Source organism: Streptomyces sp. NPDC058620, from assembly GCF_042717135.1.
Lineage (GTDB): Bacteria > Actinomycetota > Actinomycetes > Streptomycetales > Streptomycetaceae > Streptomyces.
The window spans coordinates 97,284-153,444 of the sequence record NZ_JBHXQO010000004.1 but is presented as its reverse complement, the minus strand read 5'-3'; the positions used below and the strand labels follow the sequence as shown (position 1 = coordinate 153,444).

The window sequence follows — 56,161 nt, the reverse complement described above, 5'->3', positions numbered from 1 at the left end:
TCGATGAGGGCCGATTCCCCGAAGGTGACTGACTCTGCGGAACTGCGCAGCGGTCGACTTCGTTGCGGCACTAGGGTGATTAGCCCGTTTCGTGTTTGATTTGCGGTATATATCTGCCTAACGTGCGAAAAAGCTTGAACACTTTCGTTCTGGCAATGTCTCCGAAGGGGAAGACGTGAACAAGGCGCAGCTCGTAGAAGCGATTGCCGACAAGGTCGGCGGCCGCCAGCAGGCCGCAGACGCTGTCGATGTGGTACTCGACGCGATCGTCCGCGCAGTTGTCGCAGGGGACCGTGTCTCGGTCACCGGCTTCGGCTCGTTCGAGAAGGTCGACCGCCCCGCCCGGTACGCCCGCAACCCGCAGACGGGTGAGCGCGTACGGGTCAAGAAGACGTCCGTGCCCCGTTTCCGTGCGGGACAGGGCTTCAAGGACCTGGTGAGCGGCTCGAAGAAGCTCCCCAAGAACGACGTGGCCGTGAAGAAGGCGCCCAAGGGCAGCCTCTCGGGCGGTTCTTCCACCCGTACGACGGCGAAGGCCGCCGCCAAGAAGGCGACCGCCAAGAAGGCCGTGGCCACGAAGAAGGCCACCGCCAAGAAGGCCGTGCCGGCAGCGAAGAAGACCACCGCCACCGCCAAGAAGGCCACGCCGACGGCGAAGAAGGCCACCGCGACCGCCAAGAAGGCCGCCACCGCCAAGCAGGCGGCCGCTCCGGCGAAGAAGGCGACCCCGGCGAAGAAGACCGCCGTCGCCAGCAAGACCGCGCCCGCCAAGAAGACCACGGCGAAGAAGGCGCCCGCGAAGAAGACCACGGCGCGCAAGACCACGGCCAAGAAGGCCACTGCACGCAAGAAGTGAGAACGGGCAACGCTCGTTCCTCTCACACGCGCCGGGCCGGGCTCCCCCTGGGGAGCCCGGCCCGCGGGCTTTGATCAGAACGTCTGCAGCGTCACCAGGCTGATCCGCGGCGAGGCTCCCTCACCGCTCACCTCGATGCGCACGCGCTGCCCCGGACGCAGCAGCCGCAGGCCGCCCGCGTCGAAGGCCGGGGCGTCGAAGTCCATCGGGGTGCCGTCGTCGAGAAGCACACTGCCGGTGCGGGTCTCGGAGTCGTACGTATACGCGGTCGCCTGCATGAACGGCAGCCTATCGGTCCCTCGCGGGACCGGCCGAGGCGCGCAGTCCCGCGGTGTGCGGGCCGACCCCGAGGGCCAGCGCCACCCGCAGATCCTCACCGGTATCCACGTCCCGGCGGACCGAGTCGAGCCCGGACAACGTAATTTCCGCCGCTCCCGAAGCCAGATGCCGGGCCCTCGAAGGGCCGCCGAAAGCCGGACGCAATTCCACACCGGGTGATGCCGACAGAAATGTCGTACCGATTCTCGCGGCATCCGTAACAAATGCACGGGGAAATGTGGCGGAATAATCGAGCGCCCGCGCCAATTCCTCGGGGCGCAGTGCGGGAAGATCCGCATTGAGTGCGGCCACCGCCGCACCTGCCCGTCGCGTACGCACCGCACGCGCTCCGTGCGCCAGCGCCGCGTTGAGCCCGGCCGCCGGTGAGTCCGCCACGATGCGTGCCCCCAGCGCCGAAAGAGCCGCCCCGGCCACCGGATCGTCCGTGACGACCAACACATCCCGCACCGCCGGGCACGCCAGTGCCGCGGCCACCGTGTCCTGGGCGAACGCCAGGGCCAGGCGCGGTCTGAGCAGTCCCCCCGCCGTCCGCCCCAGCCTGCTCTTGGCCCGCGCGAGCGGCTTCAGCGGGACGACCAGGGACCAGGACCCGGTCAGGTCGGTGTTCGTGGCCATCTCCCCCTCCGTACGCATTGCGACTTATTCTCGCCTGCCGGTCCGACAACCCGGAGGTCCGGTCCGGAAGGCGGGGCGTACGGTGTTCTCGACACAGCAGGGGTCTGGGGCGAGACTTGACCGTCAGTAGCCAGGCAGCAGGTCAGGTCTTAGAGGAAGGTGTCCGAGTGTCCCGCCGCAGAATCGGCTTCTGGTACCGCCTGGCGGCGGTCATCGCAAAGCCGCCATTGGTGGTCCTGTTCAAGCGCGACTGGCGGGGAATGGAACACATTCCGGCCGAGGGTGGATTCATCACCGCGGTCAACCACAACTCGTACCTGGACCCCCTTTCGTACGGGCATTTCCAGTACAACACCGGCCGGGTGCCGCGGCTGCTCGCGAAGGCGGGACTGTTCAGTACCCCCTTCGTCGGAATGATGCTGCGAGGCACCGGCCAGATCCCCGTGTACCGCGAGACGAGCAATGCGCTGGACGCTTTCCGGGCCGCCGTCGACGCGATCGAGCGGGGCGAATGCGTCGCCTTCTACCCCGAGGGCACGCTCACTCGCGACCCCGATATGTGGCCGATGGCCGGCAAGACCGGCGCCGCCCGGGTCGCGCTGCTGACCAGGGCGCCCGTCATCCCCGTCGCCCAGTGGGGCGCCAACCTCGCGATGCCGCCGTACGCCAGGCAGAACAAGTTCAGCTTCTTCCCCCGCAAGACCCTCCAGGTGCGGGCCGGTCCGCCGGTCGACCTCGACCGGTTCTACGACCTGGAGCCCACGCCCGACGTGCTGCGCGAGGCGACCGAGGTCATCATGGCCGCGATCACCGCACAGCTGGAGGTCGTACGGGGCCGGAAGGCACCCGCCGAGCTCTACGATCACCGCAAGGCCCGCGCTGAGCAACGGCGCAAGGCAGAGGGAAAGGGACTCACGTGACGCACCCCGCGAAGGCCGCCGTCTTCGGAACCGGCTCATGGGGTACGGCCTTCGGCATGATCCTCGCCGACGCAGGCTGCGACGTGACCCTCTGGGGCCGCCGCGCGGAGGTCGCCGAGGCCATCAACACGACCCGTACCAACCCGGACTATCTGCCGGGTATCGAACTCCCCGCCTCGGTCCGCGCCACCACCGACGCCGCCGAGGCCCTGCGCGGCGCCGACTTCGCCGTCCTGGCCGTGCCCTCCCAGACCCTGCGCGCGAACCTCGCCGCCTGGGCCCCGCACCTGGAACCCGGCACGGTGCTCGTCTCGCTGATGAAGGGCGTCGAACTCGGCACCGCCAAGCGGATGAGCGAGGTCATCGCCGATGTCACCGGCGTCACCGCGGACCGCATCGCCGTCATCACGGGACCCAACCTCGCCAAGGAGATCGCCGAGCGCCGTCCCGCCGCCGCCGTCGTCGCCTGCCAGGACGAATCGGTGGCCCAGCGCCTCCAGGCCGCCTGCCACACCCCGTACTTCCGCCCGTACACCAACACCGACGTGGTCGGCTGCGAACTCGGCGGCGCCGTCAAGAACGTCATCGGCCTGGCCGTCGGCATCGCCGACGGCATGGGCCTCGGCGACAACGCCAAGGGCTCCCTCATCACCCGCGGCCTCGCCGAGACCACCCGCCTGGGCCTGGCCATGGGAGCCGACCCGCTCACCTTCTCCGGACTCGCCGGCCTCGGCGACCTGGTGGCGACCTGCTCCTCCCCGCTCTCGCGCAACCACACCTTCGGCACCAACCTCGGCCGCGGGATGACGCTCCAGGAGGCGATCGCCGCCACCAGGCAGACCGCCGAGGGCGTCAAGTCCTGTGAGTCGGTGCTCGATCTGGCGCGCCGGCACGGAGTCGACATGCCCCTCACCGAAACCGTCGTCGGCATCGTGCACGAAGGCAAGCCGCCGGTCGTCGCGCTCAAGGAGCTGATGGCGCGCAGCGCCAAGCCCGAGCGGCACTGATCCCTTCCCCACGCGCCGCTCGCACCGGCACCCCGGCGGCGTACGGCGCTCCGGCACGCCCCGTGCCTGCACTCCTCGGCCCGGGGCGTGCAGGGTACGCTCATCGCGATATGAGCAGCGAGAACCTCCCCCAGAGCCCTGAGAGCCCCGAGAGCCCTGCGCAGGGCCGTAAGCCGCGGGTGGCCGTCGTGTTCGGCGGCCGCAGCTCCGAACACGGCATCTCGGTCGTCACGGCCGGCGCCGTACTGAACGCCATCGACCGGACCAAGTACGACGTCCTGCCGATCGGCATCACCACGGACGGCCGCTGGGCGCTCACCGCCGACGATCCCGGACGCATGGCCATCGCGGACCGCAAGGTGCCGAACGTGGCCCAGCTCGCGGAGTCCGACGAAGGCGGTGTCGTGCTCTCCGTCGACCCCGGCAGCCGCGAAGTCGTCTACACCGAACCGGGCGCCGTCCCCAAGGCGCTCGGCGAGGTCGACGTCGTCTTCCCGATGCTGCACGGCCCCTACGGTGAGGACGGCACGCTCCAGGGGCTCCTGGAGCTCTCCGGAGTGCCCTACGTGGGCGCCGGCGTCCTGGCCTCCGCCGTCGGTCAGGACAAGGAGTACATGAAGCGGGTGTTCACCTCCTTCGGGCTGCCCGTCGGCCCGTACGAGGTGGTGCGCCCCCGCGAGTGGGACAACGACCGTCCCACCGCCCGCAAGCGCATCGTGGACTTCGCCGGCGAACACGGCTTCCCGCTCTTCGTCAAGCCCGCCCGCGGCGGTTCCTCGATGGGTATCACCAAGGTCGACGACCTCTCGGGCCTCGACGAGGCGATCGAGGAGGCCCGCCGCCACGACCCCAAGTTCCTTGTGGAGTCGCTGCTGCGGGGCCGCGAGATCGAGTGCGGTGTGCTGGAGTTCGAGGACGGTCCGCGCGCCAGCGTGCCCGCCGAGATCCCCCCGGTCACCGCGCACGACTTCTACGACTTCGAGGCCAAGTACATCGACTCGGCGGCCGGGCTCGTGCCCGCTCCGCTCACCGAGGAGCAGACGGCGGAGGTCCAGCGGCTCGCCGTCGCCGCCTTCGAGGCCGCCTCATGCGAGGGCCTCGTGCGCGCCGACTTCTTCCTCACCGACGAGGGCGACTTCGTCATCAACGAGATCAACACGATGCCGGGCTTCACGCCGATCTCCATGTACCCGCGGATGTGGCAGGAGAGCGGAGTGGACTACCAGGAACTGGTGGACCGGCTGATCCAGGCCGCACTGAACAGGCCCACGGGCCTGCGCTGACGTTCCGCCGCGCCCGTCGGGAAGACCCCGGGGCCTACAGGCTCTTCGGGACCGTCTTCCCGACGGAATCGGCGAACTCGGCGAGCGGCGTGATGTCGTGGGCGAACTCCTTCGGGAGCGTCACCTCCACATACGCCTTGCGGTACGTGGTCGTGAACCGCGGACCGGCGCCCTCCCGCTGCTCCAGCAGCCAGTTGACGCCGTCCGCGTCGACCGCGTCCGACTGGGCGTCCTCCATCTTCGAGGGTCGCGGTACGCCGCAGCGCAGTACGATCGCCCCGTCTCCCCATCCGGCCGTGAGGTCGGAAGCCGGCTCGGGATCACTCCGGTCCATTCCGGCGACGGTCTCCGGCAGCTCCTCGTGCAGCGCCTCGCAGTACGCTGCGGCCTCCGATGACGGCGTGGGAACCGTGATCGATGCCTGCGCGTCGCTGGAGGAGCAGCCCGCCGCGGCCATGACGAGCACGGCAGCGGAGGGTGCGAGGAACAGCGAACGGGGGAGCCTGCGGCCGGAATACGTCACCGGCCCAGCCTAGACGGGGGTCAGAGGTGGACGACCGGGCAGGTCAGTGTTCGCGTGATGCCGTCCACCTGCTGGACCTTGGCCACCACCAGGCGGCCGAGTGCGTCGACGGTGTCGGCCTGTGCGCGCACGATCACGTCGTAGGGGCCTGTGACGTCCTCAGCCTGAATGACTCCCGGGATCTTCGCGATGGTCTCGGCGACTGTCGACGCCTTGCCCACCTCTGTCTGAATAAGGATGTACGCCTGTACCACGGAACCTCCAGGGCGGCCACGAGGATCATGTGGGGGAAAGGGACGCCACGGTATCGCGTCGCCGCGGGCCGCGGGGAGACCTGCGGGCCGGATGACGCCCACAGCGTGGCGTACGTAAGACAGAAGTTGACGTATCTCTTGACGGTACCGACAGCAGTGACGGCACGCGACCGCAAGCCCACCGGTGCAGACGGGGGACGGACATGCCAGTACGTCCCGGGGCAGAGTGCCCCCGGCGGCCGACGGCCCACGGCCGGGACCTCGGTCCGCTGAAGCAGCCCGGACAGGTGTCCGGTGCGATAAATGAGAGGTGAGACTCGGTGAAGGGAACCGTGGGCGAGTTGGGGGAGTTCGGGCTCATCAGAGAGCTCACTTCCCGGCTCACCACCACTCCGGCGGTACGGCTGGGACCCGGCGACGACGCCGCGGTCGTAGCCGCTCCCGACCGCAGGGTCGTGGCCAGCAGCGACATCATGTTGGAGGGGCGGCACTTCCGCCGTGACTGGTCGACGGCGTACGACGTCGGCCGCAAGGCCGCCGCGCAGAACCTCGCCGACATCGCAGCCATGGGCGCCGTGCCCACCGCGCTGCTGCTCGGCCTGGTCGTGCCCGCCGAACTCCCGGTCACCTGGGCGGGCGAGCTGATGGACGGCATCCGGGACGAGTGCCAGGTCGCGGGCGCCGCCGTGGTCGGCGGGGACGTCGTCCGCGGCGACACCATCACCATCGCGATCACCGCACTCGGCGATCTGCGCAACCACGAGCCCGTCACCCGGGCCGGCGCCAGGCCAGGCGACGTCGTCGCCGTCACCGGCTGGCTCGGCTGGTCCGCGGCCGGTTTCGCGGTGCTCTCCCGGGGCTTCCGTTCACCGCGCGCCTTCGTCGAGGCGCACCGGCGCCCCGAACCGCCGTACCACGCGGGCCCCGCGGCCGCAGGTCTCGGCGCCACCGCCATGACGGACGTCAGCGACGGACTCGTGGCGGACCTCGGGCACATCGCCGAGTCCAGCAAGGTCCGCATCGACCTGCGCTCCGGGCTCATCGACATCCCCTCGCAGATGTCCGACATCGGTCAGGCCGTCGGCGTCGACCCGTTGCAGTGGGTACTGACCGGGGGAGAGGACCACGCGATCGTGGCGACCTTCCCGCCGGACGTGAAGCTCCCGGCCCGCTGGAAGGTGATCGGCGAGGTACTCAACCCCTCGGCGCTGCCCCAGGTGACGGTCGACGGCGCACCGTGGACCAGCAAGGGCGGCTGGGACCATTTCGGGGACATCGAGGACGCCCAGTAGATTGCCGCGTATGCCCATACGCACCGCTGTACCGCCTCGTGTCCTCACCGTCGCCGGGTCCGATTCCGGCGGCGGTGCGGGCATCCAGGCCGATCTGAAGACGATGCTCGCCCTCGGTGTGCACGGCATGAGCGTGCTGACGGCCGTGACCGCGCAGAACTCCCTGGGGGTCCAGGGAGCCTGGGAGCTTCCGGTGGAAGCCGTACGCGCCCAGTACCGCAGCGTCGTCGACGACATCGGGGTCCAGGCCGTCAAGACCGGCATGCTTTCCTCGACCGCCCTCGTCGAGACGGTCGCCGCACTCCTCGCGGACACGGACGCACCCGTCGTCGTCGACCCGGTCGGCGTCTCCAAGCACGGCGATCCGCTGCTGGCCGCCGAGGCACTGCATTCCGTACAGACGAAGCTGCTGCCCGTCGCCACCGTGGCCACCCCGAACCTGGACGAGGTGGCGCAGCTCACCGGCATCACCGTCACCGACGAGCCCGGCATGCGCAGGGCCGCCGCCGGGATGCTGGCCCACGGGCCGCGCTGGGTGGTGATCAAGGGCGGTCATCTGCCGGGTGAGGCCGTGGACCTGCTCACGGACGGCGACGAGGAGCACTGGTTGCGTGCACCCCGGCACGACAACCGGCACACGCACGGCACCGGCTGCACCCTCGCCTCCGCCATCGCGTCCGGTCTGGCCCGGGGCGAGGACGTACCGACGGCCGTCCGGGCCGCGAAGGACTACGTCACCGGGGCGATCGCGGCAGGCTTCCCGCTCGGCGGCGGGATCGGCCCCGTCGACCACGGCTGGCTGACCCGCACCGCGCACTGACCCGCACCGCGCACCGACCCCGTCGCGCAGGGCCCCGCAGGGTCCCTGGGCACAGCAAAAGGCCGGTCCACCGAGATGGACCGGCCTTTTGGGCAACCGGTAAGGCTGCGCTACGACGAGACGTCAGCGCGCGACCTTGCCGGCCTTGATGCACGAGGTGCAGACGTTGAGCCGCTTCGGCGTCCGCCCGACCACGGCACGCACGCGCTGGATGTTGGGATTCCAGCGACGAGACGTACGGCGGTGCGAGTGCGAAATGCTGTTGCCGAAGCTCGGCCCCTTGCCGCAAACGTCGCAGTTGGCAGCCACGGGTCACTCCAAAGACTTCAGATGCACTTACAGTGAATTCCGGCGCGCCGGAATCATTTGACTGAAGTGGCGGTACCGGAGGGATTGACCCGACTCTCATCGGGCAACCGAAGCAGCATACAACGGCTGCGTCGGAGATACGAAACTACCATGTCTCACCCGGTCGCCGGCCCCGCCCCTGTCCCCGCCCGAGCCACGGCCCGGGGGCTACTCTGCGGTGCAACCCGCCGCCTACGGCCGCTTCAAGGAGGACCATCAGGTGCCGCAGCTCCCCGACGATCTGGACGCCGTCGCGGTGCGCACCTGGTGCTCACTGGCGCTGGAGGCCCTGGGCCGGGAGCGCGAGGAGATCGACGCGATCAACGTGTATCCCGTCGCCGACGGGGACACCGGCACCAACCTCTATCTGACCGTGGAATCCGCGGCGGCGGCCGTGGAAGCGGTCTTCGCCGCCCATGAGACCGGTTCCTCCGTGGCGGACCGCGCCGATGCCGTACGGGCGATGGCGCACGGGGCGCTGATCGGCGCCCGGGGGAACTCCGGCACCATCCTGGCGCAGTTGCTGCGGGGCATGGCCGGGGTGCTCGCCGAAGGCGGTGACGCCAACCACCTGCGAGCGGCTCTCACCAGGGCCGCGGCGGCGGCTCGGCAGGCCGTCGCCCACCCCGTCGAAGGCACCGTACTGACCGTGGCCACCGCGGCGGCCGAGGCGGCGGAACGCGCGGCCGGGGGCCTCGTGGCCGTGGTGGGAGCGGCGTACGAGAGTGCGCGCACCGCCCTCGCCGCCACCCCCGGCCAGCTCGCCGTCCTCGGACGCGCGGGTGTGGTGGACGCGGGCGGGCGGGGTCTGGTGGCCGTACTCGGAGCGCTGGTGGAAGCGGTCTCGGGGCAGGCACCGGAGCGGACGTCGTGGGCCGTGCCCGATGCGCTGCCCAGGCCGGCGGACGACTGCGCCCCGGCCGGTGCGGACGGGCCGGCCTTCGAGGTGATCTACCTGCTGGAGGCAGGTGACGAGGCCGTCGACCGGCTGCGGGCCCGGCTGGACGGACTCGGCGACTCACTCGTCGTGGTGGGCGGCGACGGCCTGTGGAACGTCCACGTCCATGTCGACGACGCGGGCGCGGCCGTGGAGGCCGGGGTCGAGGCCGGCCGGCCGTACCGCATCCGCATCACCCACTTCGGCGCCGACCGGGTCCACGCCCCCGCAGAGCCCGCCCAGCGCGGGGTCGTCGTCGTGGTCCCGGGCGACGGCCTCGCGGGGCTGTGCACGGAGGCGGGGGCGACCACCGTGCTCGCGCGCCCCGGAGAGCCGCCCGCCAGCGGCGAACTGGTCGACGCGATCCGCCGGGCCCACGCCCGCGAGGTGGTCCTCCTCCCCAATGACGCGACGCTGCGCCACACCGCCGGGGCCGCCGCCGAGCAGGCCCGCGCCGAAGGCGTGCGGGTCGCCCTGATCCCCACCCGCGCCGCCGTCCAGGGCCTCGCCGCGCTCGCCGTCCACGAACCGGACCGGGGCTTCGACGAGGACGTGGTGGCCATGACCGCCGCCGCCGGGGCCACCCGGTACGCCGAACTCGCCGTCGCCGAGCGGCAGTCCTGGACCATGGCGGGCGTCTGCCAGGCCGGTGACATCCTCGGCCTGATCGACGGGGACGTCGCCGTCATCGGATCCGATGTGCCCGCGACGGCCCGCACCGTCCTGGACCGGATGCTGTCGGCGGGCGGCGAACTCGTCACGCTGGTCCTCGGTGAGGACGTACCGGACGCGCTGGCCGACGCGCTGGCGGAGCACGTACGCGAGGGATATCCGGCCGTCGACACGGTCGTCTACCGTGGCGGCCACCAGGTGGCACCCCTGCTGATCGGCGTCGAGTAGGGGCACGTGGGCCCGCCACAGGGCGCCCGGCGGACATTTGTCAGTGGCGTGGTGTGCAATGGATCGCGTGTCTTCGTTCGATGAACCCCTGAAGAAGCTGCTCGGCGGAGCCACCGCGAAGGTGATGGCCGAACACCTCGACCTGCACACGGTCGGTGATCTGCTCCACCACTACCCGCGGCGGTACGAGGAGCGCGGCCAGCTCACGGCGCTGTCCGACCTCCCGCTGGACGAGCACGTGACCGTCGTCGCGCAGGTCGCCGACGCGCGGATCATGGTGTTCAACAACGGCAGGGGCAAGCGCCTCGAAGTCACCCTCACCGACGGCAGCGGCCGGCTCCAACTGGTCTTCTTCGGCCACGGAGTCCACAAGCCGCACAAGGAACTGCTGCCCGGCCGACGGGCGATGTTCGCGGGGAAGGTCTCCGTGTTCAACCGGAAGATGCAGCTCGCGCACCCCACGTACCAACTGCTCGACGCAGCCGGCACCGACGAGGCCACCGAGGCGGTCGACGCCTTCGCCGGCAAGCTGCTGCCGATCTACCCGGCCTGCAAGCAGCTCGACTCCTGGCGGATCGCCAAGGCCGTCGACGCGGTGCTGCCCAGCGCCCAGGACGCAGTCGACCCGCTGCCGCCCGCTTTGCGCGAGGGGCGCGGCTTCGCGAAGCTGCCCGAGGCGCTGCTCAAGATCCACCGCCCGCAGACCAGGGCCGACATCGCGGACGCCAGGGACCGGCTGAAGTGGGACGAGGCATTCGTCCTCCAGGTCGCACTGGCCCGCCGGCGCTATGCCGACACCCAACTGCCCGCCGTGGCCCGCAGATCCGTACCGGACGGGCTGCTCGACGCCTTCGACGCGAAGCTGCCGTTCACCCTCACCGAGGGCCAGGAGAAGGTGTCCAGGGAGATCTTCGACGACCTGGCCACGGAGCACCCGATGCACCGCCTGCTCCAGGGCGAGGTCGGCTCGGGAAAGACCATGGTCGCCCTGCGCGCCATGCTCGGCGTCGTCGACGCGGGCGGGCAGGCCGCCATGCTCGCGCCGACCGAAGTGCTCGCCCAGCAGCATCACCGCTCCATCACCGAGATGATGGGCGAGCTCGCCGAGGGCGGCATGCTCGGCGGCTCCGACCTGGGCACCAAGGTCGTGCTCCTCACCGGGTCCATGGGCGTCCCGGCCCGTCGGCAGGCGCTGCTCGACCTGGTCACAGGCGAGGCCGGGATCGTGATCGGCACCCATGCGCTGATCGAGGACAAGGTGCAGTTCCACGACCTGGGACTCGTGGTCGTCGACGAGCAGCACCGCTTCGGGGTGGAGCAGCGCGACGCCCTGCGCTCGAAGGGCAAGCAGCCGCCCCATCTGCTGGTCATGACCGCCACCCCCATTCCGCGCACGGTCGCGATGACGGTCTTCGGCGATCTGGAGACCTCCGTACTGGACCAGCTCCCGGCGGGCCGTTCGCCGATCGCCAGCCATGTCGTCCCCGCCAAGGACAAGCCGCACTTCCTCAGCCGGGCCTGGGAACGGGTCCGCGAGGAAGTGGAGAACGGCCACCAGGCGTACGTCGTCTGCCCCCGCATCGGTGACGACGCCGACGAGGCCGCGGAGAAGAAGGGGAAGAAGGGGAAGGGCGCCAAGGGCGCCGCCCCCGAGGACGACGGCGAGAAGCGGCCCCCGCTGGCCGTGCTGGAGATCGCCGAGGAGCTGCGCAAGGGCGCGCTCGCGGGGCTCCGGATCGAGGTGCTGCACGGCAGGATGCACCCCGACGACAAGGACGACGTGATGCGCCGCTTCGCCGCGGGGCAGGTCGACGTACTGGTCGCCACGACCGTCATCGAGGTCGGTGTGAACGTCCCCAACGCCACCGCGATGGTGATCATGGACGCGGACCGTTTCGGGGTGTCCCAGCTGCACCAGTTGCGCGGCCGGGTCGGACGTGGCTCCGCGCCCGGCCTCTGCCTGCTGGTCAGCGAGGCCCATGAGGCGAGCCCCGCGCGGGCCCGGCTCTCCGCGGTCGCCGCCACCCTCGACGGCTTCGAGCTCTCCCGGATCGACCTGGAGCAGCGCCGCGAGGGCGATGTCCTCGGCCAGGCCCAGTCCGGCGTGCGTTCCTCCCTGCGGGTGCTCAGCGTCATCGACGACGAAGAGGTGATCGCCGCCGCCCGCGAGGAGGCCGTCGTCGTCGTCGCGGCCGACCCGGCGCTGGAGCATCTGCCGGAGCTGCGTACGGCGCTGGACGCGCTCCTGGACAAGGAGCGCGAGGAGTATCTCGACAAGGGGTGACCGGGGCCCGGACGGCCCGGACGCCATATCGTGGGTGCACGGCACGCGTACCGCCCTGTGTGCCACCCGCGACCCTAGGACCAGACACCCATGACCCGCGTGATCGCCGGCTCGGCCGGCGGACGCCGACTGGCCGTCCCGCCCGGCACCGGCACCCGTCCCACGTCCGACCGGGCGCGCGAGGGCCTGTTCTCCACCTGGGAAGCGCTCCTCGGCACCCTGGAGGGCATCCGCATCGCGGATCTGTACGCGGGTTCCGGTGCCGTCGGCCTCGAAGCACTCTCCCGGGGCGGCGTCCACGCCCTGCTCGTCGAGGCCGATGCCCGCGCCGTCCGCGTCGTGCGCGACAACGTCCGCACGCTCGGCCTGCCCGGCGCCGAGGTCCGCGCAGGCAAAGCCGAACAGATCGTGACAGGACCGGCGCCCGCCGAGCCCTACGACGTGGTGTTCCTGGACCCGCCGTACGCCGTCACGGACGAGGATCTTGGCGAGATGCTGGTCACACTCCGTACTCAGGGCTGGCTCACCGACGATGCGCTCGTCACCGTGGAGCGGAGCACCAGAGGCGGAGAATTCAACTGGCCCAAGGGATTCGAGCCACTGCGGGCCCGTCGCTACGGCGAGGGAACGCTTTGGTACGGTCGCGCCGCCTCTACGTGCGAAGACGCACGATGACCGGACCGGAGAGGGAGGGAATCACGTTGCGCCGCGCCGTCTGTCCGGGGTCATTCGACCCCATCACCAATGGACACCTCGACATCATTGGCCGTGCCTCGAAGCTGTACGACGTCGTACACGTCGCGGTGATGATCAACCAGTCCAAGAAGGGGCTCTTCACGGTGGAGGAGCGGATCGACCTGATCCGCGAGGTCACCGCCGACTTCGGCAACGTCGAGGTCGAGTCCTTCCACGGCCTCCTGGTCGACTTCTGCAAGCAGCGCGACATCCCGGCGATCGTGAAGGGCCTGCGGGCCGTCAGCGACTTCGACTACGAGCTCCAGATGGCCCAGATGAACAACGGCCTCTCCGGCGTCGAAACGCTCTTCGTGCCGACCAACCCCACGTACAGCTTCTTGTCGTCCTCCCTGGTCAAGGAGGTGGCGACCTGGGGCGGAGACGTCTCCCACCTGCTGCCGCCCAGGGTCCACGAGGCACTCACGGAGCGTCTCGGCCAGAAGTGAGTCGCTGACCGTCCGTCACCAGGTGTCGGACGGGAGCCGACTGGCCTTACAGTCGTCCCGTCCGTCTCCAACAGCAGCAGAGAGTGGCGAGCACACGGTGGACGTGCAGAAGAAGCTCGACGAGATCGTCGCGGCGGTAGGGAACGCCCGGTCCATGCCCATGTCGGCGTCGTGCGTGGTCAACCGCGCCGAGCTGCTCGCCATGCTCGAAGAGGTACGCGAGGCCCTGCCCGGCTCCCTCGCCCACGCCCAGGAGCTCATCGGCGGCCGTGAGCAGCTGGTCGAGCAGGCCCGCCAGGAGGCCGAGCGGATCATCGAGTCCGCCCACGCCCAGCGCGGCTCGCTGATCTCCGACACGGAGATCGCCCGCCGGTCCCAGGACGAGGCCGACCGTATCCTCTCGGAGGCCCGCAGGGACGCCGAAGAGGTCAGGGCCGAGGCCGACGAGTACGTCGACAGCAAGCTCGCCAACTTCGAGGTCGTCCTCACCAAGACCATCGGCTCCGTCGACCGGGGCCGCGAGAAGCTCCTCGGCCGTGGTCAGGGCTACGACGGCCAGGGCTACGAGGACCCCGACTTCGCCGAGGCGCCGGAACGCAGCGCCGATCCGGAGACGCTCCAGCGGCGGGCGGACGAGTACGTCGACACGAAGCTCGGCGCCTTCGAGGCCGTACTCGCCAAGACCCTGGAAGCGGTCGGCCGCGGGCGCCAGAAGCTGCACGGCCGGGTCGCCACCGACGACCTCGGGGCTCACATGGCCGCCCAGGACGCGGCGGGCAACCAGGTGCGCACCAGCGACGAGGACCACTGGGCCGGCCTGGCCGAGCTCTCCACGCCGGAGCCCGTGTCCCAGCAGTCGCACTTCCAGGCCCCGGCGCAGCCGGACTTCCCGGTCCAGACACAGCCGGACTTCCCGGTCCAGGCGCAGCCCGAGCCGCAGTACGCGCAGACGTACGCGTACCAGGACCAGCCCGTCCAGCAGGACGCCTACGGATACCAACAGCAGCCCGACCCGTACGCCGGCTACGCGCAGCAGGGCTACGACCCGAACCAGGGGCAGCCCCAGCAGCAGGAGTACAGCTGGCCGCAGCAGCCCTCCCAGCCCCCGGCGCAGCAGGGTGAGAGCGCACTGGACGAGACCAGCCTCTTCGACACGAGCATGATCGACCTGGAGCAGCTGCGCCGCTACGAACAGGGGCGCTGACCGGGCGGTCCGGACCGCCCGGGACCCGATTGGGTGCTGGGCGGTGCGTCCAGTATCCTGGCTATTCGGTCGCGCCTATGTCCGCGATCCCGGCTGCCCGCTTCTCATCCGAAGCCGGGACAGCCTTCCCCGGAGCAGCGCGATGCACATGACTCGAAAGCAGGAAAAGCCCTGAACGGCCACCTCGACCACCGCAACCCTCTCGTGTTCGATACGCGCGAGCTGGGTCGGCGTCCTGGTGCCCTCAAGCGGCTGACCCGCTCGGTGGAGGCACCCAAGGACCTGGGTATCGACGGAGTCATCGGTGTGCCGGAAGGCGCACCCCTGGCGCTCGACCTCCGCCTTGAGTCGGTCATGGAAGGGGTGCTTGTCACAGGCACCGCCCGTGCGACGGCCGAAGCGGAGTGCGTAAGGTGTCTGGAGCCGCTGAGCCGAGAGGTTTCGGCGGACTTCCAGGAGATGTTCTCGTACCCTGACGCCGATGACCGGGGCCGCAGCAGGACTGCGGAGCCGGTCGACGACGCCGAGGACGACGAGGACAGGTTCTTCCTCGAGGACGGCTTGTTCGACCTCGAGTCAGTGCTGCGTGACGCGGTGGTGCTCGCACTGCCGCTGCAGCCGGTGTGCAAGGAGACCTGTGCCGGTCTGTGTTCCGAATGCGGAATCAGGCTGGACGAGAATCCCGGCCACCACCACGATGCCGTCGATATTCGTTGGGCGGCACTGCAAGGACTCGCCGAGACCGTTCAGGACGGCGAGAAGGACAACATGGGCGGCGCCGAAGCAGGCGTCGACGAGAAGCAGGAGAAGTAGCCGTGGCTGTTCCGAAGCGGAAGATGTCGCGCAGCAACACGCGCCACCGCCGGTCGCAGTGGAAGGCTGCGGTCCCCACCCTGGTTTCGTGCGAGCGTTGCCAGGAGCCGAAGCTCCAGCACATTGCGTGCCCGAGCTGCGGCACCTACAACAAGCGCCAGGTCCTCGAGGTCTGAGCGGCTGGTGAGAGGCCCGATGTCTGAGTTGTCCAGCGCCAAGAAGCAGGCAGACAACGTCAACACAGCCTCGTCCCACACGCTTCTGGAAGGGCGGCTCGGGTATCACCTCGAGTCCGCCCTTCTGGTGCGTGCACTGACCCACCGTTCGTACGCATACGAGAACGGCGGTCTGCCCACCAACGAGCGTCTCGAATTCCTCGGGGATTCGGTGCTCGGCCTGGTGGTCACGGACACGCTGTACCGGACCCACCCCGACCTGCCCGAAGGCCAGCTGGCCAAGTTGCGGGCCGCGGTGGTCAACTCACGTGCACTTGCGGAAGTGGGCCGCGGCCTCGAACTCGGCTCCTTCATCCGGCTCGGCCGCGGTGAAGAGGGCACGGGTGGCCGGGACAAGGCTTCCATCCTCGCCGACACACTGGAAGCAGTGATCGGTGCCGTCTATCTCGACCAGGGCCTCGGCGTGGCCTCGGAGCTGGTTCACCGGCTCTTCGACCCGCTGATCGACAGGTCCTCCAACCTCGGCGCCGGCCTGGACTGGAAAACCAGCCTCCAGGAGCTCACCGCGAGCGAGAGCCTCGGAGTTCCCGAGTACCTCGTCACGGAGACCGGCCCGGATCACGAGAAGACCTTTACTGCTGCTGCTCGCGTCGGTGGTGTCTCGTACGGCACCGGCACCGGCCGTAGCAAGAAGGAAGCGGAGCAACAGGCGGCGGAGTCCGCCTGGCGCGAGATCAGCGCCGACGCTGAAGCGCGACGGGCAGCGGCCAAGGCCGCCGCCGACGCAGGGGTCGCCGTCACCCCTGACGAACCGTCGTCGCCGAACACGGACGTCGCTCCGGCCTGAACCATGAGGAAGCCCCTCGGTGCCTGGTGCACCGGGGGGTTTTCCCTGTCCCGCACCGCCCAGATCTCCCCAGGAGCGTCACCGTGCCCGAGCTGCCCGAGGTCGAAGTCGTACGGCGGGGTCTGGAGCGCTGGGTCGCCGGGCGCACCGTCGGCGCGGTGGAGGTCCTGCATCCGCGTGCGGTCCGCAGGCACCTCGCGGGCGGGCCCGACTTCGCGGCGCGGCTGCACGGAATCCGCTTCGGCACGGCCATGCGCCGCGGCAAGTACCTCTGGGTGCCGCTCGACGACATGACGTTCTCCCTCCTGGGACACCTGGGGATGAGCGGCCAGTTGCTCGTACAGCCGCAGGACGCACCCGACGAGAAGCACCTGCGGATCAGGATCGTGTTCGACGACGCCCTCGGCACCGAGCTGCGCTTCGTCGACCAGCGGACCTTCGGCGGTCTCTCGCTGCACGAGAACAGTCCGGACGGACTGCCCGACGTCATCGCGCACATCGCCCGCGACCCCCTCGACCCGGCCTTCGACGACGCGGCGTTCCACACGGCCCTGCGGCTGCGCCGCACCACGGTCAAGCGCGCACTGCTCGACCAGACGCTGATCAGCGGCGTCGGCAACATCTACGCGGACGAGTCCCTGTGGCGGTCCCGGCTGCACTACGAGCGGCCCACCGCGACGCTCACGCGCCCCGCGACGACCGCACTGCTCGGCCACGTCCGGGACGTCATGAACGAGGCACTCGCACAGGGCGGCACCAGCTTCGACAGTCTCTACGTGAACGTGAACGGCGAGTCCGGCTACTTCGACCGGTCACTGGACGCGTACGGACGAGAGGGCGAGCCGTGCCACCGCTGCGGTACGCCGATCCGCCGCCGGGCCTGGATGAACCGCTCCAGCTACTACTGCCCGCGCTGTCAGCGGCCGCCGCGCGTCCAGCTCGTGTCGTAGTGCCCACGGGCTTGGCACCACCGGGCAGGGAACGGCCCTCATCCTCACAGGACCCAGGGCGCCCAGGGTGAGAACAGCGCACTCCGTGCGGGTGGCGCGGGTCGCGGCGCGGGCCCCGGGCCCGGCGCCGACTTCTCAGAAGCCGAAGTCCTGCGTCCACCAGGGGCCGCCGGAGCCGAAGTGGACGCCGACTCCGAGCGTCTTGTAATCGCAGTTGAGAATGTTCGCCCGGTGGCCGTCGCTGTTCATCCAGCCGTCCATCACGGCCTGTGCGCCGGCCTGGCCGCGGGCGATGTTCTCGCCGCCGAGCCCCAGCACGCCCGCCTTCGCCGCACGGTCCCACGGGGTCGTCCCGTCGGGGTCGGTGTGGGCGAAGAAGCCGCGTGCGGCCATGTCCTCGCTGAAGTCCTGTGCGAGGGAGGTCAGCCCGCGGGACGCGGCGACCGGGCTGCAGCCGACCTTCGCGCGTTCCTGGTTGACGAGGGAGAGCACGGCGGCGCGGGCGGACTCGGTCGCGTCGGTGTCCGGGGCCGAGGGCTTGGGAGCCGGTGCGGCGGACGAGGTCTTCGGTGCGGCCGGGGTCTTGGCGGCCGGTGCGGTGCTCGTCTTCGTCCCGGTCTTCTTCGCGGGCGCCTTCGTCGGCTGCCTCGTCGGCTGCTTCGACTCCTTGGCGCTCTTCGAAGGGGTCGCGGCCGGCTTGCTGGGCTCGGCGGACTTCGAGGAAGCCGAGGTGGAGGGGGCCGCGGGGCGCTCACTGGAGCGGCTCGTCCCGGTGGAGGCCGAGGCGCGGTCCGTCGGCGAGGCCGTCGTACCGCCCTGCGTCAGGAGGTCGGGCGCACCGCCGGAGCGGATCTGGTCCGCCGCGGAGCCGCTGCCGCGTATGTCGAAGGAGTCACCGCCGGGCAGCAGACCGGAGGTGACGGCGACCGCACCGACGGCCATGGCCGCCGAGACGCCGAGGAGACCCGTGCGTACGGGTATCGAGGCCCGCTTCTTGCCGTGGCGTCCCATGCGCTGTGCCTTCCATGTGCTCCGGACGCCCTCGCGGCGTCACCGTGACTCTCACAAGCCTCACCCGTTCGGGTGAGACTATTGCGACCGGACTGTACGCCATGACGAAAAGGGGCGACGTGCTCCGTGAGCAATTGGCCAGTTAGCGTTCGGGTATGAACGAAGATGCACGACTCGTTGTTTGGGTACGCGGCCGAGTACAGCAAGTAGGGTTCCGCTGGTTCACCAGGGCAAACGCTTTGGAGATCGGTGGTCTCCGCGGCTTCGCACTCAATCTCGATGACGGCAGGGTGCAGGTGGTGGCCGAGGGACCACGTGAGAATTGCCACCGGCTGCTGGACTGGTTGCGGTCCGACGACACACCCGGCCACGTGGATGGCGTGACTGAGATCTGGGACACCCCGCGCGGTGGATACGACGGATTCGCAATCCGCTGAACGGGAGTCGGGGATCAGGCCCCGTTCCGCTCCGTATTCGAGGTGCGGCGAGGCGTGACCGGAGTCCCTCTCAGGGCGGCGCACCCGAAATGACCTGCGAATTGACGCGTCGGCCGGTGATGGTTGCCAAGAGCGGGCCGACATGCCAGGCTGCGGCGGTAACGAAGATCCTCCCGTCCGCCTGGGCCCCGCAGGAGAGTCGCGCCGCATGATCCACAGGCCGCGCACCCCCGGGACGCCCGCCTCTGCAGGGTGTGATCGTGTTGACCGTCAAACTTTTTGGTGAGACGCTGAAAACCCCGCGCACCTTAGCTGTTGGCAGAGCTGTTTGGCAGCAGAACCGCAGTGGTGACAGAGCACTGCCAGCACCGCGGGTGCGATTCCCTCACGACCCACACCGCTTCGGTCGGTCACTCAGTGTGGAGGACCATCCATCATGGCAAAGGCGCTTCTCGGTTACGTCGGCGGTTCCGACCCGCGACTCCTCGCCGAGATGCGACGGCTCCAGCAGCGCGTCCAGGACCTGGAATCCGAGCTTGTCCGGATTCAGGACGAAAACGACGCGCTCAACGCCGCCGCTCAGCACCAGGAGTCGTTGCTCGACAGCATCGACATCGACGTACCCCAGGCGGAGCCCGCGCTGACCTGACCGGTACCCCGTCGGGGCCGGCCGGGCTGCATAGGGCAGCCGCCTGAGTTCAACACAAGAATGCCTTCGTCACGGATCGTCGTCCCTGGTCATCGAGGTTGCTCGTGAAACCGGTCGGCCTCGGTCCGTAGGGCAGGGCTGATCAAGTCCAGGGGACGCTTCGGCGTCCCTTTTTCTTGCCCCCAGTGATTCCCCCCGGTCCGCCCCGGGCGTACAGCCCTTCGCTTACCGTCTGATGTGCCCTGCACCTCCATCAGCGAAACCGAGAGTGAAAGGTAGAGTCCGGCGGCGTGCACCTCAAGGCCCTGACCCTGCGTGGTTTCAAATCATTCGCCTCCGCCACGACCCTGCGGTTCGAGCCCGGGATCACCTGTGTCGTCGGACCCAATGGGTCCGGCAAATCCAATGTGGTGGATGCGCTCTCCTGGGTCATGGGTGAGCAGGGAGCCAAATCCCTGCGCGGCGGCAAGATGGAAGACGTGATCTTCGCCGGCACCACCGGCCGGCCTCCGCTCGGGCGTGCCGAAGTCTCGCTGACCATTGACAATTCCGATGGCGCGCTGCCGATCGAGTACGCGGAAGTCACCATCACGCGGATCATGTTCCGCAACGGCGGCAGCGAATACCAGATCAATGGCGACACCTGCCGGCTCCTCGACATTCAGGAACTCCTCTCCGACTCCGGAATCGGCCGTGAGATGCATGTCATCGTCGGTCAGGGGCGGCTGGACTCCGTGCTCCACGCCGATCCGATGGGGCGGCGCGCATTCATCGAAGAAGCCGCGGGTGTGCTCAAGCACCGCAAGCGCAAAGAGAAGGCGCTGCGGAAACTGGAGGCGATGGGAGCCAACCTGGCCCGGGTCCAGGACCTCACAGGCGAGCTGAGGCGGCAGCTGAAGCCGCTCGGCCGGCAGGCCGCCGTTGCCCGGCGAGCCGCGGTCATCCAGGCCGACCTCCGTGATTCCCGGCTGCGCCTCCTCGCCGACGACCTGGTGCGGCTGAACGAGGCGCTGCGCACCGAGATCGCCGACGAGGCGGCTCTCAGGCAGCGCCGGGAGGCGGCCGAGGCGGACCTGAAGGCCGCCCTGGGGCGCGAGGCGGAGCTGGAGGACGAGGTACGGCGGCTGGCGCCGCGGCTCCAGCGGGCCCAGCAGACCTGGTACGAGCTGTCGCAGCTGGCCGAGCGGGTCCGGGGCACGATCTCGCTCGCCGACGCCCGGGTGAAGAGCGCCACCGAGGCGCCCGACGACGAGCGGCGCGGGCAGGGCTTCAGGGACCCGGAGAGCATGGAGCGCGAGGCCGCCCGGATTCGCGAGCAGGAGGCCGAGCTGACCGCCGCGCTGGAGGCGGCGGAGCACGCCCTGGAGGACACCACCGCGCACCGGGCGGACCTGGAGCGGGAGCTGGCGGCCGAGGAGCGCAGGCTCAAGGACGCGGCCCGGGCCATCGCCGACCGGCGGGAGGGCCTGGCCCGGCTGCGCGGTCAGGTCAACGCAGCCCGCAGCCGGGCCGGTTCGGCCCAGTCCGAGATCGACCGGCTGGCCGCCTCCCGGGACGAGGCCGGCGACCGTGCCGTCGCCGCCCAGGAGGAGTACGAACAGCTCAAGGCCGAGGTGGACGGCCTGGACGCCGACGACGCGGAGCTGGGGGAGCGGCACGACGCGGCCAAGCGGGAACTGGCCGGGGCGGAGGCCGCGCACGGTGCGGCCCGGGAGGCCGCCACCGCGGCGGAACGGAAACGGGCGGCGCTGGCCGCCCGCCATGAGGCGCTGTCGCTGGGGCTGCGCCGCAAGGACGGCACGGGCGCGTTGCTGGACGCGCAGAACCGGCCGGCCGGGCTGGTCGGCCCGGCCGCCGAGCTGCTCACCGTGGTGCCGGGGTACGAGGTCGCCGTGGCGGCGGCCCTGGGCGCTGCGGCCGACGCGATCGCGGCCACGGACCCGGCCACGGCCGCGGACGCGATCAGGCTGCTGCGCAAGCAGGACGCGGGACGCGCGGCGCTGCTGCTCGGCGCGGAGCCCCGGTCGCGGGACGCCGAGGTGGAGGACGGTTCCGGCACCGATGTGGGCCGGGCGCCCGCTGTCGCGGATCTGGTGCGCGGGCCGGCCGGGCTGATGGACGCCGTACGGCGGCTGGTGCGGGACATGGTGGTCGTCGGCACGCTGGAGGACGCCGAGGATCTGGTCGCCGCTCACCCCGGACTGATTGCCGTGACCGGTGAGGGCGATGTGCTGGGTGCCCATTTCGCGCACGGCGGTTCGGCCGGGGCGCCCAGCCTCCTCGAAGTGCAGGCATCGGTCGACGAGGCCGCCGCCGAGCTGACGGAGCTGGCCGTACGGTGCGAGGAGCTCGCCGCCGCCCAGCAGCTCGCGGGGGAGCGGCGGCGTGGCTGCGCCACCCTCGTCGAGGAGCTGGGGGAGCGCCGCCGGGCGGCCGAGCGGGAGAAGTCCGGGGTCGCCCAGCAGCTCGGCCGGCTCGCCGGGCAGGCCCGTGGCGCCGCGGGGGAGGCGGAGCGCACGACCGCTGCCGCGGCCCGTGCCCAGGAGGCGTTGGAGCGGGCGGCCGAGGAGGCCGAGGAACTGGCCGAACGGCTGCTGGTCGCCGAGGAGACCCCGGTCGAGGAGGAGCCCGACACCTCCGTGCGTGACCGGCTCGCCGCCGACGGGGCCAACGCCCGCCAGACCGAGATGGAGGCCCGCCTCCAGGCCCGCACCCACGAGGAACGGGTCAAGGCACTCGCCGGTCGTGCCGATTCCCTCGACCGGGGCGCTCGCGCCGAGCGAGAGGCCCGCGCCCGTGCCGAACAGCGCCGCGCCCGGCTGCGCCACGAGGCCGAGGTCGCCTCGGCGGTGGCCTCCGGCGCGCGCCAACTGCTCGCACACGTGGAGGTGTCCGTCGTCCGCGCGGAGGAGGAGCGGGCGTCGGCCGAGGCCGCGAAGGCCGAGCGCGAACGGGGTCTGGCCGCCGAGCGCGGCCGGGGCCGCGCGCTCAAGGACGAGCTGGACAAGCTGACCGACTCCGTCCACCGCGGGGAGGTGCTGGGCGCCGAGAAGCGGCTGCGGATCGAGCAGCTGGAGGCGAAGGCCCTGGAGGAGCTGGGGGTGGAGCCGGCCGGACTGGCCGCCGAGTACGGCCCCGACCAGCTGGTGCCGCCGTCCCCGGCTGCCGAGGGCGAGGAGCTGCCGGACGATCCGGAGCACCCGCGTAACCGGCCGCAGCCCTTCGTGAGGGCCGAGCAGGAGAAGCGGCTCAAGGCCGCCGAACGGGCGTATCAGCAACTCGGGAAGGTGAATCCGCTCGCTCTCGAGGAGTTCTCCGCCCTGGAGGAGCGGCACAACTTCCTCTCCGAGCAGCTTGAAGACCTGAAGAAGACCCGGGCCGATCTGATGCAGGTGATCAAGGAGGTCGACGAGCGGGTCGAGCAGGTGTTCACCGAGGCGTTCCGGGACACCGCCCGCGAGTTCGAGGGCGTCTTCTCGCGGCTCTTCCCGGGCGGTGAGGGGCGGCTGATCCTGACCGACCCGGACAACATGCTGACGACGGGTCTGGATGTCGAGGCGCGTCCGCCGGGCAAGAAGGTCAAGCGGCTTTCCCTGCTCTCGGGCGGCGAGCGGTCGCTGACGGCCGTGGCCCTGCTGGTATCGATCTTCAAGGCCAGGCCCAGTCCCTTCTATGTGATGGACGAGGTCGAGGCCGCGCTAGACGACACCAACCTGCAGCGGCTGATCCGGATCATGGAAGAGCTCCAGGAGAGCTCGCAGCTCATCGTGATCACGCATCAGAAGCGGACGATGGAGGTCGCCGACGCGCTGTACGGCGTCTCCATGCAGGGTGACGGCGTCTCCAAGGTGATCAGCCAGCGTCTTCGCTGACCTTTACGCAATCGTCACGACTCCAACGTGCCTTTTTGGCGTTCCTGGGTAGTGGAACTTCACCCGGCGTTTGACTTCGAGACTTGAACGCATAGTCTCTGCAACGTCGTTTTTACCTTCAAGTGGTGGCGCCGGGAAAGTTGTGTGCCACTAGGAGAGCTCGCCCCCCACGCCTGACGTAGCGGCCAGGCATCAGGAGTTCATGTGACCAGCACAGCGAACGGACCGGCGTCCGGGGCCCGAGAGGCTCATCCGGACCACCTCGGCCATGTCATCTTCATTACGGCAGCCGCAGCGATGGGCGGCTTCCTCTTCGGATACGACAGCTCAGTGATCAACGGCGCGGTGGAAGCGATCCGTGACCGGTACGACATCGGCTCCGGGACGCTCGCCCAGGTCATCGCCATCGCCCTGATCGGCTGTGCGATCGGTGCCGCGACGGCGGGACGCATCGCGGACCGGATCGGGCGCATCCGGTGCATGCAGATCTCCGCGGTGCTGTTCACCGCCAGTGCCATCGGCTCGGCACTGCCGTTCTCGCTCCTCGACCTGGCGCTGTGGCGCGTGGTCGGCGGCTTCGCCATCGGTATGGCCTCGGTGATCGGACCCGCGTACATCGCCGAGGTCTCGCCCCCCGCCTACCGCGGCCGGCTCGGTTCCTTCCAGCAGGCGGCCATCGTCATCGGCATCGCCATCTCGCAGCTGGTCAACTACGGCATCCTCCAGATCGCCGACGGCGACCAGCGCGGCGAGATCGGCGGCCTCGAAGCCTGGCAGTGGATGCTCGGCGTGATGGTCGTGCCCGCCGTCCTGTACGGACTGCTCTCGTTCGCGATCCCCGAGTCGCCGCGGTTCCTGATCTCCGTCGGCAAGAAGGGCCGGGCCAGGGAGATCCTGGCCGAGGTCGAGGGCGCGCACGTGGACCTCGACGCACGGGTGGCCGAGATCGAGACCGCCATGCGCCGTGAGCACAAGTCGAGCTTCAAGGACCTGCTCGGCAGCCGCTTCGGTTTCCTGCCGATCGTCTGGGTCGGCATCGGGCTCTCGGTCTTCCAGCAGCTCGTCGGCATCAACGTGGCGTTCTACTACTCGGCGACGCTGTGGCAGTCCGTCGGCATCGACCCGACCGACTCGTTCTTCTACTCGTTCACCACGTCGATCATCAACATCATCGGCACGGTGATCGCGATGGTCCTGGTTGACCGCGTGGGACGCAGGCCGCTCGCCCTGGTCGGCTCCTGCGGTATGGCGATCGCGCTGGCCTTCGAGGCGTGGGCGTTCTCCGCGGATCTGGTCGACGGCAAGCTGCCCAACACCCAGGGTGTCGTCGCGCTGATCGCGGCCCACGTCTTCGTGCTCTTCTTCGCCCTGTCGTGGGGTGTCGTCGTCTGGGTCTTCCTCGGCGAGATGTTCCCGAACCGGATCAGGGCCGCGGCCCTCGGCGTCGCCGCATCCGCGCAGTGGATCGCCAACTGGGCGATCACCGCGAGCTTCCCGAGCCTCGCCGACTGGAACCTCTCCGGTACCTACATCATCTACACCTTCTTCGCCGTGCTCTCGATCCCCTTCGTGCTCAAGTTCGTGAAGGAGACCAAGGGCAAGGCGCTGGAGGAGATGGGCTGATCCCCGCTGCCCCTCTCCTCGAACAGAGGACTGCCCCGGTTCAGCCCTGCTGAGCCGGGGCAGTCCCGCTTCCCGCCACCTCGCAGAACAGCCGCAGGCTGCGCCACCCCTCCTCGACGGGCATCCCGCCGCACAGCGGATGCAGCACCAGGCTGTCGGCGTCCAGCTCCGTGCACTGCTGCGGCGTGAGGACCCGGTACACGCCCTCGGCGCGCAGCTCCTCCACCGTCGTCGCCGCCGAGCGCACGGCCGAGCGGATGTCCTTGGACTGCCAGGAGGCGTACGTACGCGCCTCGTGCAGGAAGTGCTCGCCGTAGTGCGCCCAGGTCCGGTCCGGGTCCTCGGAGAGGTGCAGCAGCGCTGTCTTCGCGCCCGGCATCATGCAGAAGCCCTCGGTCCCGTACTCCGTGCGCTGCTCCTGGTAGTACGCCTCCAGTTCCGGCAGATGCGCACTGGGGAAGAAGGGCAGCCCCAGCCGCGCCGCCCGCCGCGCCGCGGCCCGCGAACTGCCGCCCACGAGGAGCATCGGACGGGGCTGGGTGTACGGGCGGGGGGTGACCCGGACCGTACGCCCCCGGTACGGGAACGGCTCCCCGGTCCACGCCCTCAGCAGCGTCTCCAGCAGCTCGTCCTGGAGTCTGCCGCGCCGCCCCCACTCGACCCCCGCCCGCTCGTACTCCCCGGGCCGGTAGCCGATGCCCGCCACCGTCACGAGCCGGCCGGCGCTCAGCAGGTCGAGGACCGCGATGTCCTCGGCCAGCCGGAGCGGGTCGTGCAGCGGGCCGATGATCGCCGAGACCGTGACCGCGATCCGCCGGGTCGCTCCGAAGACCGCACCCGCGAAGACGAAGGGGGAGGGCAGCCAGGAGTTGTCCGCCCCGTGGTGCTCCTCGGTCTGCACCGTGTCGATGCCGTGCTCGTCCGCGTACCGGGCCATCTCCAGCGCGGCGCGGTAGCGGGCCGAGAGCGTGCCGGGAGTGGCCGCGGGGTCGACGAGATTGAACCGGAGCACTGTGAACGGCATGGCATGTCCCTTCGCCGGATCGGCCTGGCGAGGCGGCACGGTAGCTGACGCAGCGTCAGAAAGGTAGCCCATCGGCTGTCATGCCGCCCGGTGGCGGTGGGGCCCCGCCGCACTGCCCCTTACCGCCAAAAGGTGCATTACGCCCCCTCGTGCGTCCGGGTGGCAGCCGGAGCAGCGCCCCCGTCGCGGCCGTGGCCGATACTGGACGGGTTATGGAAATCGTCATCCTTGCTGTAGTCATCGCCCTGGTCGCGGTCGGCCTGATCAGCGGGCTCGTGGTCAGCAGCCGCAAGAAGAAGCAGCTGCCGCCCTCGCCGCCGTCGAGCACGCCGACCATCACTCCTCCCGCCGAACCCCGTGTCGGCGAGGAAGCCGAGGCGCCGCGCGACGAAGCGCGGCGCACCATCGAGGAGGCCGGTCTCCCGGAAGCGGAGGAAGCCCCGGCCACCGCCGAACCGGAGGCGCCCGCCGCCCCCGCGATCGAAATCCCCGAGCCCACCGCCGGCCGTCTCGTACGGCTGCGCGCCCGGCTCGCCCGCTCCCAGAACTCCCTGGGCAAGGGCCTGCTCACGCTGTTGTCCCGCGACAACCTCGACGAGGACACCTGGGAGGAGATCGAGGACACGCTCCTCACCGCCGACGTCGGTGTCGCTCCCACCCAGGAACTCGTTGAGCGGCTCCGCGAACGGGTCCGCGTCCTTGGCACCCGTACCCCCGAAGAGCTGCGCAAGCTGCTGCGCGAGGAGCTCGTCGCCCTCCTCGGCACCGACTTCGACCGCGCGGTCAGGACGGAGGGCGGCGCCGGGACCCCCGGCGTCGTGATGGTCGTCGGTGTCAACGGCACCGGCAAGACCACCACCACCGGCAAGCTGGCCCGGGTGCTCGTCGCCGACGGCCGCAGCGTCGTGCTCGGCGCGGCCGACACCTTCCGTGCCGCCGCCGCCGATCAGCTCCAGACCTGGGGCGAGCGCGTCGGTGCCCGCACCGTCCGCGGACCCGAGGGTGGCGACCCGGCGTCGATCGCCTACGACGCGGTGAAGGAAGGTATCGCCGAGGGCGCCGATGTCGTGCTCATCGACACCGCGGGCCGTCTGCACACCAAGACCGGTCTGATGGACGAGCTCGGCAAGGTCAAGCGGGTCGTCGAGAAGCACGGGCCGCTCGACGAGATCCTGCTCGTCCTGGACGCGACCACCGGACAGAACGGCCTGGTGCAGGCCCGCGTCTTCGCCGAGGTCGTCGACATCACCGGCATCGTGCTCACCAAGCTGGACGGCACCGCCAAGGGCGGCATCGTCATCGCGGTGCAGCGCGAGCTCGGTGTGCCGGTGAAGCTGATCGGTCTCGGTGAGGGTCCCGACGACCTCGCCCCGTTCGAGCCCGAGGCGTTCGTGGACGCGCTGATCGGCGACTGACGTCCCACCGGACCGTCACTCACGGATGAGGGCCGGGCAAGCCGCGTGACGGCTTGCCCGGCCCTCACGCGTACCCGGGTTCTACAGGCGGTGGCAGATGTACGCGAGCGTGCCCAGCACCAGCCGCGCCTGCGGGGGAGTGCCCGCGGTGTCCGGCACCGGCGGGCGTAGCCAGCGGACCGGCCCCAGGCCCCCGAGGTCGGAGGGCGGGGCCGTGATGTGGGAGCCGGGGCCCAGTGCCCGCAGGTCGAGGTCCGCGTCGTCCCAGCCCAGCCGGTAGAGCAGCTCGGGCAGTTCGGCCGCGGCGCCCGGGGCCACGAAGAACTGTGCGCGCCCGGTCGGTGTGGCGGCCACCGGTCCGAGTGGCAGCCCCATGCGCTCCAGCCGCACCAGCGCGCGGCGCCCGGCCGCTTCGGCGACGTCGAGGATGTCGAAGGTGCGGCCGACGGGGAGCAGCATCGCGGCGCCCGGCACCTCGGCCCAGGCTCCCGCGGCGATGTCGAGCGGGGCGCCCGCGGGGACCTCTTCGGCGAAGTCCAGCGGATGCGCGCCCGGGGCGGCACAGGCCGCGTCGCCGCAGGAGCAGACTCCGGCGGAGGCACGCGCGCCCGGGGTCACCGCCCAGCCCCAGAGTCCTGTGTACTCGGCCACCGCTGTGCCCTCGGCCGAACGGCCGCGGCGCCGCGAGCCGGATCGCATCTCACGGATGCCGCCGATCGTGAAGCCCATGCCCCCTCCAACGGGTCCGACTCACCGGTGGTTACGACCCGGAGGCACCGATCCGCCCGCCGTGTCGTCGTCGATCCAATCGTGGTGCGGGTGCCGAGGGGGGTGGTGCGTTCACATTCCGCGCGCCCCCGAGTGCTTCATTCCGCCCGCTGTTGATCGCCGCCTGTCAAGTGAATCGCGACAGCCGCCGGGCGCGTTCATCCGAAGGGGTGGCGAATGGTGGCGTTTCTGTAAGGGCCCTCGCGAGAGGGGTGATCGTAGGATTACCGTCGGTACACGAACCCTGGAAGTATGGGCGCCACGGGTATGCCGGAGGCAACCCGACTTCTTGTGCGAGGGCGTGCAACCTCCGTACGGGCAGCATCGATGCACGGCATTCTGATAGTGGTTCGCGCGACAGGTTTCGGCGGGATGGGGGCGTTCCAGTGAGTGGCAGCGGCGCAGGCGAGACGAATGCCGGAAAGCGCCCCAACGGGCAACTGGGATCATGGTTCGTGCGCAGCGGCTGGTCAAAGGGCGAACTCGCGCGGCAGGTGAACCGGAGGGCGCGTCAGATGGGCGCCCACCACATCAGCACCGACACCTCCCGGGTGCGGCGCTGGCTCGACGGTGAACAACCCCGCGAGCCGATCCCGCGCATTCTCTCCGAACTCTTCTCGGAGCGTTTCGGCGCCGTCGTCGCCGTCGAGGACCTCGGACTGCGTACGGCACACCAGTCGCCCTCCGTGTCCGGCGTCGACCTGCCGTGGGCGGGGCCGCAGACCGTCGCCCTGCTGTCCGAGTTCTCCCGCAGCGACCTGATGCTCGCCCGGCGCGGCTTCCTCGGCTCCTCGCTCGCCCTCGCAGCGGGCCCCGCCCTGATCGAACCCATGCAGCGCTGGCTGGTGCCCGCACCCGCCGCGGGCCCCGCCGAGCCGGAGTCCCCGGCCGCGGCCCGCCGCCCCTCCCGGCTCTCCGGCCCCGAACTCGACCTGCTGGAGTCCACCACGGCGATGTTCCGCCAGTGGGACGCCCAGTGCGGCGGCGGGCTGCGGCGCAAGGCCGTCGTCGGACAGCTCCACGAGGTCACCGACCTGCTGCAGGAGCCGCAGCCCGGGGCCACCGCCACCCGGCTCTTCCGGTGCGCGGCCGAACTGGCCGAGCTGGCGGGCTGGATGAGCTACGACGTCGGTCTCCAGCCCACCGCGCAGAAGTACTTCGTCCTCGCCCTGCACGCCTCCAAGGAGGCCGGCGACAAACCTCTGGGTTCGTACGTGCTCTCCAGCATGAGCCGGCAGATGATCCACCTCGGACGGCCCGACGACGCCCTCGAACTCATCCATCTCGCGCAGTACGGCAGCCGGGACTGCGCCACCGCGCGCACCCAGGCCATGCTGTATGCGATGGAGGCCCGCGCCTACGCCAACATGGGCCAGCCCAGCAAGTGCAAGCGAGCGGTCCGGATGGCCGAGGACACCTTCCTCGACGCCGGACTCGACGGCGAGCCCGAGCCCGACTGGATCAGGTTCTTCTCCGAGGCCGAGCTCAACGGGGAGAACGCCCACTCCTACCGTGACCTGGCCTATGTGGCCGGCCGCAGCCCCACGTACGCCTCCCTGGCCGAGCCCGTCATGGAGCGGGCGGTCGAGCTCTTCGGCGAGGACGACGAGCACCAGCGGTCGTACGCACTGAATCTGATCGGCATGGCCACCGTCCATCTGCTCAAGCGGGAGCCCGAGCAGTCCACCGTGCTCGCCACGCACGCCCTGAGGGTCGCCAGGAAGGTCCGCTCCGAGCGGGTCAACACCCGGCTCCGCAAGACCGTCGACACCGCTGCCAGGGACTTCGGCGATGTCGCCGATGTCGCCAGGCTCACCGAGCTGCTCCACGAGCAGCTGCCGGAGACCGCCGAAGCGGTCTGACCCGGCTCTCTCGCCACCGGCCACGACGACCGTCCCGTACAGCCCGACTCGGCTCCCCCATTGCCAGGTCATCGGGTCGTTGTCGTGGCCGGTTCACGTCCCCGGCCGTTTCAACCGCACCGTATGCGGCACGGGACGCATGGTGGGCAGCGCAGTGCCTACGCCACTCCCGGTTCATTCGGACGTAACACACCGCGCCTCTTCGTCACTGCGGCGAAACACCGTGCAGCATCTGCGGAAACGGCGCTGGGCCAATCTCATGGCGCATAACCGGCCCGCACCTTTTCCCAGTGGCCCCGCACTCTCGCCCGCACGCGGCCGCACCGACGACGAGGAGACGCCGATGCCCCCAGGCATCATGACGCTTGCCGCAGACGCCCCAGAGCTGTCTGCCGCCAATACCGGGTTCATGCTCATCTGCTCGGCCCTGGTGATGCTCATGACTCCGGCCCTGGCCTTCTTCTACGGAGGCATGGTCCGCGTCAAGAGCACCCTCAACATGCTGATGATGAGTTTCATCAGCCTCGGGATCGTCACGATCCTGTGGGTGCTCTACGGATTCAGCATGGCCTTCGGCGCCGACATCGGCTCGGTCGTCGGCTGGTCCTCGGACTACGTCGGTCTCAGCGGGATCGGCGTCAACGAGCTCTGGGACGGCTACACCATCCCGGTCTACGTCTTCGCCGTCTTCCAGCTGATGTTCGCCATCCTCACCCCGGCCCTGATCAGCGGTGCTCTCGCCGACCGGGTCAAGTTCACCTCGTGGGCCCTGTTCATCACGCTCTGGGTCACCATCGTCTACTTCCCGGTCGCGCACTGGGTCTGGGGCGCCGGCGGCTGGCTCTTCGAGATGGGCGTCATCGACTTCGCCGGTGGTACGGCCGTCCACATCAACGCCGGTGCCGCCGCTCTCGGCGTGATCCTCGTCATCGGCAAGCGCGTCGGCTTCAAGAAGGACCCGATGCGGCCGCACAGCCTGCCGCTCGTCATGCTCGGTGCCGGTCTGCTCTGGTTCGGCTGGTTCGGCTTCAACGCCGGCTCGTGGCTGGGCAACGACGACGGCGTCGGCGCGGTCATGTTCGTCAACACGCAGGTCGCCACGGCCGCCGCGATGCTCGCCTGGCTCGGCTACGAGAAGATCCGCCACGGCTCCTTCACCACCCTGGGTGCCGCGTCCGGCGCCGTCGCGGGCCTCGTCGCCATCACCCCGTCCGGCGGTGCGGTCAGCCCGCTCGGCGCGATCGCCGTCGGCGTCATCGCCGGTGTGCTCTGCGCCATGGCGGTCGGCCTGAAGTACAAGTTCGGTTACGACGACTCCCTGGACGTCGTCGGTGTCCACCTCGTCGGCGGCATCGCCGGCTCCCTCCTCGTCGGCTTCTTCGCCACCGGCGGCGTCCAGTCCGACGCCAAGGGCCTCTTCTACGGCGGCGGCCTCGACCAGCTCGGCAAGCAGGCCGTCGGAGTCCTCGCGGTCCTCGCGTACTCTCTGGTCGTCTCCGCGGTCCTGGCCTTCCTCCTGGACAAGACGATCGGGATGCGGGTCCCCGAGGACGACGAGGTCTCCGGCATCGACCAGGTCGAGCACGCCGAGACGGCGTACGACTTCAGTGGCGCCGGCGGCGGCGCCGCCCCGCGCACCACGGCCTCCCAGGACACGACGGCAGCAGCGAAGACGAAGAAGGTGGACGCATGAAGCTCATCACCGCGGTCGTGAAGCCGCACCGGCTCGACGAGATCAAGGAGGCCCTCCAGGCCTTCGGCGTCCAGGGACTCACGGTCACCGAGGCCAGCGGCTACGGGCGCCAGCGCGGACACACCGAGGTCTACCGCGGTGCCGAGTACACCGTCGACCTCGTGCCGAAGATCCGTATCGAGGTACTCGTCGAGGACGAGGACTCCGAACAGCTCATCGACGTCGTCGTCAAGGCCGCCCGCACCGGCAAGATCGGTGACGGAAAGGTCTGGAGCGTGCCGGTCGAGACAGCGATCCGCGTACGGACCGGGGAACGCGGCCCCGACGCGCTCTGAGCGTCCCGCACAACAGAAAGGCAGCTGGGTGACGAGCACCGAAGTGACCACCGACTCCGAAGAATCGGGACCCAGCGGCTACGCGGCGGCCCGGCTGCGCCTCCTCCAGGAGAAGGCGCAGTCCGGGCCGCCGCGCCGTGCCGCACTCGCCGCACTGACCGACGACTGGCTGAGCGCGCTCTTCACCACCGCTGCCGCGGAGACGGGCGTCCGGGGCGCCGCCCTCGTCGCCGTCGGCGGGTACGGCCGCGGCGAGCTCTCCCCGCGCAGTGACCTCGACCTGTTGCTCCTGCACGACGGCAGCGCCGACGCGGGAGCCCTCGCCTCGCTCGCCGACCGGGTCTGGTACCCCGTCTGGGACCTCGGCCTCGCCCTCGACCACTCCGTACGCACCCCTGCCGAAGCCCGGAAGACGGCGGGGGAGGACCTCAAGGTCCAGCTGGGACTGCTCGACGCCCGCCCCGTCGCCGGGGACCTCGGCCTCGCCGCCGGACTGCGCACCGCCATCCTCGCCGACTGGCGCAACCAGGCCCCCAAGCGCCTGCCCGCCCTGGACGAGCTCTGCCGTGAACGGGCCGAGCGCATGGGCGAGCTCCAGTTCCTCCTGGAACCCGACCTGAAGGAAGCCCGCGGCGGCCTGCGCGACGCCACCGCCCTGCGTGCCGTCGCCGCTTCCTGGGTCGCCGACGCCCCCCGCGAAGGGCTCTCCGAGGCCCGCCGCATCCTCCTCGACGCCCGCGACGCCCTCCACCTCACCACCGGCCGCGCGACCGACCGCCTCGCCCTCCAGGAGCAGGACCAGGTCGCCGCCGAACTGGGCCTCCTGGACGCCGACGCGTTGCTCCGCCAGGTCTACGAGGCCGCCCGCACCGTCTCGTACGCCACCGACGTCACCTGGCGCGAGGTCAACCGGGTGCTGCGCGCCCGCTCCGTCCGGCCCCGGCTGCGCGCGATGCTCGGCGGCGGCAAGCCCGCCCCCGACCGCACGCCGCTCGCCGACGGGGTCGTGGAGGCGGACGGCGAGGTCGTCCTCGCCCGCACCGCACGCCCCGAGAAGGACGCCGTCCTCACCCTCCGGGCCGCCGCGGCCGCCGCCGAATCCGGGCTGCCGCTCTCCCGTCACCTCGTACGTCACCTGGCGAGCGCCGCCCGCCCGCTGCCCGTGCCGTGGCCGGCCGAGGCCCGCGAGGAACTGGTCACCCTCCTCGGGGCGGGCGAGGCCACCGTGGGGGTCTGGGAAGCGCTCGAATCGGAAGGGATCATCACCCGGCTGCTGCCGGACTGGGAACGGGTCCACTGCCGCCCGCAGCGCAACCCCGTGCACACCTGGACCGTCGACCGTCACCTCGTCGAGACGGCCGTCCGCGCCTCCACCCTCACCCGCCGCGTCGGACGGCCCGACCTGCTCCTCGTCGCCGCGCTCCTCCACGACATCGGCAAGGGCTGGCCCGGCGACCACTCCGTCGCCGGCGAGGTCATCGCCCGCGACATGGCGGGCCGCATCGGCTTCGACAAACACGACGTGGGCGTCATCGCCACCCTCGTACGCCACCATCTGCTCCTCATCGAGACCGCCACCCGGCGCGACCTCGACGACCCCGCGACGGTCCGTTCGGTCGCCACCGCGGTCGGCTCCACCTCGACCCTGGAGCTCCTGCACGCCCTGACCGAGGCGGACGCCCTCGCGACCGGCCCCGCGGCGTGGAGCACCTGGCGTGCCTCCCTCGTCACCGACCTCGTCAGGCGCGCCGCCGCCGTGCTCGCCGGTGAGGCCCCGCCGGAACCGGAACCGGCCGCGCCCAGCGCCGAACAGGAACGCCTCGCCATCGAGGCCCTGCGCACAGGTGAGCCCGTACTCGCCCTGCACGCCCAGACCGAGATCCCGTCCGAGGACGGCGGACCGGAACCGGTCGGCGTCGAACTCCTCATCGCCCTGCCCGACCGCCCCGGCGTCCTGCCCGCGGCGGCCGGAGTCCTCGCCCTGCACCGCCTCACGGTCCGCGCCGCCGACCTGCGTGCCGTCGAGCTGCCCACCGAGCTCGGCGACAGCGCCGACCTGCTGCTGCTCAGCTGGCGGGTCGCCGCCGAGTACGGATCGCTACCGCAGGCCACCCGGCTCCGCGCCGACCTGGTGCGGGCCCTGGACGGCTCACTGGACATCAGGGCCCGCCTGGCGGAGCGTGAGGCGGCCTATCCACGCCGGCGCGGGGTGAAGGCGCCGCCGCCCCGGGTGACCGTCGCCGCGGCCGGCTCCCAGGTCGCCACGGTGATCGAGGTCCGCGCCCAGGACGCACCGGGGCTGCTGCACCGGATCGGCAGGGCCCTGGAGCAGAGTGCCGTGCGGGTCCGCAGCGCCCATGTCTCGACGCTCGGGGCGAACGCCGTGGACGCGTTCTACGTCACGGACACCAACGGGAATCCGCTTCCCGACGCCCGGGCGGCACAGGTGGCCGGAGAGGTCGAGAAGGCCCTCGGCTGAGGGCCGCCACCCCTCCGCCGGCCGCCCGCCGCTCCGCCCTCCGGAGCGGCGGAGGGGCCCTTGTCCGTCACGAGAAACGGGCGAGGGCTTCGTGTTCTCCGGGGGCCGGATACCCTGGAGGGCGATTGACCTGCCCCGCCCCCGACCCTGAGGACCGACGAGCGCCGTGTTCGATACTCTCTCCGACCGCCTTGCCGCGACTTTCAAGAACCTCAGGGGCAAGGGCCGCTTGTCCGAGGCGGACATCGACGCCACGGCTCGCGAGATCCGTATCGCCCTGCTGGAAGCCGATGTCGCGCTCCCCGTGGTCCGTGCCTTCATCGCCAAGGTCAAGGAGCGGGCGCGCGGCTCCGAGGTCTCCCAGGCCCTGAATCCGGCCCAGCAGGTCGTCAAGATCGTCAACGAGGAGCTCGTCGGCATCCTCGGCGGCGAGACCCGGCGCCTGCGGTTCGCCAAGAACCCGCCCACCGTGATCATGCTGGCGGGCCTCCAGGGTGCCGGTAAGACGACCCTCGCCGGAAAGCTCGGTCTCTGGCTCAAGGGCCAGGGCCACTCCCCGCTGCTCGTCGCCTGTGACCTCCAGCGTCCCAACGCCGTCAACCAGCTCAGCGTCGTCGCCGACCGGGCCGGAGTCGCGGTGTACGCGCCGGAGCCGGGCAACGGCGTCGGTGACCCGGTCAAGGTCGCCAAGGACTCCATCGAGTTCGCCAAGGCCAAGGTCCACGACATCGTCATCGTCGACACCGCGGGCCGTCTCGGTATCGACCAGGAGCTGATGCAGCAGGCCGCGGACATCCGCGACGCCGTCAGCCCCGACGAGATCCTCTTCGTCGTCGACGCGATGATCGGCCAGGACGCGGTCAACACCGCCGAGGCGTTCCGCGACGGCGTCGGCTTCGACGGCGTGGTCCTCTCCAAGCTCGACGGTGACGCCCGCGGCGGCGCCGCCCTGTCGATCGCCCATGTCACGGGCAAGCAGGTCATGTTCGCGTCTAACGGCGAGAAGCTCGAGGACTTCGACGCCTTCCACCCGGACCGCATGGCCTCCCGCATTCTCGACATGGGTGACCTGCTCACCCTGATCGAGCAGGCGGAGAAGACGTTCAGTCAGGAAGAGGCCGCTCAAATGGCCTCCAAGCTGGCGTCGAGCAAGGGCAAGGACTTCACGCTCGACGACTTCCTGGCGCAGATGGAGCAGGTCAGGAAGATGGGCTCCATCTCCAAGCTGCTCGGGATGCTGCCCGGCATGGGGCAGATCAAGGACCAGATCAACAACATCGACGAGCGCGATGTGGACCGCACGGCCGCGATCATCAAGTCGATGACCCCGAAGGAGCGCGCCGAGCCGACGATCATCAACGGCTCCCGCCGGGCCCGTATCGCCAAGGGCTCGGGCGTCGAGGTCTCCGCCGTGAAGAATCTGGTGGAGCGGTTCTTCGAGGCCCGCAAGATGATGTCGAAGATGGCCCAGGGCGGCGGCATGCCGGGGATGCCGGGGATGCCGGGCATGGGCGGCGGCCCCGGCCGTCAGAAGAAGCAGATCAAGCAGGCCAAGGGCAAGCGCAAGAGCGGTAACCCGATGAAGCGCAAGGCCGAGGAGCAGGCAGCGGCGGCCCGCCGCGAGCAGGCGGCCCAGGGCGGCGCGCTGGGCCTGCCGGCCCAGGAGGACAAGAACTTCGAGCTGCCCGACGAGTTCAAGAAGTTCATGGGCTGATCGCCGAGAGACCAGCCGTAAGGGGCGCCCTCCCAAAGAGGGCGCCCCTTACGCATGTCCCGGGTGTACGGAATCAGGAGACGCACACCAGGTAACGGAACACGTTGGGCATCCACACCGTGCCGTCCGGACGGCGGTGCGGATGCAGCGCCTCCGCGACCTCCTTCTCGACCTGGGACCGGTCGGTCGCCCGAACGGCGGAGTCGAAGAGCCCGGTCGACAGCAGGCCGCGCACCGCACTGTCCATATCGGCGTACCCGAACGGGCAGGACACCCGGCCCGAACCGTCCGGCTTCAGCCCGGCACGCGCGGCCACATCCTCCAGATCGTCGCGACGGGCCGCCCGCAGGCCGGCGGACCGCGGCGCGCGGGCCGACTCGGCGAGCCGGGCCGCCACCTGAAGGACCGGCGCGGTCGCGCACCGCTCGGGCGGCCCCCAGCCGGTCAGGATCACGGTGGTGCCCCGGGCGGACAGCCGCACCGCCGCTTCAAGCGCGGGCGAGAGCCCTTCGGAATCACCGGTCACACAGCCGATCGGGTTGAACGCGGTCAGGAGGTTGTACGGGGCCTCGCCCGCCGCCGGAGCGGCGGCCGACGGGGCACCGACGAAGAGCCTCGGCTGCTCCGCGGGCTGATCCAGGCCGCCGTCCCACCCGGCGTCGGGCAGGAGGCGTTCGCGGGCCAGCGCGAGCCGTTCACGGTCGGTGTCGACGCCCGTGACGTGCGCGCCGCGGGCAGCCGCGATCAGCAGCGCCAGCCCGGAGCCGCAGCCGATGGAGAGCATGCGTGTGGCGGCCCCGACTTCGAGCCGCTGGTACACCGCTTCGTACAGCGGTGCCAGCATCCGCTCCTGGATCTCGGCCCAGTCGCGGGCGCGGGTACCGGCGTCCACCGTGGCGGAGGAATCCGCGTACCTGTGGTGCCGGACGAGCGTTGGTGTCATGAAAGCGCCCCAATCCGCCAAGAGGTCGGTCGTGCCCGAGTGGACGGCCCCCCGTGTGCGAAGGCCCGCAGCCCCCGTATGTCAGAGAACTCCGCTTCCGCGGTCTCGTCCAGGGGTTGAATGGCAATGCTTGTGCGCCCCTGTCGTGCACCCCCGCCGACCAGCAGCTCCGGCGGAATGATCCACACGACATCGGGCCCTGCGGGCTCGTGCTCTTCCTCACCCAGTCTTACCCGACACGTGACGCGCAGCACGTCGAGCACTCGACGCCCCGTACGCGGCGGGCTCCGTGCACGGGCCAGGCCGGTGCCCGGGACGTGTGGAACGCCGGGTAGTGTCGCCCTTGTCCCGGCCGACGCCGGCGCATCCCGGAGCCCGTTGGAGCTCCCGCGCCGCCCCCGCGACCACGCGCCGGACGTACGAGGCGCTACGTACCACCTTGGTGCGAGCTGTGAACCTTCTCCGCAGATCTGCGCACCCGCCCTCGTCCGGACGCATCAACGGCAACTGACTGGTACGTGCAAATTATTTGGGATGCCCCAGAATAGGAACACAGGGGCACTCAGGCTCGTTGTCACGACGTGAGCACGACACCACCTGTACTTGCCGCAGAGCTGGCACAGGCGTGGGCCGATATTCAGCGGTACCACCCCGAGCTGCCCGATCTTGCCGCGCCCGAGTCCCTGATCGGAGAGTCGTCGTCCGCCTGTGGCGCCGAGCTCTCTTTCGAGCGACTGCTGCATGAGGCAGTCCATGGCATCGCCGCCGCGAGAGGTGTCCGCGACACCTCGCGCGCCGGCCGTTACCACAACCGACGATTCCTCGCGATCGCCGAGGAGATGGGCCTCGATCATGCCGAGGAACCCCATCCCAGCAGCGGATTCTCGCTGGTCACCCTGAACCCGGAGGCCAAGCGGAGGTACCGGCCGACCATCGAACGGCTGCAGCGCGCGCTCAAGGCGCACACCGTCGCCACAGCCGCCGACACCAAGCGTTCCTTCCGAGGGCCGGCCGCCCGGCACGGCTCCTCCGGAGGCGGCGTGCGGGTCAAGGCCGTCTGCGACTGCGGACGCAATGTGCGCGTGGTTCCCTCGGTCCTCGCGCAGGCCCCCATCGTCTGCGGCGGCTGCGGAAAGCCGTTCCGGATTCCGGAAGCGGCGGTCGCGGTGGGGTGACCCGATGCGGTGTGGCACAATGGACAGCTGTACTCGACAGTCGCATAGGACCCCTCTCTCCTCCGACTGACGCGTCCGTCGGGCACGCGAGTACCGCAACCCCACGTGGCATCTACGTTGTGCCCAACCACGTCAAGACCAGGAGACACCACTTCCGTGGCAGTCAAGATCAAGCTGAAGCGTCTGGGCAAGATCCGTTCGCCTCACTACCGCATCGTCGTCGCCGACTCCCGTACCCGCCGTGATGGTCGGGCCATCGAGGAGATCGGCCTGTACCACCCGGTACAGAACCCCTCGCGCATCGAGGTCAACGCAGAGCGCGCGCAGTACTGGCTGTCCGTCGGCGCCCAGCCGACCGAGCCGGTTCTCGCGATCCTCAAGCTCACCGGCGACTGGCAGGCCCACAAGGGTCTTCCGGCCCCGCCGCCGCTCCTGCAGCCGGAGCCCAAGGCTGACAAGCGCGCGCTGTTCGAGGCTCTGACCGCGGACGGCGACGAGGCCAAGGGTGAGGCCATCACCCAGAAGGCCAAGAAGGCCGACAAGAAGGCGGACGAGGCGGCTGACGCTGCGTCCACCGAGTCGACCGAGGCCTGAGCATGCTCGAGGAGGCTCTCGAGCACCTCGTGAAGGGCATCGTCGAAAATCCCGACGATGTGCAGGTCGCCTCGCGCGACCTGCGTCGTGGACGCGTGCTGGAAGTCCGGGTTCACCCGGACGACCTCGGCAAGGTGATCGGTCGTAACGGCCGCACCGCTCGCGCTCTGCGTACCGTCGTGGGTGCCATCGGCGGCCGTGGTATCCGCGTCGACCTCGTCGACGTGGATCAGGCTCGCTGAAGAGTTGAACACCGGCCAGGGCCGGGGAGGGCTTTCGAGCCGTCCCCGGCCTTTGTCGTCCGTAAACGATCACCTGGAGAAGTAGCGTGCAGTTGGTAGTCGCACGGATCGGCCGTGCCCATGGCATCAAGGGCGAGGTCACCGTCGAGGTGCGCACGGACGAGCCCGAGGTGCGGCTCGGCCCCGGTGCCGTCCTGGCCACCGAACCCGCCGAGACGGGACCGCTGACGATCGAGTCCGGCAGGGTTCACAGCGGCAGGCTGCTGCTCCGCTTCGAGGGCGTACGCGACCGTACGGGCGCGGAGGCCCTCCGTAACACCCTGCTGATCGCCGAGGTGGACCCGGACGAGCTTCCGGAGGACCCCGAGGAGTTCTACGACCATCAGCTCATGGACCTCGACGTGGTCCTCGCCGACGGCACCGAGGTCGGCCGGATCACCGAGATCACGCACCTGCCGTCCCAGGACCTGTTCATCGTGGAGCGCCCGGACGGCAGCGAGGTGATGATCCCCTTCGTCGAGGAGATCGTCGGCGAGATCGACCTGGAGGAGCAGCGCGTGGTCATCACCCCGCCGCCCGGGCTGATCGACGAGAGCGAGGCCGTGGTCGCCACCTCGCGCGAGGAGGAGGGCGACGAGTCCACCCCGTCCGGGGACGGGAACCGATGAGGCTCGACGTCGTCACGATCTTCCCGGAGTACCTGGAGCCGCTGAACGTCTCGCTCGTCGGCAAGGCCCGGGCCCGCGGCCGGCTCGATGTGCACGTCCACGACCTCCGGGAGTGGACCTACGACCGGCACAACACGGTCGACGACACCCCTTACGGCGGTGGTCCCGGCATGGTCATGAAGACCGGCCCCTGGGGCGACTGCCTGGACGAGACGCTCGCCGACGGCTACGAGGCCGGTGCGCACTCCCCGGTGATCGTGGTGCCAACGCCCAGCGGGCGCCCCTTCACCCAAGAACTGGCCGTGGAGCTCTCCGAGCGGCCGTGGCTGATCTTCACGCCCGCCAGGTACGAGGGCATCGACCGCCGGGTGATGGACGAGTACGCCACGCGTATGCGGGTCGTCGAGGTGTCCATCGGGGACTACGTCCTGGCCGGCGGGGAAGCCGCCGTACTGGTCATCACGGAGGCCGTGGCGCGGCTGCTGCCGGGTGTCCTCGGCAACGCCGAATCGCACCGCGACGACTCCTTCGCGCCGGGTGCCATGGCGAATCTGCTGGAGGGCCCCGTCTACACCAAGCCGCCCGAGTGGCGCGGTCGCGGTATTCCGGAGGTCCTGCTCAGCGGTCACCACGGCAGGATCGCGCGCTGGCGCCGGGACGAGGCATTTCGTCGAACCGCGCTCAACAGGCCGGATCTGATTGAGCGTTGCGAGGCATCGGGCTTCGACAAGAAGGACCGGGAGATGCTTTCCATCCTCGGCTGGTCCCCGGGGCCCGGCGGCCGATTTTGGCGCAGGCCCGAGGGCATGGAAGAATAACGCTGCTGTACGTCCGGTGTGCGCCCCTGCCACAGGGGGAAAGACGCCCGCCCGACGCGATCAGCACCCGAATCTTTCCTCTCTCCCGTCGATGACCTGTGGCATCGGCGAAGAAAGCAGACAACATGTCTCATCTGCTCGATGGCGTCAACGCCGCTTCGCTGCGTACCGACGTCCCGGCCTTCCGCGCCGGTGACACCATCAACGTCCACGTGCGCGTGATCGAGGGCAACCGCTCCCGTATCCAGCAGTTCAAGGGCATCGTCATCCGCCGCCAGGGCGCGGGCGTCAGCGAGACCTTCACGGTCCGCAAGGTGTCCTTCAGCGTCGGCGTCGAGCGCACCTTCCCGGTGCACAGCCCGATCTTCGAGAAGATCGAGCTCGTCACCCGCGGTGACGTCCGTCGCGCCAAGCTGTACTTCCTCCGTGAGCTGCGCGGCAAGGCCGCGAAGATCAAGGAGAAGCGCGACCGCTGAGCTGACTCCAAGGTCCTCGGTACGGCCGGATAAGCTTCGGCTCCGATGGACACGGACACACAGCACACAGAGCGCGATCGCTCCTCCGGACCCGCAGAAGGGCCGGAGGAGGGGTCGCGCTCTTCGCGTATCCCGGGCCGGATATCCACGGCGATGTCCTGGAGGCGTGCCGCCTCCCTGGGCGCCGCCCTCACGGTGATCCTGCTGCTGTTCAGCAACTTCGTGGTGCAGCCCTTCCTCATTCCCAGCGGCTCGATGGAGTCGACGCTGCGGGTCGGGGACCGGGTCCTCGTCAACAAACTGGCGTACCGTTTCGGCTCCGCACCACAGCGTGGCGACGTAGTGGTCTTCGACGGCACGGGCTCCTTCGTCCAGGAGACGTCCGGGGGCGACCCCGTCACCGCCCTGCTGCACGGCGCGGCCGCGTCTCTCGGTCTGGCCGAACCCGCCGAGACCGACTTCGTGAAGCGGGTGGTGGGCGTGGGCGGCGATCGCGTGGTCTGCTGCGACCGGCAGGGGAGGCTCCAGGTGAACGGGCGGTCCGTGGACGAGGAGTACCTGCACCGGGGCGACGAACCGTCCTCGGTGGCGTTCGACATCGTCGTACCCGAAGGCACCCTGTGGATGATGGGCGACCACCGCAGCAACTCGCGTGACTCCCGGGAGCTCCTGGGGCAGCCCGGTGGCGGCATGGTCCCCGTGGACATGGTGATCGGGCGGGTCGACTGGCTCGGCTGGCCGCTGGGCCGGCTGGGCTCCCTGCCCGGCACCGGCGCCTTCGACGGCGTAGGCGTACCGGGCGGAGCCCATGGGTAACCGCGGGCGCCCGCGCGGAGTGTCGGACGAGGAGGTCCCGCTGCCGACCGGGACCAGACCCACCACTCGCCGTTCGCTGCCGACCCGGGCGGAGCGCCGCAAACTGGCCCGCAAGGTCAAGCGGCGCCGGCGCAGGTCCGCGGCGAAGGAGATCCCCCTCCTCATCCTCGTGGCGCTGCTGATCGCGCTGGTCCTCAAGACCTTCCTGGTGCAGGCGTTCGTGATTCCGTCCGGTTCGATGGAACAGACCATCCGGATCGGCGACCGGGTACTGGTGGACAAACTCACGCCGTGGTTCGGTTCCAGGCCGGAGCGCGGCGACGTCGTCGTGTTCAAGGACCCGGGAGGCTGGCTCCAGCAGGAGCAGGCCACCCAGGAGAAGGACCCGCCCATCGGCCTCAAGCAGGCCGAGGAACTGCTCACCTTCATCGGGCTGCTGCCGTCCGACGACGAGCAGGACCTGATCAAGCGGGTGGTGGCCGTCGGCGGCGACACCGTCAGATGCTGCGGCGAGGACGGCCGGCTCACGGTCAACGGTGTACCGCTCAATGAGCGATACGTGCATCCCGAGGACAAACCGTCCACCCTCAAGTTCGAGGTAGAGGTCCCGGCGGGCCGCATCTTCGTGATGGGTGACCACCGGTCCAATTCCGCCGACTCGCGTTTCCATCTCGACGAACCGGAAAAGGGCACGGTTTCCGAGGACGAGGTCGTGGGCCGGGCCGTCGTGATCGCATGGCCGTTTGATCACTGGCGCAAGCTGGAGGAACGGGAGACGTACGCCTCGGTCCCGGCCGCGGGCCCGGGGACGGCGGCCGGGACCGCCGGGTCGAATAGTGTGTCCTCCCGGGATCGATACGGAATGGTCCCGCTCCCGACCCCTGCGGAACTCCCGCTCGTTATGGGAGTGGTGGGCCTGCACCGACTAGGGCGCGGGCGGTGGCACGGATTGAGGAGTGGATGTGGGGGATTTGGCGGTCGGCGCACGATCCGGACACGACGAACCCGAGGACCGGCCGGAGCATTCCGGGTCTCAGGGGGAGGCGTCGGTGGGCCGGACGGAGAGTGACGGCGACTCCCCGGACAGTGGTGGCAAGGCTCCGAAGAAGCAGCGCTCCTTCTGGAAGGAGCTGCCGCTGCTCATCGGTATCGCGCTGATTCTTGCGCTGCTGATCAAGACATTCCTGGTTCAGGCGTTCTCGATCCCGTCCGACTCCATGCAGAACACGCTGCAGCGGGGCGACCGGGTGCTGGTCGACAAGCTGACCCCGTGGTTCGGCTCGGAGCCGGAGCGCGGCGAGGTCGTGGTCTTCCACGACCCGGGCGGCTGGCTTGAGGACACCGTGACGCCCGAGCCCAATGTGGCGCAGAAGTTCCTCAGCTTCATCGGTCTGATGCCGTCGGCCGAGGAGAAGGACCTGATCAAGCGGGTCATCGCGGTCGGCGGCGACACGGTGGAGTGCAAGAAGAACGGGCCGGTGACCGTCAACGGCAAGGCGCTGGACGAGAAGTCGTTCATCTTCGCCGGGGACACTCCCTGCAACGACGAGCCGTTCGGGCCGATCAAGGTGCCCGACGGCCGTATCTGGGTGATGGGTGACCACCGCAGCAACTCGCTGGACTCCCGGTACCACCAGGAGCTGCCCGGCCAGGGCACGGTCTCCACGGACGAGGTCGTCGGCCGGGCTGTCGTCGTCGCCTGGCCGATCAACCGCTGGGCGACGCTGCCGGTCCCCGGCACCTTCGACCAGCCCGGGCTGAACGCGGCCGCGGCGATGGCGCCGGGTGCACTGGGTGTAGCCGGAGCGCTGCCCCTCGTGTTGTGGCGCCGCCGGAGGCTGACCCGCGGGCATACCGCCGGGTAGGGTGCCGACTCGGATCAGCGATTGTCGATCTCCGATGGGGGAGCGCTGGGATGAGCGGTACGCAACGCAACGATGACGGCCGCGGCCGGGCCGGCACCATGGTGTCGGCTCTGGCCGTGGCCGTCGGCTGTGTGCTCTTCCTCGGCGGATTCGCCTGGGGAGCGGTGGTGTACAAGCCGTACACGGTGCCGACCGCATCCATGAGCCCGACGGTCAACGCCGGGGACCGGGTGCTCGCGGAGCGGATCGACGGCGCCGATGTGAGGCGCGGGGACGTCGTGGTCTTCACCGATTCGGTATGGGGCAACCAGCCGATGGTGAAGAGAGTGGTCGGTGTCGGTGGCGACAAGGTCGCCTGCTGCGACGCCGAGGGGCGGCTCACCATTAACGGCGAGCCGGTCGAGGAACCGTATCTGCAGGCGCAGTTGCCCGCAGGGGGCCAGGCGGCGGCCCCGGCCGCGCAGCAGGACTTCACGGCCGTGGTTCCCAAGGGCCAGGTGTTCCTCCTGGGCGACGAGCGCAGCACCTCGCTGGACTCCAGGGTCCACCTGGAGGACCCCGGACAGGGGTCGGTTCCGCTCAGCGCCGTGCAGGCGCGGCTGGACGCCGTCGCATGGCCGTCGCAGAGCCTGATCGAGAGGCCGGAGAGCTTCGCGGGGCTGCCCGGCGGGATCTCGGCCGGCGGACCGCTGCCGCTCCAGCTCGGCGCGGTGCTGGTGGGCGTCGTACTCATCCTGGGCGGGGCCGCCGCCGGCCCGATCGCGGCACGCGCCTCGCGCCGCGGCCGCACAGCGGGGCCCGCGAGTGCCCGCTGAGTCGCGCAGGGTGGCCCGGGTGGTGCTCCTCGACCCGGACGACCGCATCCTGCTCCTGCACGGATTCGAACCGGACGACCCGGCGAAGTCCTGGTGGTTCACTCCGGGTGGCGGCCTGGAGGGCGAGGAGACCCGGGAAGAGGCCGCACTGCGCGAACTCGCTGAGGAAACCGGGATCACGGACGTGGAACTCGGCCCGGTGCTCTGGAAGCGGACCTGCTCGTTTCCGTTCGACGGGCGGCGCTGGGACCAGGACGAGTGGTACTTCCTGGCCCGAACGGCGCAGACCGTTACCGCCCCCACGGCCTTCACCGATCTGGAGCTGCGGAGTATCGCGGGCTCCAGGTGGTGGACTTCCGCCGAACTGCTCGCGGCGCGTGAGACGGTGTACCCGACCAGACTCGCCGAGCTGCTGCGCACGCTGCTCGATGAGGGTCCTCCACGTCATCCGCTGGTCCTGGCCCCCGAAATCGTCTAATCGACCGGGAGCGGGAGAGGCTGACGCACAATAGGGGGACGCACGGCTGAAGGGGAACATGCCATGAGCGCCGAGGACCTCGAGAAGTACGAGACCGAGATGGAGCTGAAGCTCTACCGGGAGTACCGCGATGTCGTCGGTCTGTTCAAATATGTGATCGAGACCGAACGGCGCTTCTACCTCACCAACGACTACGAGATGCAAGTGCACTCGGTCCAGGGTGAGGTCTTTTTCGAGGTGTCCATGGCGGACGCCTGGGTCTGGGACATGTACCGGCCCGCCCGATTCGTCAAACAGGTCCGTGTTCTGACCTTCAAGGACGTCAACATCGAGGAGCTCAACAAGAGCGATCTCGAACTTCCGGGTGGCTGAGTTATCCACAATCGCTGAGTTATCCACCAAGATCCACCAGGTCCGGCCCGACGCGGCAGAGTCGGTGCCGGAGGTGGTGCCGAATGAACGCACGGGGGGCACTCGGGCGGTACGGCGAGGATCTGGCGGCGCGGCTGCTGACCGAAGCGGGTATGGCGGTCCTGGCGCGCAACTGGCGGTGCCGTGCCGGAGAGATCGACATCGTCGCAGGTGACGGCGATGCCCTGGTCATCTGCGAGGTCAAGACCCGCAGAGCGGGTGCCTTCGAGCATCCGATGGCGGCCGTCACACCGGCCAAGGCCGACCGGCTGCGAAGGCTCGCCGGGATCTGGCTCGACCGGCACGGCGGACCGCCGTCCGGTGGGGTCCGGATCGATCTGGTCGGAGTGGTCCTGCCCCGGCGTGGAGCACCCGTCGCCGAGCATGTGCGGGGGGTGGCCTGATGGGGTTCGCTCGTGCGTGTTCGGTGGCGCTGGTCGGTGTCGAGGGCGTGGTGGTGGAGGTCCAGGCGGACCTGGAGCCGGGAGTGGCTGCGTTCACCCTGGTGGGACTGCCCGACAAGAGCCTGGTGGAGAGCCGGGACAGGGTCAGGGCCGCGGTGGTCAATTCGGGTGCCGAATGGCCGCAGAAGAAGCTCACGGTGGGTCTCTCCCCGGCATCGGTGCCCAAGAGCGGCAGCGGGTTCGATCTCGCCGTCGCGTGCGCGGTACTCGGTGCGGCGGAACGCATCGATCCGGCGGCCATCGCCGATGTGGTGATGATCGGAGAGCTGGGCCTGGACGGCAGGGTCCGTCCGGTGCGCGGGGTGCTGCCCGCGGTGCTCGCCGCGGCGGAGGCGGGGTACCGCCACGTGGTCGTCCCGGAACAGACCGCAGGGGAGGCGGCCCTCGTACCGGGTGTCTCGGTCCTCGGCGTACGGAGCCTGCGACAGCTTATCGCCGTGCTCGCGGACGAGCCGGTCCCCGAGGAACCGATGGCGGCCCAGGGGCGCCCCGACAGCATGCTGGCCGGGCTGATGATGCCCGGAGCGGGGGTCGGGACGGGTCTTGCCCCGTTCGCGGCGCAGGGCAGCGACGGCCACCGGCCCGACCTCTCGGACGTCGCCGGGCAGCACAGACCGCGCAAGGCCCTTGAGGTGGCAGCGGCGGGGGGCCACCACCTGCTGCTCTCGGGCCCGCCGGGCGCGGGGAAGACCATGCTGGCGGAACGGCTCTCGGCGATCCTGCCGCCGCTGACCCGTCAGGAATCCCTCGAAGTGACGGCGGTGCATTCGGTGGCGGGCATTCTCCCGCCCGGTGAACCCCTGGTCACCAGGGCGCCGTACTGCGCACCGCACCACTCGGCGACGATGCAGTCCCTCGTGGGCGGGGGCAACGGCCTTCCGCGGCCAGGGGCGGTCTCGTTGGCTCACAGAGGTGTGCTCTTTCTGGACGAGGCACCTGAGTTCTCCGGACGGGCGCTCGACGCGCTGCGGCAGCCGCTGGAGTCCGGGCACGTGGTCGTCGCCCGCGCGGCCGGAGTGGTCCGGCTGCCCGCGCGCTTCCTCATGGTGCTGGCCGCCAACCCGTGCCCCTGCGGGCGGCACACCCTCAGTGGGGCGGGGTGCGATTGCCCGCCCTCCATGATCCGGCGCTACCAGTCGAGGCTCTCCGGGCCGCTGCTCGACCGGGTCGATCTGAGGGTCGAGGTGGAGCCCGTCAACCGGGCGGACCTCATGGGGCGCGGCGGGCGGGGAGAGACGACGGCCGAGGTTGCCGCCCGGGTGCGGGAGGCCAGGGAGCGGGCGGCGGACCGGCTCGCCGGCACCCCCTGGGCCACCAACAGTGAGGTGCCGGGGCATGAGCTGCGGACCAGGCTCCTCGTGGCCCCCGGTGCGCTGCTCGCGGCCGAGCGCGACATGGAACGGGGAGGTCTGACGGCACGGGGACTGGACCGGGTGCTGCGAGTGGCGTGGACCGTCGCGGATCTCCGGGCCGCCGACCGCCCCGACGCCTCGGATGTCGCGGTCGCCCTGGAAATGCGGACGGGCATCCAGCGAGGGGTGCCGATGGAGACCGGGGCGTCATGAACCGGCTGGTGGAGGGGGCTGGAGTAGCGGGACGGGACCGGCGCGGGAGGCCGGCGGGCGGTGGCTCCGGCGGATACGGGGAGCGGGGCGACCGGGCGGGCTGCGATGACCGGGAGCGGCTGGCGCGGGTTGCTCTGACGCGGATTCTCGAACCGGGTGACGAACGTGCCGGCCGCTGGTTGCGGGAGACCGGTCCGGTCGAGCTCGTCCGGCGCCTCACCGCCGGCGACGGCCCGGCGGAGCAGCTGCCGGGGATGACGGCCGTGCGGCTGGGCGGATACCGCTTACGGGCGTCGGCAGCCGAACCGGAGCGGGATCTGGCGGCGGTGGCCGCGGCCGGCGGGCGATTCCTCTGCCCCGGAGACCGGGAGTGGCCGACGCAGCTCGACGATCTGGGCGATGCCAGGCCCGTGGGCCTGTGGGTGCGGGGGCGTTGTGACCTGCGCCTGTGGGCACTGCGCTCGGTCGCGGTGGTCGGCGCCCGGGCCTGCACACCGTACGGCGCGCACATGGCCGCGAATCTCGGTTCCGGACTCGCGGAGCGCGGCTGGGTGGTGGTCTCGGGGGCCGCGTACGGAGTGGACGGGGCGGCGCATCGCGGAGCCCTCGCCGCGGGCGGCGCGACGACGGCGGTGCTCGCTTGCGGAGTGGACGTGTCCTACCCGCGGGGTCACGCCGAGTTGATCGGACGCATGGCCGAACAGGGGCTGGTCATCAGTGAGTTGCCGCCGGGTTCCCATCCGACGCGCAGCAGGTTCATCCTCCGTAACCGGGTGATCGCGGCCCTGACCAGAGGGACGGTCGTGGTCGAGGCCGAGTACCGCAGCGGTTCACTCGTCACCGCCCGCAGCGCCCAGCGGCTCGGCCGCTTCACGATGGGAGTGCCCGGCCCCGCGACCAGTGGACTGTCGGCCGGCGTCCATGAACTACTGCGCGGTGAGGGCGTGTTGGTGACCGACGCTGCCGAAGTGGTCGAACTCGTCGGCGACATCGGTGATCTCGCTCCCGAGCGGCGCGGCCCCGTGCTCCCCAGGGACCTGCTCGACGCCGTGACCGCACGGGTCCTGGAGGCTCTGCCGTACCGGGGTGCCGTCGAGGGCCGGGAGGTGGCGCGCACCGCCGGACTCACCGCCGACGAGGCGCTCGGCCGGCTGTACGAACTGCACTCACTGGGGTTCGTCGAACGGGAAGGCGACGGATGGCGGTTGACGCGGAGGCCGACATGCAACGAGGACGAGCGGCGAGGCGGTACTTGACCTGGAGCATTCGGGTGAAAAGGTGAGGCCGATGACCTCGGCGGCTCTCTTGGCGATGCCTCCGGGGCCGGCGCACGCGGCGACGGCCCCGGATGTCAGTCATGACCGGCGGTGCGCGCGATGGGGCAGAATCGCCCGGTGCAGGCCCCCGGTCCTGCGCGCACCGCGACACTTCGGTCACGCTACGCTCACAAGGGTTCCGCACCAGACAGAAGTTCCCCAGCGCTTCACAGCAGAACGGCTCAAGGCACCACATGCCCCAGCACACCTCCGGGTCTGACCGCGCGGCAGTACCACCGGCCGCGCGTGGCACTGTGCGCCCAGCTGCCCCCTCCTCGCTCGACGAGTTGTGGCGTTCCTACAAGTCCACGGGCGACGGGCGGCTGCGGGAGCAGCTGATCCTGCACTACTCGCCCCTGGTGAAGTACGTCGCCGGCCGGGTGAGCGTCGGGCTGCCGCCCAACGTGGAGCAGGCGGACTTCGTCTCCTCCGGAGTCTTCGGGCTCATCGACGCCATCGAGAAGTTCGACGTCGAGCGGGCCATCAAGTTCGAGACGTACGCGATCACCCGGATCCGAGGCGCGATGATCGACGAACTCAGGGCGCTGGACTGGATCCCCCGCTCCGTCAGGCAGAAGGCGCGGAATGTGGAGCGTGCCTACGCCACGCTGGAGGCGCAGCTGCGGCGCACGCCGTCGGAGGCGGAGGTGGCCGCGGAGATGGGCATCGCTCTGGAGGAACTGCACGCCGTTTTCAGCCAGTTGTCACTGGCCAACGTGGTGGCCCTGGAAGATCTGCTGCACGTCGGCGGCGAGGGCGGCGACCGGCTGAGCCTGATGGACACGCTGGAGGACACGGCCGCCGACAATCCGGTGGAGGTCGCCGAGGGCCGTGAGCTCAGACGGTTGCTCGCCCGGGCCATCAATACGCTCCCCGAGCGGGAGAAGACGGTCGTCACCCTCTACTACTACGAAGGGCTGACCCTCGCCGAGATCGGCAACGTCCTCGGGGTCACCGAGAGCCGGGTCAGCCAGATCCACACGAAGTCCGTGCTGCAACTCCGGGCGAAACTGGCCGACGCGGGACGTTGAGCCAGTCCTCGGACAACGGCTCTCCGGCAGCCGGCCGGGGTGGCTTCGGCCACCCGAACAGAGGCGCGCACCCCCTCCCGAACACCTGCCGCCGTAGAGTGGACGCGTGCCCAGGATTCGAGCGGCCTCCGTGGCCGAGCACCGGACCATGCAGCGTGGCGCCCTCCTCGACGCCGCACGCTCCTTGCTGTCCGAGGGCGGTACGGAGGCGCTGACCTTCCCCGCTCTCGCCGAGCGCACAGGGCTCGCCAGGTCCTCCGTCTATGAGTACTTCCGCTCCCGTGCGGCCGTCGTGGAAGAGCTCTGCGCCGTCGACTTCCCCGTCTGGGCGGCCGAGGTCGAGAACGCGATGGCGCGTGCCGGGACGCCGGAGGGGAAGATCGAGGCGTACGTCCGCAGGCAGCTCGACCTCGTCGGGGACCGGCGCCACCGCGCGGTCGTGGCGATCTCCGCGAGCGAGCTGGACGCGGGCGCACGCGAGAAGATCCGGGCCGCGCACGGGGGGCTGATCGCCATGATCGTCGAGGCGCTGAGCGATCTCGGACATGCGCAGCCGAGGCTCGCGGCGATGCTGCTGCAGGGCTCGGTGGACGCCGCCGTGCGCCGTATCGAGCTGGGCGCGGCCGAGGAACCGGGCGTGGTCGCCGAGACGGCCGTCGCGATGATCCTGCGCGGAGTCCGGGGCTGACGGTCGCCACGGCCGCGGCCGACGCGAGCATTCCCGCGTGCGGCGCGTGCCCGGCCGGCCCGCGCACTCCGTAGCCCGCCTCCCGGCTCCCGGCCACCGGCCCGGACCCCGCACCGGCCGGGGGCCGCGGCTCCGGTACGCCGAACACCGGCAGCAAGCGGGAAGGGCCGCGCCTCAGCAGGGAGGGCGGCAGCAGCGTCAGAGGGTCCAGATAGCTCCCGCCGCGTCGCAGCCCCCAGTGCAGGCAGGCTCCAGGGCAGTGGAAAGGTCCCGTCTCCAGAACCGCCACCGCCTGACCGGCCACGACCTCCTCGCCCTCGGCGACCAGGGCCCGCACCGGCTCGTACGTGGTGCGCAGAGATGGTTCCCCGCTCCCGGCCACCTCGATGGCGAGCACCCCCCGTCCGGCCACCGGCCCGGCGAACGACACACGGCCGGAGGCGGCCGCCAGCACCGCGGCGCCCGGTTGTGCGGTGAGGTCGGCGCCGCGGTGACCCGGCCCGTACGGCCCGGCGGGCGGCTCCCACCCGCGTACCACCGCGGGGCGGCCCGCCAAGGGCCACGAGCGGTCTCCGTCCGGCGCGGGCCGCCCGGACGCATGGGCGCCGGCACAGGCGGCCGCCACCGCGAGGAGGGCCGCGGACACGGCGAACAGAACGGCGGCAGGGCGGCGGGACAGGTGCTTTCCAGGTGTGCGGAGCATGACCGCAACGCTGCCCGGAGCCGCCGGTCCGCGGGGATCATGAACGCGATCTGTGGACAACGGACGGGTTGTGGACAGCGCCGTCACCCGGCACCCGACGGGTCCCGTACACTTTCCTTGGCGATCCGGGTGACCGGGTCGACTTCGCACGCCCCGCCACCACCCTCTCTGCGGACGGTGGCCGCGCTCCTCGGTCCCTTGTGGCACGGCGCGTCGGGGCGTCAGGCGCGACAGCAATCCTGCGGTCGCGATAACCGAGTACCTCAAGGAGTACGGCCATGGCCGTCGTCACGATGCGGGAGCTGCTGGAAAGCGGCGTCCACTTCGGTCACCAGACCCGTCGTTGGAACCCGAAGATGAAGCGCTTCATCTTCACGGAGCGCAACGGCATCTACATCATCGACCTGCTCCAGTCGCTGTCGTACATCGACCGCGCCTACGAGTTCGTCAAGGAGACCGTCGCCCACGGCGGTTCCATCATGTTCGTCGGCACCAAGAAGCAGGCGCAGGAAGCGATCGCCGAGCAGGCGACGCGCGTGGGCATGCCCTACGTCAACCAGCGCTGGCTCGGCGGCATGCTGACCAACTTCTCCACCGTCTACAAGCGCCTCCAGCGCCTGAAGGAGCTGGAGCTCATCGACTTCGAGGACGTGGCCGCGTCGGGCCTCACCAAGAAGGAGCTCCTGGTTCTCTCGCGCGAGAAGGCCAAGCTGGAGAAGACCCTTGGTGGTATCCGCGAGATGCAGAAGGTGCCCAGCGCCGTCTGGATCGTCGACACCAAGAAGGAGCACATCGCCGTCGGTGAGGCGCGCAAGCTCCACATCCCGGTCGTCGCGATCCTCGACACCAACTGCGACCCCGACGAGGTCGACTACAAGATTCCGGGCAACGACGACGCGATCCGCTCCGTCACCCTGCTCACCCGCGTGATCGCCGACGCCGTCGCCGAGGGCCTCATCGCCCGTTCCGGTGCCGCCACCGGTGACTCGAAGCCGGGCGAGAAGGCCGCCGGCGAGCCCCTCGCCGAGTGGGAGCGCGACCTGCTCGAGGGCGACAAGAAGGCCGACGCCGAGGTTCAGACCTCCGCCGAGACCGAGAAGGTCGCCGACGCCGAGGCTCCTGTCGCCGAGGCCGCTGCCGAGGCGCCCGCCGCCGAGGTCCCCGCTGCCGAGGCCGAGGCTCCGGCCGCGGACGCCGAGCAGGCCTGACACCCGTCACGGCTGAAGACGGCGGGGGCCGGTGCCACAGGCACCGCCCCCGCCGTTCACCCGTAGATCTTTCAGACTTCGAGAGAGAAATACAGACTCATGGCGAACTACACCGCCGCGGACGTCAAGAAGCTCCGTGAGCTCACCGGCGCCGGCATGATGGACTGCAAGAAGGCCCTCGACGAGGCCGACGGCAGCGTCGAAGGGGCCGTCGAGGCCCTCCGTATCAAGGGTCAGAAGGGCGTCGCCAAGCGCGAAGGCCGTTCTGCCGAGAACGGCGCCGTCGTCTCCCTCATCTCCGAGGACAAGACCTCCGGCGTCCTGCTCGAGCTGAAGTGCGAGACGGACTTCGTCGCCAAGGGCGAGAAGTTCCAGGCCGTCGCCAACGCGCTGGCCGCGCACGTCGCCGCCACCTCCCCGGCCGACATCGAGACGCTTCTCGCGTCCGAGATCGAGGCCGGCAAGACCGTCCAGGCGTACGTGGACGAGGCCAACGCCAACCTTGGCGAGAAGATCGTCCTGGACCGCTTCGCGCAGTTCACCGGCGGTTACGTGGCTGCGTACATGCACCGCACCATGCCCGACCTCCCGCCGCAGGTCGGCGTGCTCGTCGAGCTGGACAAGGAGAACGCCGAGGTCGCCAAGGACGTCGCGCAGCACATCACTGCCTTCGCCCCGAAGTACCTCAACCGCGACGAGGTCCCGGCCGAGACGGTCGAGAACGAGCGTCGCGTCGCCGAGGCCACCTCTCGCGAGGAGGGCAAGCCCGAGGCCGCCCTTCCGAAGATCGTCGAGGGTCGCGTCAACGGCTTCTTCAAGGACGTCGTCGTCCTGGAGCAGGCGTTCGCCAAGGACCCGAAGAAGTCCGTCCAGAAGATCCTGGACGAGGCCGGTGTCAGCCTGAAGCGCTTCGCGCGCATCAAGGTCGGCATCTGAGTCCGTCCGCGAACAACGGTGGACCCCGATAGGGTCTAGTGCAGTCGACGGCCGCACTCATGCCGGACGACCGCAGATCTGACGAGGAGGCCATTGCCGCTGAGGGACACCAGACCCACCGGCAATGGCCTTCTTCGTATGTGCACGAGGAGAATTTCCATGGACAAGGGCGCGGACGCCACACAGGCCGACCACAAGCGCGACGAGGGCACGATTTCCGGACGCTTCATGCTGAAGCTTTCGGGGGAGGCGTTCGCCGGCGGCGGGGGCCTCGGTGTCGACCCCGATGTCGTGCACACCATCGCCCGCGAAATCGCCGCGGTCGTACGGGACGGCGCGGAGATCGCGGTAGTGATCGGCGGCGGGAACTTCTTCCGTGGTGCCGAGCTCCAGCAGCGTGGCATGGACCGGGCCCGGTCCGACTACATGGGCATGCTCGGCACCGTGATGAACTGCCTCGCACTCCAGGACTTCCTGGAGAAGGAAGGCATCGACTCGCGCGTCCAGACCGCCATCACCATGGGCCAGGTCGCGGAGCCGTACATCCCGCTGCGCGCCGTGCGGCACCTGGAGAAGGGGCGCGTCGTCATCTTCGGCGCGGGCATGGGCATGCCGTACTTCTCCACCGACACCACCGCCGCCCAGCGCGCGCTGGAGATCGACGCCAAGGCCCTGCTGATGGGCAAGAACGGGGTGGACGGGGTCTATGACTCCGACCCGAAGACCAACCCCGGCGCGGTGAAGTTCGACGCCCTGGAGTACAGCGAGGTGCTCGCCCGCGACCTCAAGGTCGCCGACGCCACCGCCATCACGCTCTGCCGTGACAACCAGCTGCCGATCCTCGTCTTCGAGCTGACCGCCGAGGGCAACATCGCCCGCGCGGTCAAGGGTGAGAAGATCGGCACGCTCGTGAGTGACGAGGGCACCAGGGCCTGACGGCCCCCAAGGATGGACAACGCCTGCCGGTCGGACACCGTGCAGGTGAGGACGCGACGCAGGATGATCCGCAGGGCCCGACGATGCCGGGTCCACTCTAGACACGCAGGAGCACGTGGTGATCGAAGAAATCCTCCTCGAGGCCGAGGAGAAGATGGAGAAGGCCGTTGTCGTCGCGAAAGAGGACTTCGCCGCGATCCGCACCGGCCGTGCGCACCCGGCGATGTTCAACAAGATCGTCGCGGACTACTACGGCGCGCTGACCCCGATCAACCAGCTGGCCTCGTTCTCGGTTCCCGAACCGCGGATGGCCGTGGTGACTCCGTTCGACAAGACCGCACTGCGCAACATCGAGCAGGCGATCCGCGACTCGGACCTCGGCGTCAACCCGAGCAACGACGGCAACATCATCCGTGTGACGTTCCCGGAGCTCACGCAGGACCGCCGCAAGGAGTACATCAAGGTCGCCAAGACCAAGGCCGAGGACTCCAAGATCTCGATCCGCTCCATCCGCCGCAAGGCCAAGGAGACGCTCGACAAGCTCGTCAAGGACAAGGAGTCCGGCGAGGACGAGGTGCGCCGCGCGGAGAAGGAGCTCGACGACACCACCGCGAAGTACGTCGCCCAGGTGGACGAGCTGCTCAAGCACAAGGAAGCCGAGCTGCTCGAAGTCTGATGAACGACTCTTCCTGGGGTGCCCGGCAGGGAGCCGGTTACTGGGGCGCGCCCCACATGGGAGCCGCTCCGGCGGGTCCTGCATACGATGTGCATGACGCCCAGCAGACTCGGCCCATGCCCATCGTGCCGGACGTTCCCGACGCAGGTAGAGACGCTGACAACCGCGACGACCGGGACAGGGAAGCCGCGCGCGTCAGCGGCCCCCTGTTCCGTGACGAGATGCCGCAGGAGCCCATGTCCACCCCGCCGCAGCCCCCGCCGAAGAAGCGTGCCGGGCGTGATCTCCGCGCCGCCATAGGGGTGGGCGTGGCGCTCGGTGCCGTCATCGTCGCCTCGCTCTTCGTCGTGAAGGCCGCCTTCATCGGCGTGATCGTGGCCGCGGTCGTGGTCGGTCTGTGGGAGCTCACCTCCCGCCTGGAGGAGCGCAAGGGCATCAAGGCGCCCCTCGTGCCGCTCGCGGTCGGTGGCGCGGCGATGGTCGTCGCCGGGTACGTGCGCGGGGCGGAGGGCGCCTGGGTCGCCATGGCGCTCACGGCGCTCGCCGTCCTGGTCTGGCGGATGACCGAACCGCCCGAGGGGTATCTCAAGGACGTCACGGCCGGCGTGTTCGCCGCCTTCTACGTGCCGTTCCTGGCCACGTTCGTGGCGATGCTGCTCGCCGCCGACGACGGCCCCCAGCGCGTCCTGACGTTCCTGCTGCTGACCGTGGTCAGCGACACGGGGGCGTACGCGGTCGGCTGGCGCTTCGGCAAGCACAAGCTCGCACCGCGCATCAGCCCCGGCAAGACCCGCGAGGGTCTGCTCGGGGCCGTGAGTTTCGCCATGGCCGCAGGCGCGCTGTGCATGGAGTTCCTGATCGCCGGCGGCGCCTGGTGGCAGGGCCTGCTGCTGGGTCTCGCGGTCG

The 56,161-nt window shown here is 70.2% G+C and carries 57 protein-coding genes and 1 pseudogene (2 of these 58 only partly in view); 48 read left to right on the top strand and 10 right to left on the bottom strand.

Going from position 1 to position 56,161, the window contains the following annotated elements:
• Window positions 1-32, top strand: the final stretch of a protein-coding gene (locus ACFWSK_RS07035; protein ID WP_383782837.1) for a hypothetical protein. The gene continues 196 nt to the left of window position 1, outside the view; only the last 32 of its 228 coding nucleotides appear in the window; the start codon falls outside the window, past its left edge; it ends in the stop codon at window positions 30-32.
• Between the two features lie 143 nt (window positions 33-175).
• Window positions 176-856 (top strand): HU family DNA-binding protein, encoded by a 681-nt coding sequence (locus ACFWSK_RS07030; RefSeq protein ID WP_383782835.1) that lies wholly within the window; start codon window positions 176-178, stop codon window positions 854-856.
• A 74-nt stretch (window positions 857-930) separates the two neighbouring features.
• Here ACFWSK_RS07030 and ACFWSK_RS07025 read toward each other — a convergent pair whose 3' ends face one another.
• Complete coding sequence (locus ACFWSK_RS07025; protein WP_383782833.1) at window positions 931-1,134, bottom strand: hypothetical protein; 204 nt, start codon at window positions 1,132-1,134, stop codon at window positions 931-933.
• A gap of 10 nt (window positions 1,135-1,144) precedes the next feature.
• Complete coding sequence (gene cofC, locus ACFWSK_RS07020; RefSeq protein ID WP_383782831.1) at window positions 1,145-1,828, bottom strand: 2-phospho-L-lactate guanylyltransferase; 684 nt, start codon at window positions 1,826-1,828, stop codon at window positions 1,145-1,147.
• Window positions 1,829-1,977: 149 nt separating this feature from the next.
• Between cofC and ACFWSK_RS07015 the strand changes: the two genes are divergently transcribed.
• The 3 genes from ACFWSK_RS07015 to ACFWSK_RS07005 all read left to right on the top strand — a co-directional run bounded on the left by ACFWSK_RS07015 (window position 1,978) and on the right by ACFWSK_RS07005 (window position 5,020).
• Window positions 1,978-2,730 carry a lysophospholipid acyltransferase family protein gene (locus ACFWSK_RS07015; RefSeq protein WP_383782829.1) on the top strand — a complete coding sequence of 251 codons (753 nt, stop codon included), beginning with the start codon at window positions 1,978-1,980 and terminating at the stop codon, window positions 2,728-2,730.
• On the top strand, window positions 2,727-3,737 hold the full coding sequence (locus ACFWSK_RS07010; RefSeq protein WP_383782827.1) for an NAD(P)H-dependent glycerol-3-phosphate dehydrogenase: 1,011 nt from the start codon (window positions 2,727-2,729) through the stop codon (window positions 3,735-3,737). Before ACFWSK_RS07015 ends, ACFWSK_RS07010 begins: the two co-directional genes overlap by 4 nt.
• A 110-nt stretch (window positions 3,738-3,847) precedes the next feature.
• Window positions 3,848-5,020, top strand: a complete 1,173-nt coding sequence (locus ACFWSK_RS07005; RefSeq protein ID WP_383782825.1) for a D-alanine--D-alanine ligase family protein — start codon at window positions 3,848-3,850, stop codon at window positions 5,018-5,020.
• Window positions 5,021-5,054: 34 nt separating this feature from the next.
• Here ACFWSK_RS07005 and ACFWSK_RS07000 read toward each other — a convergent pair whose 3' ends face one another.
• Together ACFWSK_RS07000 and ACFWSK_RS06995 are read right to left on the bottom strand one after the other, a co-directional pair.
• Window positions 5,055-5,543 (bottom strand): DUF3515 domain-containing protein, encoded by a 489-nt coding sequence (locus ACFWSK_RS07000; protein ID WP_383782824.1) that lies wholly within the window; start codon window positions 5,541-5,543, stop codon window positions 5,055-5,057.
• 20 nt (window positions 5,544-5,563) lie between these two features.
• A complete protein-coding gene (locus ACFWSK_RS06995; protein ID WP_383782822.1) occupies window positions 5,564-5,797 on the bottom strand; it encodes an Lrp/AsnC family transcriptional regulator in 234 nt (77 codons plus the stop codon).
• Window positions 5,798-6,117: 320 nt separating this feature from the next.
• Between ACFWSK_RS06995 and ACFWSK_RS06990 the strand changes: the two genes are divergently transcribed.
• Both ACFWSK_RS06990 and thiD read left to right on the top strand, forming a co-directional pair.
• Window positions 6,118-7,089: a thiamine-phosphate kinase gene (locus tag ACFWSK_RS06990; protein ID WP_185298270.1), complete on the top strand. Its 972-nt coding sequence runs from the start codon at window positions 6,118-6,120 to the stop codon at window positions 7,087-7,089.
• A gap of 10 nt (window positions 7,090-7,099) precedes the next feature.
• Window positions 7,100-7,909: a bifunctional hydroxymethylpyrimidine kinase/phosphomethylpyrimidine kinase gene (gene thiD / locus ACFWSK_RS06985; RefSeq protein WP_383782820.1), complete on the top strand. Its 810-nt coding sequence runs from the start codon at window positions 7,100-7,102 to the stop codon at window positions 7,907-7,909.
• Window positions 7,910-8,032: 123 nt separating this feature from the next.
• On the opposite strand, the gene rpmB is transcribed toward thiD, so the two are convergent.
• Window positions 8,033-8,218, bottom strand: coding sequence for a 50S ribosomal protein L28 (gene rpmB, locus ACFWSK_RS06980; protein ID WP_003965989.1), 186 nt, complete (start codon window positions 8,216-8,218; stop codon window positions 8,033-8,035).
• 259 nt (window positions 8,219-8,477) lie between these two features.
• Here rpmB and ACFWSK_RS06975 point away from each other — a divergent pair, with 259 nt between their 5' ends.
• From ACFWSK_RS06975 to mutM, 9 genes are all read left to right on the top strand, one after another.
• Window positions 8,478-10,094 carry a DAK2 domain-containing protein gene (locus ACFWSK_RS06975; RefSeq protein ID WP_383782933.1) on the top strand — a complete coding sequence of 539 codons (1,617 nt, stop codon included), beginning with the start codon at window positions 8,478-8,480 and terminating at the stop codon, window positions 10,092-10,094.
• A gap of 58 nt (window positions 10,095-10,152) precedes the next feature.
• Window positions 10,153-12,378, top strand: a complete 2,226-nt coding sequence (gene recG, locus ACFWSK_RS06970; protein ID WP_383782818.1) for an ATP-dependent DNA helicase RecG — start codon at window positions 10,153-10,155, stop codon at window positions 12,376-12,378.
• A gap of 90 nt (window positions 12,379-12,468) precedes the next feature.
• Complete coding sequence (gene rsmD / locus ACFWSK_RS06965; protein ID WP_383782816.1) at window positions 12,469-13,053, top strand: 16S rRNA (guanine(966)-N(2))-methyltransferase RsmD; 585 nt, start codon at window positions 12,469-12,471, stop codon at window positions 13,051-13,053.
• Window positions 13,054-13,079: 26 nt separating this feature from the next.
• Window positions 13,080-13,559: a pantetheine-phosphate adenylyltransferase gene (gene coaD / locus ACFWSK_RS06960; RefSeq protein ID WP_383782932.1), complete on the top strand. Its 480-nt coding sequence runs from the start codon at window positions 13,080-13,082 to the stop codon at window positions 13,557-13,559.
• Between the two features lie 97 nt (window positions 13,560-13,656).
• Window positions 13,657-14,763, top strand: coding sequence for an ATP synthase F0 subunit B (locus ACFWSK_RS06955; protein ID WP_383782814.1), 1,107 nt, complete (start codon window positions 13,657-13,659; stop codon window positions 14,761-14,763).
• Window positions 14,764-14,967: 204 nt separating this feature from the next.
• Window positions 14,968-15,576, top strand: a complete 609-nt coding sequence (locus ACFWSK_RS06950; RefSeq protein WP_383782931.1) for a YceD family protein — start codon at window positions 14,968-14,970, stop codon at window positions 15,574-15,576.
• 2 nt (window positions 15,577-15,578) lie between these two features.
• Window positions 15,579-15,752, top strand: coding sequence for a 50S ribosomal protein L32 (rpmF, locus tag ACFWSK_RS06945; protein ID WP_003965982.1), 174 nt, complete (start codon window positions 15,579-15,581; stop codon window positions 15,750-15,752).
• Between the two features lie 19 nt (window positions 15,753-15,771).
• On the top strand, window positions 15,772-16,599 hold the full coding sequence (rnc, locus tag ACFWSK_RS06940; protein WP_383782812.1) for a ribonuclease III: 828 nt from the start codon (window positions 15,772-15,774) through the stop codon (window positions 16,597-16,599).
• An 83-nt stretch (window positions 16,600-16,682) separates the two neighbouring features.
• A complete protein-coding gene (gene mutM, locus ACFWSK_RS06935) occupies window positions 16,683-17,549 on the top strand; it encodes a bifunctional DNA-formamidopyrimidine glycosylase/DNA-(apurinic or apyrimidinic site) lyase (RefSeq protein WP_383782810.1) in 867 nt (288 codons plus the stop codon).
• A 135-nt stretch (window positions 17,550-17,684) separates the two neighbouring features.
• Here the strand turns inward: mutM and ACFWSK_RS06930 are convergent, their stop codons facing one another.
• Window positions 17,685-18,560, bottom strand: a complete 876-nt coding sequence (locus ACFWSK_RS06930; protein ID WP_383782808.1) for a CAP domain-containing protein — start codon at window positions 18,558-18,560, stop codon at window positions 17,685-17,687.
• 155 nt (window positions 18,561-18,715) lie between these two features.
• Between ACFWSK_RS06930 and ACFWSK_RS06925 the strand changes: the two genes are divergently transcribed.
• The 4 genes from ACFWSK_RS06925 (at window position 18,716) to ACFWSK_RS06910 (ending at window position 25,141) form a co-directional block, all read left to right on the top strand.
• Window positions 18,716-18,997, top strand: a complete 282-nt coding sequence (locus ACFWSK_RS06925) for an acylphosphatase (protein WP_383782806.1) — start codon at window positions 18,716-18,718, stop codon at window positions 18,995-18,997.
• Between the two features lie 436 nt (window positions 18,998-19,433).
• Window positions 19,434-19,646 (top strand): hypothetical protein, encoded by a 213-nt coding sequence (locus ACFWSK_RS06920; protein ID WP_018551753.1) that lies wholly within the window; start codon window positions 19,434-19,436, stop codon window positions 19,644-19,646.
• A 290-nt stretch (window positions 19,647-19,936) separates the two neighbouring features.
• Window positions 19,937-23,518 (top strand): chromosome segregation protein SMC, encoded by a 3,582-nt coding sequence (smc, locus tag ACFWSK_RS06915; protein WP_383782804.1) that lies wholly within the window; start codon window positions 19,937-19,939, stop codon window positions 23,516-23,518.
• A gap of 204 nt (window positions 23,519-23,722) precedes the next feature.
• Window positions 23,723-25,141 carry a sugar porter family MFS transporter gene (locus ACFWSK_RS06910; protein WP_383782802.1) on the top strand — a complete coding sequence of 473 codons (1,419 nt, stop codon included), beginning with the start codon at window positions 23,723-23,725 and terminating at the stop codon, window positions 25,139-25,141.
• Window positions 25,142-25,181: 40 nt separating this feature from the next.
• Here ACFWSK_RS06910 and ACFWSK_RS06905 read toward each other — a convergent pair whose 3' ends face one another.
• Window positions 25,182-26,165, bottom strand: a complete 984-nt coding sequence (locus ACFWSK_RS06905; RefSeq protein WP_383782799.1) for an LLM class flavin-dependent oxidoreductase — start codon at window positions 26,163-26,165, stop codon at window positions 25,182-25,184.
• A 212-nt stretch (window positions 26,166-26,377) separates the two neighbouring features.
• On the opposite strand from ACFWSK_RS06905, the gene ftsY reads away from it, so the two are divergent.
• Window positions 26,378-27,580: a signal recognition particle-docking protein FtsY gene (gene ftsY / locus ACFWSK_RS06900; protein WP_383782797.1), complete on the top strand. Its 1,203-nt coding sequence runs from the start codon at window positions 26,378-26,380 to the stop codon at window positions 27,578-27,580.
• Window positions 27,581-27,661: 81 nt separating this feature from the next.
• On the opposite strand, the gene ACFWSK_RS06895 is transcribed toward ftsY, so the two are convergent.
• Complete coding sequence (locus tag ACFWSK_RS06895; RefSeq protein WP_383782795.1) at window positions 27,662-28,309, bottom strand: bifunctional DNA primase/polymerase; 648 nt, start codon at window positions 28,307-28,309, stop codon at window positions 27,662-27,664.
• Between the two features lie 425 nt (window positions 28,310-28,734).
• Between ACFWSK_RS06895 and ACFWSK_RS06890 the strand changes: the two genes are divergently transcribed.
• The 5 genes from ACFWSK_RS06890 to ffh all read left to right on the top strand — a co-directional run bounded on the left by ACFWSK_RS06890 (window position 28,735) and on the right by ffh (window position 36,431).
• Entirely contained in the window at window positions 28,735-30,210 is a 1,476-nt protein-coding gene (locus ACFWSK_RS06890; protein WP_383782793.1) for a hypothetical protein, read from the top strand.
• A gap of 343 nt (window positions 30,211-30,553) precedes the next feature.
• A complete protein-coding gene (locus ACFWSK_RS06885; RefSeq protein ID WP_383782791.1) occupies window positions 30,554-31,903 on the top strand; it encodes an ammonium transporter in 1,350 nt (449 codons plus the stop codon).
• Window positions 31,900-32,238, top strand: coding sequence for a P-II family nitrogen regulator (locus ACFWSK_RS06880; protein ID WP_136330688.1), 339 nt, complete (start codon window positions 31,900-31,902; stop codon window positions 32,236-32,238). Before ACFWSK_RS06885 ends, ACFWSK_RS06880 begins: the two co-directional genes overlap by 4 nt.
• 28 nt (window positions 32,239-32,266) lie before the next feature.
• Complete coding sequence (locus tag ACFWSK_RS06875) at window positions 32,267-34,717, top strand: [protein-PII] uridylyltransferase (protein WP_383782789.1); 2,451 nt, start codon at window positions 32,267-32,269, stop codon at window positions 34,715-34,717.
• A 166-nt stretch (window positions 34,718-34,883) separates the two neighbouring features.
• Window positions 34,884-36,431 (top strand): signal recognition particle protein, encoded by a 1,548-nt coding sequence (gene ffh / locus ACFWSK_RS06870; protein WP_383782787.1) that lies wholly within the window; start codon window positions 34,884-34,886, stop codon window positions 36,429-36,431.
• A gap of 73 nt (window positions 36,432-36,504) precedes the next feature.
• Here ffh and ACFWSK_RS06865 read toward each other — a convergent pair whose 3' ends face one another.
• Window positions 36,505-37,374 (bottom strand): methyltransferase domain-containing protein, encoded by an 870-nt coding sequence (locus ACFWSK_RS06865; RefSeq protein WP_383782785.1) that lies wholly within the window; start codon window positions 37,372-37,374, stop codon window positions 36,505-36,507.
• A 581-nt stretch (window positions 37,375-37,955) separates the two neighbouring features.
• On the opposite strand from ACFWSK_RS06865, the gene ACFWSK_RS06860 reads away from it, so the two are divergent.
• The 17 genes from ACFWSK_RS06860 to ACFWSK_RS06780 all read left to right on the top strand — a co-directional run bounded on the left by ACFWSK_RS06860 (window position 37,956) and on the right by ACFWSK_RS06780 (window position 50,796).
• Window positions 37,956-38,549: a hypothetical protein gene (locus ACFWSK_RS06860; RefSeq protein WP_185298247.1), complete on the top strand. Its 594-nt coding sequence runs from the start codon at window positions 37,956-37,958 to the stop codon at window positions 38,547-38,549.
• Between the two features lie 156 nt (window positions 38,550-38,705).
• Window positions 38,706-39,143: a 30S ribosomal protein S16 gene (gene rpsP, locus ACFWSK_RS06855; RefSeq protein ID WP_383782783.1), complete on the top strand. Its 438-nt coding sequence runs from the start codon at window positions 38,706-38,708 to the stop codon at window positions 39,141-39,143.
• 2 nt (window positions 39,144-39,145) lie between these two features.
• Window positions 39,146-39,385, top strand: coding sequence for an RNA-binding protein (locus tag ACFWSK_RS06850; RefSeq protein ID WP_383782781.1), 240 nt, complete (start codon window positions 39,146-39,148; stop codon window positions 39,383-39,385).
• Window positions 39,386-39,471: 86 nt separating this feature from the next.
• The gene (rimM, locus tag ACFWSK_RS06845; protein WP_383782779.1) at window positions 39,472-40,053 is read left to right on the top strand and encodes a ribosome maturation factor RimM; all 582 of its coding nucleotides are present in this window, start codon (window positions 39,472-39,474) and stop codon (window positions 40,051-40,053) included.
• Window positions 40,050-40,871 carry a tRNA (guanosine(37)-N1)-methyltransferase TrmD gene (gene trmD / locus ACFWSK_RS06840; protein ID WP_383782777.1) on the top strand — a complete coding sequence of 274 codons (822 nt, stop codon included), beginning with the start codon at window positions 40,050-40,052 and terminating at the stop codon, window positions 40,869-40,871. Before rimM ends, trmD begins: the two co-directional genes overlap by 4 nt.
• A gap of 125 nt (window positions 40,872-40,996) precedes the next feature.
• Window positions 40,997-41,347, top strand: a complete 351-nt coding sequence (gene rplS / locus ACFWSK_RS06835; protein WP_382735290.1) for a 50S ribosomal protein L19 — start codon at window positions 40,997-40,999, stop codon at window positions 41,345-41,347.
• Between the two features lie 45 nt (window positions 41,348-41,392).
• Complete coding sequence (gene lepB, locus ACFWSK_RS06830; RefSeq protein WP_383782775.1) at window positions 41,393-42,163, top strand: signal peptidase I; 771 nt, start codon at window positions 41,393-41,395, stop codon at window positions 42,161-42,163.
• The gene (gene lepB, locus ACFWSK_RS06825) at window positions 42,156-43,232 is read left to right on the top strand and encodes a signal peptidase I (protein ID WP_383782773.1); all 1,077 of its coding nucleotides are present in this window, start codon (window positions 42,156-42,158) and stop codon (window positions 43,230-43,232) included. The genes lepB (ACFWSK_RS06830) and lepB (ACFWSK_RS06825) overlap by 8 nt, the downstream gene beginning before the upstream one ends.
• Entirely contained in the window at window positions 43,135-44,028 is an 894-nt protein-coding gene (gene lepB / locus ACFWSK_RS06820) for a signal peptidase I (RefSeq protein ID WP_383782930.1), read from the top strand. The genes lepB (ACFWSK_RS06825) and lepB (ACFWSK_RS06820) overlap by 98 nt, the downstream gene beginning before the upstream one ends.
• A gap of 50 nt (window positions 44,029-44,078) precedes the next feature.
• On the top strand, window positions 44,079-44,843 hold the full coding sequence (gene lepB / locus ACFWSK_RS06815; RefSeq protein WP_383782771.1) for a signal peptidase I: 765 nt from the start codon (window positions 44,079-44,081) through the stop codon (window positions 44,841-44,843).
• On the top strand, window positions 44,833-45,321 hold the full coding sequence (locus tag ACFWSK_RS06810; RefSeq protein WP_383782769.1) for an NUDIX hydrolase: 489 nt from the start codon (window positions 44,833-44,835) through the stop codon (window positions 45,319-45,321). Before lepB (ACFWSK_RS06815) ends, ACFWSK_RS06810 begins: the two co-directional genes overlap by 11 nt.
• Before the next feature lie 63 nt (window positions 45,322-45,384).
• Window positions 45,385-45,693 carry a DUF2469 domain-containing protein gene (locus tag ACFWSK_RS06805; protein WP_003965949.1) on the top strand — a complete coding sequence of 103 codons (309 nt, stop codon included), beginning with the start codon at window positions 45,385-45,387 and terminating at the stop codon, window positions 45,691-45,693.
• Between the two features lie 83 nt (window positions 45,694-45,776).
• Window positions 45,777-46,136: a YraN family protein gene (locus tag ACFWSK_RS06800; protein WP_383782767.1), complete on the top strand. Its 360-nt coding sequence runs from the start codon at window positions 45,777-45,779 to the stop codon at window positions 46,134-46,136.
• Window positions 46,136-47,761 (top strand): YifB family Mg chelatase-like AAA ATPase, encoded by a 1,626-nt coding sequence (locus ACFWSK_RS06795; protein WP_383782765.1) that lies wholly within the window; start codon window positions 46,136-46,138, stop codon window positions 47,759-47,761. The genes ACFWSK_RS06800 and ACFWSK_RS06795 overlap by 1 nt, the downstream gene beginning before the upstream one ends.
• The gene (gene dprA, locus ACFWSK_RS06790) at window positions 47,758-49,017 is read left to right on the top strand and encodes a DNA-processing protein DprA (RefSeq protein WP_383782763.1); all 1,260 of its coding nucleotides are present in this window, start codon (window positions 47,758-47,760) and stop codon (window positions 49,015-49,017) included. Before ACFWSK_RS06795 ends, dprA begins: the two co-directional genes overlap by 4 nt.
• Before the next feature lie 254 nt (window positions 49,018-49,271).
• Window positions 49,272-50,108 (top strand): RNA polymerase sigma factor WhiG, encoded by an 837-nt coding sequence (whiG, locus tag ACFWSK_RS06785; protein ID WP_383782761.1) that lies wholly within the window; start codon window positions 49,272-49,274, stop codon window positions 50,106-50,108.
• Between the two features lie 130 nt (window positions 50,109-50,238).
• Entirely contained in the window at window positions 50,239-50,796 is a 558-nt protein-coding gene (locus ACFWSK_RS06780; RefSeq protein ID WP_383782929.1) for a TetR/AcrR family transcriptional regulator, read from the top strand.
• A gap of 127 nt (window positions 50,797-50,923) precedes the next feature.
• Here ACFWSK_RS06780 and ACFWSK_RS06775 read toward each other — a convergent pair.
• Window positions 50,924-51,499 (bottom strand): annotated as a pseudogene (locus ACFWSK_RS06775) (peptidoglycan DD-metalloendopeptidase family protein); the annotation flags it as partial.
• 278 nt (window positions 51,500-51,777) lie between these two features.
• Between ACFWSK_RS06775 and rpsB the strand changes: the two are divergent.
• From rpsB to ACFWSK_RS06750, 5 genes are all read left to right on the top strand, one after another.
• Window positions 51,778-52,707, top strand: coding sequence for a 30S ribosomal protein S2 (gene rpsB / locus ACFWSK_RS06770; RefSeq protein WP_383782759.1), 930 nt, complete (start codon window positions 51,778-51,780; stop codon window positions 52,705-52,707).
• A gap of 99 nt (window positions 52,708-52,806) precedes the next feature.
• On the top strand, window positions 52,807-53,643 hold the full coding sequence (tsf, locus tag ACFWSK_RS06765; RefSeq protein WP_383782757.1) for a translation elongation factor Ts: 837 nt from the start codon (window positions 52,807-52,809) through the stop codon (window positions 53,641-53,643).
• A 159-nt stretch (window positions 53,644-53,802) separates the two neighbouring features.
• The gene (gene pyrH, locus ACFWSK_RS06760; protein WP_328906111.1) at window positions 53,803-54,579 is read left to right on the top strand and encodes a UMP kinase; all 777 of its coding nucleotides are present in this window, start codon (window positions 53,803-53,805) and stop codon (window positions 54,577-54,579) included.
• Between the two features lie 118 nt (window positions 54,580-54,697).
• The gene (gene frr / locus ACFWSK_RS06755; RefSeq protein ID WP_073726823.1) at window positions 54,698-55,255 is read left to right on the top strand and encodes a ribosome recycling factor; all 558 of its coding nucleotides are present in this window, start codon (window positions 54,698-54,700) and stop codon (window positions 55,253-55,255) included.
• Window positions 55,255-56,161, top strand: partial view of a phosphatidate cytidylyltransferase gene (locus tag ACFWSK_RS06750; protein WP_383782755.1) — the 5' portion only. 176 nt of this gene lie beyond the right edge of the window; the window shows 907 of its 1,083 coding nt (coding positions 1-907); the start codon lies at window positions 55,255-55,257; its stop codon lies beyond the right edge, outside the window. The genes frr and ACFWSK_RS06750 overlap by 1 nt, the downstream gene beginning before the upstream one ends.

Coding starts and splice junctions, on each gene's coding strand:
- ACFWSK_RS07025 (WP_383782833.1), bottom strand. CDS start 1,134: ATGCAGGCGACCGCGTATACGTACGACTCCGAGACCCGCACCGGCAGT.
- ACFWSK_RS07005 (WP_383782825.1), top strand. CDS start 3,848: ATGAGCAGCGAGAACCTCCCCCAGAGCCCTGAGAGCCCCGAGAGCCCT.
- ACFWSK_RS06880 (WP_136330688.1), top strand. CDS start 31,900: ATGAAGCTCATCACCGCGGTCGTGAAGCCGCACCGGCTCGACGAGATC.
- thiD (WP_383782820.1), top strand. CDS start 7,100: ATGCCCATACGCACCGCTGTACCGCCTCGTGTCCTCACCGTCGCCGGG.
- ACFWSK_RS06850 (WP_383782781.1), top strand. CDS start 39,146: ATGCTCGAGGAGGCTCTCGAGCACCTCGTGAAGGGCATCGTCGAAAAT.
- dprA (WP_383782763.1), top strand. CDS start 47,758: ATGAACCGGCTGGTGGAGGGGGCTGGAGTAGCGGGACGGGACCGGCGC.
- lepB (WP_383782773.1), top strand. CDS start 42,156: ATGGGTAACCGCGGGCGCCCGCGCGGAGTGTCGGACGAGGAGGTCCCG.
- ACFWSK_RS06905 (WP_383782799.1), bottom strand. CDS start 26,165: ATGCCGTTCACAGTGCTCCGGTTCAATCTCGTCGACCCCGCGGCCACT.
- lepB (WP_383782775.1), top strand. CDS start 41,393: ATGGACACGGACACACAGCACACAGAGCGCGATCGCTCCTCCGGACCC.
- rpsB (WP_383782759.1), top strand. CDS start 51,778: ATGGCCGTCGTCACGATGCGGGAGCTGCTGGAAAGCGGCGTCCACTTC.
- ACFWSK_RS06895 (WP_383782795.1), bottom strand. CDS start 28,309: ATGGGCTTCACGATCGGCGGCATCCGTGAGATGCGATCCGGCTCGCGG.
- ACFWSK_RS06920 (WP_018551753.1), top strand. CDS start 19,434: ATGGCAAAGGCGCTTCTCGGTTACGTCGGCGGTTCCGACCCGCGACTC.
- cofC (WP_383782831.1), bottom strand. CDS start 1,828: ATGCGTACGGAGGGGGAGATGGCCACGAACACCGACCTGACCGGGTCC.
- ACFWSK_RS06885 (WP_383782791.1), top strand. CDS start 30,554: ATGCCCCCAGGCATCATGACGCTTGCCGCAGACGCCCCAGAGCTGTCT.
- ACFWSK_RS06925 (WP_383782806.1), top strand. CDS start 18,716: ATGAACGAAGATGCACGACTCGTTGTTTGGGTACGCGGCCGAGTACAG.
- pyrH (WP_328906111.1), top strand. CDS start 53,803: ATGGACAAGGGCGCGGACGCCACACAGGCCGACCACAAGCGCGACGAG.
- rplS (WP_382735290.1), top strand. CDS start 40,997: ATGTCTCATCTGCTCGATGGCGTCAACGCCGCTTCGCTGCGTACCGAC.
- trmD (WP_383782777.1), top strand. CDS start 40,050: ATGAGGCTCGACGTCGTCACGATCTTCCCGGAGTACCTGGAGCCGCTG.
- rnc (WP_383782812.1), top strand. CDS start 15,772: ATGTCTGAGTTGTCCAGCGCCAAGAAGCAGGCAGACAACGTCAACACA.
- rsmD (WP_383782816.1), top strand. CDS start 12,469: ATGACCCGCGTGATCGCCGGCTCGGCCGGCGGACGCCGACTGGCCGTC.
- ACFWSK_RS06800 (WP_383782767.1), top strand. CDS start 45,777: ATGAACGCACGGGGGGCACTCGGGCGGTACGGCGAGGATCTGGCGGCG.
- ftsY (WP_383782797.1), top strand. CDS start 26,378: ATGGAAATCGTCATCCTTGCTGTAGTCATCGCCCTGGTCGCGGTCGGC.
- whiG (WP_383782761.1), top strand. CDS start 49,272: ATGCCCCAGCACACCTCCGGGTCTGACCGCGCGGCAGTACCACCGGCC.
- recG (WP_383782818.1), top strand. CDS start 10,153: ATGGATCGCGTGTCTTCGTTCGATGAACCCCTGAAGAAGCTGCTCGGC.
- lepB (WP_383782771.1), top strand. CDS start 44,079: ATGAGCGGTACGCAACGCAACGATGACGGCCGCGGCCGGGCCGGCACC.
- ACFWSK_RS06865 (WP_383782785.1), bottom strand. CDS start 37,374: ATGACACCAACGCTCGTCCGGCACCACAGGTACGCGGATTCCTCCGCC.
- ACFWSK_RS06805 (WP_003965949.1), top strand. CDS start 45,385: ATGAGCGCCGAGGACCTCGAGAAGTACGAGACCGAGATGGAGCTGAAG.
- tsf (WP_383782757.1), top strand. CDS start 52,807: ATGGCGAACTACACCGCCGCGGACGTCAAGAAGCTCCGTGAGCTCACC.
- ACFWSK_RS06930 (WP_383782808.1), bottom strand. CDS start 18,560: ATGGGACGCCACGGCAAGAAGCGGGCCTCGATACCCGTACGCACGGGT.
- ACFWSK_RS06795 (WP_383782765.1), top strand. CDS start 46,136: ATGGGGTTCGCTCGTGCGTGTTCGGTGGCGCTGGTCGGTGTCGAGGGC.